Genomic DNA, 56,225 nt, shown 5'->3' on the forward strand with positions numbered 1-56,225 from the left:
GCTTGAAGTTCGCAACCTCCACGTCGGCTATGGCGACGCACCCGCCGTGTGGGACGTCTCGATCGAGGTCGATGCCGGCGAGATCGTTTCCGTCATCGGGCCCAACGGCGCCGGGAAGACGACGCTGATCAACGCGATCGCCGGGATGCTGCGATCGCGGCAGGGACATCTTCGCTTCGATGGCGTCGACATGACGCGCGTGCGTCCGCACGGTTTCTGCGAACAGGGTATCGCCCTGGTTCCCGAGGGACGTCGGCTTTTCGCAAAGATGACGGTCGAAGAGAACCTCGAGTTGGGCTGCTACCTGCCCCGGCCGCGGGCGGCGAGGGCGGAGTCGCTGGAGAGGGTCTACGGCCTGTTCCCGATCCTGCGCCAGAAGCGGGCGCAGCCGGCGGGCGAATTGTCCGGCGGGCAGCAGCAGATGGTGGCCATCGGCCGGGCGCTGATGGCGCAGCCGCGAATCGTCCTGTTCGACGAGCCCTCCCTCGGCCTTGCGCCGACCATCGTCGACGACATGTTCGACATCATCGTCCGGGTGCGCGACGCCGGCGCCGCCGTGCTACTGGTAGAGCAGAACGTCATCAAGGCGCTGAGCGTGGCTGACCGGGCTTACGTGCTGGAACAGGGGCGCATCGTGGCGACCGGCCTTCCGGACGAACTCATGAAGCAGCCCCACATACGCGAAGCCTATCTGGGAGTTTGATACCGTATGCCCAAGACCCTTCCCGCCGTCCCGTTCGAGGGCGCCAACGAGAACCTGTCCGCAACCACCGCGCCGCAGGATGTGAGCCGCGAGGACGCCGCCACGTTCGACATCCTGCGCAAGATGCGAGAGGACATTCTGTGCTGTGTCCTGAAGCCCGACCAGAAGCTGAAATTCGGCGAACTGCGCCAGCGATACGATACCAGCGTCGGCACCCTCCGCGAGGCGCTGTCGCATCTCGTTTCGGAGGGGCTGGCGCGCACCGAGGCCGGACGAGGCTTTCAGGTCGCGCCGATATCGCTGGCGGACTTCCTCGATCTGTCGGAACTGCGGGTCTACCTGGAGACGAAGACGCTGGCCGATGCCATCCGCCACGGCACCGACGCGTGGGAGGCAGAAATCGTCAGCTCCTACTTCCTGCTGAGCAAGCTTGCGGCGCCGAGGCCGGACGATCCGCTGTCGGTCAAGCAGGAATGGGGCAAGCGCCACAAGCGCTATCACGATGCGCTGGTGGCGACCTGCCGTTCGCCCTGGTCGCTGCATTATCGCAGCGAGCTGTTCGACCAGGCGCGCCGCTATCATTGGCTGACCATGATCCATAGCCGGCTGCATCGTCGGAACGAGCATCTGGAGATTCGCGATGCGGTACTGGCGCGCGATTCCGATCTCGCCTGCTCGCTGCTGGAACAGCATATCCGCACGACCGTCGAGCAGGCGGTTTCCGACGTTCCCGGATTGATCCGCGGCAATGCCAGGGCCCTCAGGCCTGCCGGGCGACGCAAGAGCTAAGGGAGAAGACCATGGACACAATTCAAAGGGCGACGACCTACGACGTCGGGGGTGTTCGCTATCCGCGACCGTTCAAGATCCGGCGGCTTGGGCATTTCGGCTTCAACGTCGCGGACATGGACAAGGGCCTCGACTTCTACTGCCGTCTCCTCGGCTTCCGCGTCACCGACACGCGCGATTTCTCCAAGGTGCCGGGGCGGGAGGAGATGGCCAAGCGGCTCCAGGACCCGCGTATCGTCTTCATGAGCCACAATTCCGACCATCACGCCTTTCTGCTGGCGCACAAGTCGCTGGGGGCCATCTTCGGGGACGACGCGGTCTCCCGGGACGTCACGGTCAACCAGATCACCTGGCAGGTCGGCACGATGGACGAGGTGTTTGCCGCTGCCGACTATTTCCGTGAGCGCGACGTCGAGATCCGTCGCGTCGGGCGCGATATGCCGGGCAGCAACTGGCACACATACATCCGCGATCCCGACGGGCACACGGTCGAACTCTATTACGGCATGGAGCAGATCGGCTGGGACGGCCGCTCCAAGCCGGAGTCGATGTACTACCGCGCCTTCCGCGAGACGCCGGAGCTGCCGCAGATCTCCGAGGAGCAGGAAGTGCGCGACGCCGTCGCCAACGGCATCGACGTCAATGCCGGCAACGTCATCAAGGACGAGACCGGCGAGGAATACGTCGTCGCCGGCACGCGCCTGCCGCGACCGTTCAAGGTCACCAGCATCGGGCCGATGAGCCTGTTCGTGGCCGATGTCGGCGCCTCGGAGGCCTTCTACACGCAGACGATGGGCTTCATCCGGACCGAGGTGGTGACCTGGAAGGGCCATCGCTGCGTCTTCCTGCGCAACGGCAGCGAGCATCACTCCCTGTCGTTGTTCCCCAAGGCGCTGCGCGGCGAACTAGGGCTGAACCCCGACACGAGCTGCGCCTCGATGGGCGTCGAGGTCGGCAGCTACCAGCAGCTTCGCGACGCGGTGAGCTACCTGAAGAAGAAGGGCGTGCAGTTCACCGATGTCATTCCGCCCGAACTCTATCCCGGCGTCGACTATGCCGCGCACATTCTCGATCCGGCCGGGCACTGCCTGATGCTGCACTACTACATGGAGCGCATCGGCTGGGACGGCAAACCGCGCCCGGCCGAGCAGCGTCGCAAGGTCGGCAAGGACTGGCCCGAGGCGATCGAGCCGATGTCCGACACCTACGCCGATCAGACGTTCATGGGACCGTTGGGATAACGACGGCTCGAACAATGAAAAAAAGGAGGAGGAAACATGAGACGCAGGACTTTGCTGATGTCTGCCGGGGCGGCGGCGGTAGGCGCCCCCGCGATCGCGCGTGCGCAGGCCTATCCGTCGCAGACCATTCGCCTGATGCACGGCTACGATGCCGGCTCCAACCCTGACACGATCGCCCGTCATCTCAGCGGGCCGCTGACCGAGATCCTCGGGCAACAGATCGTGATCGAGCCGAGGCCGGGCGCGGCCGAACGGCTGGCCGCCAGCCAGATCGCGCGCATGAAGCCCGACGGCTACACGCTCTACCTGATGACGGGCGGCCAGGCTGTCGTCTCCGCGACCGATCGGACGCTGAGCTACGATCTTCTGAAGGACTTCGACTTCATCTCGATCGTCACGCGCTTCCCCTTCGTCCTCACCGTGGGACCTGATTCACGCTTCAAGACGGTCCAGGCCTATTTCGACGAAGGCAAGCGGGAGCCCGGCAAGCTCACCTATGGCACGTCCGGCGTCGGCTCGACGCTGCACATGGCGATGGAACTGATGCTCGAGAAGACCGGCGCCAAGATGACCCATGTTCCCTACAAGGGTGGGATAGGACAGCCCTACAACGATCTGGTTGCGGGCCGGCTCGATATGCATGTCGCGACATTCTCGAGTGCTCAGCCCCTCATGAAGGCGGACAAGATGAGGGCGCTCGCCGTCACGTCGAAGGAGCGCCATCCGGGCTTTCCGGACGTGCCCACGGTCTCCGAGACGGTGGTGCCGGACTATGACGTCGTGTCGTGGCTCGGCTTCACCTCGCCCGCTGGCCTGCCGCCGGCCATCCGAGATCGCCTGTACGCCGCATTCAAGCAGGCGATGGCGCGGCCCGATATCAAGGCCAAGCTGGAAGAGCTGGGCAATGACACGCGCGTGACCAGTCCGGCAGAGTTCCGGGCGCGGGTCGAAGCCGACATGGCTCGCTGGCGACCGCTCGCGCACGTCGTCAGCCAGTCCTAGAGTCAGATCGAGCGTTCGCAGGAGAGAGGCGTCATGAGCAAGTACGGAATCGGCCAGCCGGTGTTGCGTTTCGAGGATCCACGCCTGTTGCGCGGACAGGGCCGCTTCATCAACGACGTCAACCTGCACGGCCAGACCTACGCCGTGTTCGTCCGCTCGCCGCACGCGCACGCGAAGATCCGCTCCATCGATACGAAGGCGGCGGCGGCGGCGCCCGGCGTCCTCGCCGTCTATACCGGCCACGACGTGGCTGCTGACGGGCTCGGCATGCCCAAGGCCAACATGCCGAGGAAGCGGCCCGACGGTAAGCCGATGTTCGCGCCGCAGCGTCCGCCGTTGATCACCGACCGCGTCCGCTATGTCGGCGACCCGGTGGCGATGGTCGTCGCCGAGACGCTGGCGGAAGCCAAGGATGCCGCCGAGCTGGTCGAGATCGACTACGAGCCGATCCCTTCGGTGACGCTTACCGAGGACACGGTGAAGCCGGGCGCACCGGCGGTCTGGGACGATTGTCCCGACAACATTTCCAACTTCATCGAGCGCGGCAACAAGGCCGCGACCGAGGAGGCTATCAAGGGCGCGGCGAAGGTCATCAAGCGCCGCTACGTCATCACGCGCGTCCATGCCCAGTACATGGAGCCGCGCGGCACGCTCGGCGTCTATGACCAGGGCGAGGACCGCATGACGCTCTACGCCGACGTGCAGTATCCCCACCGGGTACGCAACATGCTGGCTCAGAACGTCTTCAAGGTGCCCGAAAGCAAGTTGCGCGTGATCACAGGCGATGTCGGCGGCGGCTTCGGCACCAAGGGGTGGCAGTATGTCGAGCATCGCCTGACCCTGTGGGCGGCGCGCAAGCTGCTGCGGCCGGTCAAATGGTGCTGCGAGCGCTCCGAGGCGGTGATGGCCGACGAGCATGGCCGTGACAATGTCGGCGAGATCGAGCTGGCGCTCGATGCCGACAACAGGTTCGTGGCGCTGCGGCTCAACATGCTGGCCAATATCGGCGCCTATGTCGGTTCAGACCGCAACCTGCTGTCGCCCTTCGGCATGATCGGCACGGTGCTGGGCGTCTATCTGATCCCCAAGGCCTACATCAACGTGGTGGGCGTGCTGTCCAACACCAATCCCACCGCGCCCTATCGCGGGGCGGGGCGGCCGGAGGCCATCTACCTGATCGAACGGCTGATCGACGATGCGGCGCGCGAGCTGGGAGTCGACCGCGTCGAGCTGCGGCGCAAGAACATGCTCGACGATTCGGCGCTGCCATATCAGAGCCCGGTCGGACCATTCTATGACTGCGGCGAGTTCCACAAGAACATGGACATGGCGCTGAAGCTCGCCGACGTGGCGGGTTACGCGGCGCGTGCGGACGAGTCGAGGAAGCGCGGCAAGCTGCGGGGCCTCGGCATCATCAATGCCATCGAACAGGCGGCCGGCACGGCGCAGCCGGAATATGCCGAGATCCGCTTCAATCCGGCCGGTACGGCGGCGCTGCTGATGGGCACGAAGGCGCAGGGGCAAGGCCATGAGACCATGTTCAAGCAGATCCTGAACGAGCGGCTGGGCATCGATCCGCACGACGTGCAGTTCATCGATGGCGATACCGATCGCGTCGCGTTCGGCATGGGCACCAACGGCTCGCGCTCGACCGTGCTCGGCGGCTCGGCGCTGTTCATGGCGGCCGAAAAGGTGATCGCCAAGGGCAAGCGGCTGGCCGGTCATCTCCTCGAAGCGGGAGAGCAGGACATCGAGTTCGCGGAGGGCACCTTCAAGATCAAGGGGACCGACAAGACGGTGTCCCTGAAGGCGGTCGCCATGGCGGCGTTCAATCCGACCAAGTGGCCGAAGAGCGGCTTCGAGGGCGGCCTGTACGAGAACGCGACGTATCTCGGCGAGAAGGACACCTATCCCAACGGCTGCCACATCTGCGAGGTCGAGGTCGATCCCGACACGGGCGAGGTCAAGCTCGACCGCTATGCCGTGGTCGACGATGTCGGCACGGTGATGAACCCGACCGGACTCAAGGGCCAGATCCACGGCGGCGTGGCGCAGGGCGTCGGCCAGATCCTGGGCGAACAGGTGATCTGGGACCGGGAGAGTGGCCAGCTGCTGACCGCGAGCTTCCTCGACTACACGATGCCGCGCGCCGACACGATGTGCAGCGTCGAGGTCAAGTCCAACCCCGTGCCGACCAAGTACAATCCGCTGGGCGCCAAGGGCGCGGGCGAGGCGGGGACGGTGGGTGCGATGCCCGTGGTGATGAATGCCGTGATCGACGCGCTGGCGCCGCTCGGCGTGCGAGACATGGTGATGCCGGCCACGGCGGAGAATGTCTGGCGCGCCATCCAGGCGGCGAAGGGAGCATAGGTCCATGGGCCAGATCGTCGGCGCGGCCGTCGTTTCGCATCATCCCGGCCTGGTGCAACCGAAGGAGATCCGGGTCCAGCGCGGCAATGGCCGCGATTCCGACCTGATCGAAGGCTTCGAGCGTGTGCGCGCGAAGATCGACGCGGTGAAGCCCGACACGTTCGTGCTGTTCGACACGCACTGGCTCACCACGTCGCTGCATCTCGTGGCGGGCGCGGCGCACTACAAGGGCAGCTACACGTCCGACGAGCTGCCGTTCTCGATGACGCGCTTTCCCTACGATCATGCCGGTGCCCCGGCGCTGGCCGTGGAAGTCGAGAAGGTCGCGCGGGAGAAGAAGGTCGCGGCCCGCAACGTCGTCGAGGAGACGCTGCCGCTGCACTATCCGACCCTGAACGTCATCCACTATCTCGGTCGCGGCGAGAAAGTGCTGAGCGTCGGCACCTGCCAGACCGCGCGGTTCAAGCATTTCCTGGAAATGGGCGAGGTCGTCGGCGAGGCGATCCGCCGGTCCGACGCCCGCGTCGTGCTGCTGGCCTCCGGGGCGATGAGCCACAAGTTCTACGACCTCGACCATGTCCCGCCCAACCCGCGTGTCTGGCATCCGGACAATGTCTCTGAGCCGAAGAACCGTGCACTCGACATGGAGGTGCTGGAACTCTGGAAGCAGGGGCGGCACGACATTGTGCTCGACCGATTCCCGGAGCTGGAAGCGGCCAAGTACGAGGGACGGGGCGCGCACTACGCGCAAATGATGGGGGCGCTGGGCGGCAGGGATTGCCGTGCCCGTGGCACGCAGCTCTCGGAATACGAGAACGCGGCCGGAACCGGCAACGTGCATGTCTGGTTCGATCTTCAGTAAGGGGAGTTGTTGAGATGAGCGTACTCGAGGGACCGCGCAAGGAAATCCGTCACGTCATGAAGGACGGCAGCGCCTACTGGGTGGAGTTCAAGGACGGCAAGATCGTCTTCGCCGACGGCCGTACCGCCGAGGAGAAGGACGTCGTTCACCTGCCGCCGTGCAATCCGACCAAGATCCTGTGCGTCCACGTGAACTACATCTCGCGCTACTACGAGTTCAACAACACGCATACGCCACCCAAGACGCCGACCTACTTCCAGAAGCCGCTTACCGCCCTCAACGCCCACAAGGGCGAGTTGGTGAAGCCCAAGGGCTATAAGTACGTGAACTACGAGGGCGAGATGGCCGTCGTCTTCTCGAAGGTCACCAAGAACGTGACCCGCGAGGAGGCCTGGGACTGCATCGCCGGCTTCGCACCGGCCAACGATTTCGGCTGCCATGATTTCCGCGATACCGATGCGGGCTCGATGTTGCGCGTGAAGGGCATGGACGGGTTCTGCCCGATCGGCCCCGGGCTCGTCTCCGGTGTCGACGTACGCCAGTCGACGCTGCGCAGCTACAAGAACGGCAAGATGGTGCAGGAAGGCGCGGTCAGCGAGCAGATCTTCGACTGCGGCTACCTGATCGCCGACCTGGCGCGCCATATCACCTTCCTGCCGGGCGACATCCTGCTGACCGGCACGCCGGCCAACTCGCGTCCGCTCGAGGCGGGCGACACGATCGACATCGAGGTCACGGGGGTCGGCCGTCTCTCCAACACCGTCGTCGAGACGCCGGCGCCGCGCGCATCCGAAGGCTTCCCGCCCAGCCCCGACAGCGAAGGCGTGCGCAAGGTGGCGCTCGGCAACGAGGAGCGCCTGCCGGACAAGTTCAAGACGAAGTAGGTGACGGCCTCAGGGGCTGGCGTGGCCCAGGAAACGGTCGGGCGGCCGGTCGCCCCATTGCGACTGGAAGCCTTCCTCGGCGCTGAGCAGGTTGCCGCCATTGGCTGCATTCAGCCGGTCGGTATCTGCCCAGCGTTCGTGGACGCGGCCCCAGGGATCGCACCAGTAGTCGTAGACCTGGCTTCCCAGAAGATGGCGGCCGATGCCCCACATATGGTCGTACTTGCCCAGCCGCTTGATGTATTCGTGATCCTGGAAGACGCAGTCGATGTCCTGCACCTCGTAGGACACATGGTTCAGACCGGCCCGAGTGTTGTGATTGCAGAAGAAGACGTGGTGATCGACATAGGCATCGCCGCGGTCGAGCCGGTTGAACGACCCGATGATGTTGTCCTTTTCGCCGACATAGACGTCGTCGGAGCGGATCATGCCCAGCGTTTCGCGAAACCACGCCACGGTCTCGGTTACCTTGGGCGAGGAGAGCACGCCATGGCCGATGCGCTGGATCGATGTGGGCGACTTGCCGAGGCGCATCACGCGCCCCACGCGGCGTCCCGGTTCGCGAGCTGTGTTGTGCTCGTCGCGGGCGACCTTGACGGGCTCGACGCGCTTCTGCCCGGCGACCACTTCGATCTGGTAGCCGTTGGGTTCGGTCAGTCGCACGCGCTTGCCGCCGCCCGGCTCGTCGATCGTCTCGATTCCCGAGGCGCCCGGCAGCTTCGCGAGCCGCTTCAGGTCGTCCTCGTCGGCGGCGTGATAGGCGAAGCCGATGAACTTCGTGTCGCCCTTGTGCGTGACGTGCAGGTGGTGGTGATCGTCGGTGCCGCGCATGTAGAGCGCGTCCGGTGTGCGCTCGGAACGGACCAGGCCGAAATGGGTGAGGAACTCCTCCATCTGGTCGAGATCGGGCGCCTCCATCCGGGGCCAGGCAAATTCCGCAGCCTTGATTACGGCCATTGTTTCCTCCGCTCTTTGGAGGAACGCTAGACCCACCGTCCGATCCTGAAAAGCGGGAAACGGTGGCCGCGGTCACCGCCGAGAGAATTTTTTAAGAGGGAGAGAAGAAGTGAAGCTTTGCTATTTCAACGACTATCGCCTGGGTGTCATCAAGGGCGACCAGGTCGTCGACGTGACGGACGCCGTGAAGGACATACCGCACCTCGATTCGCGGGACCTGATCATCGGCCTGATCGCCAAATGGGATTCCTACAAAGCCAAGGTCGAGAAGGCTGCTGCCGACGGCAAGGGTGTGGCCCTGTCCGGCGTCAGGCTGCGTCCGCCGGTGCCGAAGCCCGGCAACATCGTCTGCATGGCCGTAAACTACATGGAAGACGGCACGCTGCCGGAGAAGCCCGCCATCAACGCCTTCCATAAGGCTGCGACCGCGGTGATCGGCGACGGTGACACGATGGTATTGCCGGATGCGCCGGCCACGATCTTTGAGGGCGAGGCGGAGATGGCGCTGGTCATCGGCAAGCGGGCCACGCGGGCGACCCAGGCCGACGCCTTCAAGCACATCTTCGGCTACACCTGCTTCATCGACGGCTCGGCCCGCGGCCTGCCGCCGCCGGGCAACGTGTTCTTCCAGATGAAGTCGCGCGACACGTTCGCGCCGATCGGTCCCTGCATCGTCACCGCCGACGAGATCGCCGACCCACAGAACCTGAACATCACGCTGACCAACAATGGCGAGGTCATGCAGAAGTTCAACACGTCCGACATGGCGCACCACATCCCGCGCATCATCGAGTGGGTCAGCTCGATCCACACGCTGGAGCCTGGCGACATCGTCGCTACCGGCACCAATCATCGCGGCCTCCATTCCTTCATGGACGGCGACAGGATTGAGCTGACGGTGGAGAAGATCGGCACGCTGAAGTTCAACGTGAAGGATGAGTTGAAGCGCACCTGGGCTCGCACCACCCGCCTGCAGCACAAGGAAAAGGGCGGCGAGGGCCCGCACACGCCGCAGCTCACTGGCAAGTACGCCAAGTAGGACGAAAGCGGGCCGGGGTACCGCTCCGGCCCGTAGCTAAAAGAAAGGGCGTCGCGGTTTCCCGCGACGCCCCTTCGAGACAGCAGGCTGCTACCTGCTTAGTGGGTGAGAGCCGCTTGGCCGGCCTGGACGGGGATCGCGCGGGGCTTCTTCTCCTCCGGGATCTCACGCTGCAGCTCGATCGTGAGCAGGCCGTTGGCGAGCTTCGCGCCCGTGACCTTCACATGGTCGGCGAGCTGGAAGCGGCGGTCAAAGTTGCGGCCGGCAATGCCACGATAGAGATACTGCTTCTCGTCCTGGCCTTCGCTCGGCGCGGCCTGGCCGGTGACCAGCAGCTCGTTCTCCTTCTGGGTCACGTTCAGCTCGGCTTCAGCAAAGCCCGCAACCGCCATCACGATCCGGTAGGCGTTATCGCCGGCCTTTTCGATGTTGTACGGGGGGTAGCCGTTGGCGCCGGACTGGCTGGCCACCGAGTCGAGCAGGTCGAAGACCCGGTCGAAGCCGACGGTGGCGCGATAGAACGGGGAATAGTCGACGGTGCGCATTTGATCATCCTCTCTTGAGCGATGTTGGACGTCCCCGCCCCGGATGGGCGCGGGGAACGACGGAGATTTGGGGTGGGAAGGGGCGGCTTCAAGGGCGATAAAAATTTCCTTCTGCTGCCCTTGAACGGCAGGAATTGCTCCCTTCGGAACAACCTTCGGAAACTCACTTCGTGGCGGATATGCGAGGAATCGCCAGATCAAAGGCGGGTGCCAGCATGTCCAAATTCCTCCCCAAGTCCGAAGCCTCCCTCTGGGTCCTGTCGATCTCCCAGGCATTCGGCATGCTCGCGCTCAACGTGGTGCTGCGCGCGGCCGTGTCGTGAAGCATCTGCCGCTCTTCTTCGATCTGGCCGGCCGGAAGGTCGTGGTGATCGGCGAGGGGCCAAAGGCGGACCTGCGCGTGAAGCTGGCCCGGTCGGCGGGCGCCGATGTGCAGCACCTCGACACCCATTCGATCACGGCAAAAGACTTTCACGGAGCCGTCGCGGCGTTTGTAGCGACTGCCGACGAAGCGAAGGACATCATGGTCCAGCGCCTGGCCAAATCGGCGGGGGTGCCCGTGAACGTGGCCGACCGGCCCACGCTTTGCGACTTCATCATGCCGGCCATCGTCGACCGCGACGGAGTCGTGGTGGCGATCTCGACAAGCGGCGCGTCGCCCACGCTGGCGAGCGTATTGCGCGGCCGGATCGAGGCGGTGCTGCCGGAGCGTATTGGAACGCTGGCGAGCCTGGCCGTGACCTTTCGCGAGCAGGTGAATGCGCTGATCGCCGATCCCGCTCGCCGCCGCGCTTTCTTACGCCGCCTGGTCGAGGGGCCGGCGGCGCGTCTCGCGCTGGCCGGCGACGAGGCCGGCGCGCGTCGCGTGGCCCTCGGTGAACTAGATGCCGCGCGTCGCCAGACCGGTTCGGCCGGCATTGCCCATATCGTTGGCGCCGGTCCCGGCGATCCCGATCTCCTGACTCTCAAGGCCGCTCAGCTCCTGCAGGAAGCCGACGCCGTCCTTCACGACGACCTCGTGTCGCCCGCGGTGCTGAACCGTGCGCGCCGCGACGCCGAGATCGTTTCCGTCGGCAAGCGCATGGGCCGCCCGAGCTGGGCCCAGGCCGACATCGATGCCGAACTGGTGCGTCGCGTGCGCGCCGGCCAGACCGTGGTGCGCCTGAAGGCAGGCGATCCGTTCGTGTTCGGTCGCGGTGGCGAGGAAGTCGATGCGCTTCGGGCCGCAGGAATTGCCTACACGATCGTGCCGGGCATCACCGCGGCGCTGGGGTGCGCGGCCTCGGCCGGCATCCCACTGACCCATCGCCATCATGCCTCCGCCCTGACCTTCGTCAGTGGCCACAGCGCCGTGGGCAGCAAGCCCGTGGCATGGCCGGCGCTCGCTGCCGAGGGCCACACGCTCGCGATCTACATGGGCGCGACCGAAGCGCCAGCCGTGCGCGATCGTCTGCTGGAGGCGGGGGCGGATCCGGCCACCCCGGTCGCCGTCATCGAGAACGGCACGCGCGCCGATCAGTTCGTTTCCACGGGCCGGCTCGCCGACCTGGCGCGTCTGGCAGCCGTCCATGTCCAGGGCGGCGGACCCAGCCTCATCATCGTGGGGGACGTCGCGGCCTATGCCGTCGCGGTCGAGACCCCGCCGCTCGCAAAGGTGTCCTGATGGCCAAGAATCTCACCGGCGACCTCCAGGTCGCGTCCGCGAACCGCCTGGTCGACGGTATGGTCGTCTGGCTCGACGATTCCGGCCAGTGGACCGACCGGCTGGAGCGCGCCGCCCTGGCCCGCGACGTGCGCGGCGCCGAGATTCTGCTCGAGCGCGCGCGGGCCGAGGCCTTCACCGTGATCGATCCGTTCCTGGTGGCGGTGACCGAGGACGACGACGGCACGGTCGAGCCGCTCTCCCTGCGCGAGAAGATTCGTGCCTCGGGCCTCACCTTCGACGCCATCGCCGCCGACGCGGTGCGTTATGCCTGATACCCACTTCTACCGGTACGACGACTACGACCGCACGTTGGTCTCCGAGAGGGTTGACCAGTTCCGCGACCAGGTGCGCCGCCGACTGGCCGGCGAGCTGACCGAGGAGCAGTTCAAGCCGCTCCGCCTTCACAACGGCCTCTACCTGCAACTCCACGCCTATATGCTGCGGATCGCCATCCCCTACGGGACGCTGTCCTCGCGCCAGCTCCGCAAGCTCGCCGACATCTCGCGCAAGTACGATCGCGGCTACGGCCACTTCACGACGCGCCAGAACCTGCAGCTCAACTGGATCAGGCTGGAGGACGCGCCCGACGCGCTGGCGGCGCTGGCCGAAGTCGACATGCATGCGATGCAGACGTCCGGCAACTGCATCCGCAACGTGACGGCCGATCATTACGCCGGCGCCGCGATCGACGAGATCGAGGATCCGCGCATCTGGGCCGAGATCGTGCGCCAGTGGTCGACGTTGCATCCCGAGTTCACCTTCCTGCCGCGCAAGTTCAAGATCGCCATCACCGGCTCGCCCAACGACCGCGCCGCGGTGCGCGTGCACGACATCGGCCTGCGCCTGTGGCGGAACGAGCAGGGCGAGGTGGGTTTCGAGGTGATCGTGGGCGGCGGCCTCGGCCGAACCCCGATGATCGGCAAGACCCTGCGCGAGTTCCTGCCGAAGAGCGAACTGCTCGCCTATCTCCAGGCGACCCTCCGCGTCTACAACCGCTATGGCCGGCGCGACAATCTCTACAAGGCGCGCATCAAGATCCTGGTGCACGAAGTCGGCGTCGAGAAGATGCGCGAAGAGGTCGAGGCCGAATATGCCGCGATGCGCGACGGTGCGCTGGCGCTGCCGGCCGCGACGATCGAGGCGATCACTCGCCAGTTCGCGCCGCCGGACCTGCCGGCGCGGTCCGCGATTTCAGGCCCGGTCGAAGCGCAGCGTCTCACCGATCCGGATTTCGCGCTCTGGCTCAAGTCCAACGTCGCGCCGCATCGTGTGCCGGGCTACGCCATCGTGACCGCGTCGCTGAAACCGGCCGGCGCGCCGCCGGGTGACGCGAGTGCTGCGCAGATGGACGGCGTCGCCGACATCGCCGAGGCCTACAGCCAGGCCGAATTGCGGGTCAGCCACGAACAGAACCTGATCTTCCCCCACGTCGCGGTCGAGGACCTGCCTCAGGTCTATCGGTCGCTGCAGACGCTGGGCTTCGCCGAAGCCAATGTCGGCAAGATCACCGACATCATTGCCTGCCCGGGCCTGGACTATTGCGCGCTGGCCAATGCGCGCTCGATCCCGGTGGCGCAGCGCATCTCGGAGCATTTCGCGAACCTCGCGCGACAGCACGACATCGGCGATCTCAAGATCAAGATCTCGGGCTGCATCAACGCCTGCGGCCATCACCATGTCGGCCACATCGGAATCCTCGGCGTCGATAAGAACGGCGTCGAGCTCTACCAGATCAGCCTCGGCGGCGATGTCGACTTCGGCAGGACGGCGATCGGCACGATCCTCGGACCGGCCGTCACCGCCGACAAGGTGGTCGAAGCGGTCGACGAGCTTGTCGGCACCTATCTCGACGCCCGCCAGGAAGGCGAGCGTTTCGTCGATACCTACCGGCGCATCGGCGCCCAGCCTTTCAAGGAGAGAGTCTATGCCGCTGTTTAGCGAAGAAGGCCTGCCCGCATCCTACGTCGCCCTCCCGTTCGGCGAGTGGCAGTCGCGCCCCGAATGGCCGGCCGTCTCGCTGGCCAACACCGATCCGGTCGAGGATCTGGCACCGCATGTCGGCCGCCTGCGCCTGATCGTGCTCGACTTCCCGAAGTTCAGCGACGGCCGTGCCTACAGCCAGGCCCGCCTGCTGCGAGGCCGCCTTGGCTATCGCGGCGAACTGCGCGCGACGGGCGGCGTACTGCAGGATCAGATCGGGTTCATGCTGCGCTGCGGCTTCAACTCGTTCGAGAGCGAGCAGAAGGGCTTCGGCGAGGCACTCGCCAAGGCGCGGACGCTGTTCAGCGTGGTCTACCAGCCGGCCGAAGATGACCAGGTTCCGGCGGCGCTTCGCAGGCTCGAGCGCGAAAGCGCGGTTCTCTGATCAGGCCTCGGGAGCGGGCAGGTCCGACTGAGACTCGAGCCATGCCAGGGCATCATCGACCGAGTTGAAGATGCGGGCCTCGCCCGTGAACTTGCCAAGATTGACATAGCGCTTCGCGAGTTCCGCTCCCATGCCGGGGCGCGGAATGATCGCGAGAGGGCCCCTTTTCGCGAGACTCGCATAGGCGGCCGCCCGAGCCGCCAAAGACATGACGTCGTCGTCCGTGTAGGTCCCGTCTCCCTGAGTGGCATCGAACAGCTTGCGATAGGTGAGGGCGTCTGCCGCGACCACCTTGTCGGTGAAGTCCTCGATATCCTTCAGCGCGATGACTCCCAGAACACGGGCGTGGACGAAGCGCTTGGCGTGGTCGATCGTGTACTCGATAGGCATGGCTGGACTTTAAGCAAACCGTACGGCGGCCGTCGAGCCGCTTGGCGGTCTGCTCGACCAGGGATAGGCTCACCCCTCAACCGGGACTACACCGGTGGGAGGAAGCGACATGATCAAGGGAGCTACGGGCGCCGTGTTGGCGCTCGTGCTGGGCTGGTGCGCGCTCGCGATGCCGGCCTCTGCACAAATCTTCGTGAACATCCGCTCGCAGGATGCCCCCAAGTACGACCCGCACAACAATACGTCGAGCGGCATGGGGCATCCCATGTTCATGATGGGCGACACGCTGGTCGCGCTCGACTGGGACCTGAAGAAGGTCCATCCGCTGCTCGCCAAGTCGTGGACGATTTCCGACGACCGTCTCACCTACACGTTCGCGCTGCGTGGCGATGTCACGTTCTGCAGCGGCAAGAAGTTCACCGCGGCCGACGTCATCTATTCCTTTACCCGCCTGGCCGATCCCTCGGCGCGCTGGCCCTTCTACTGGCGACTGGGCGAGATCGACAGCCTGACCGCGCCCGACCCGTACACGCTCGTCTACAAGCTGAAGCGGCCGCACTCCGAACTGCTGGTCGACCTGACGAATTTCGCCGCGACGATCATCAACAAGGACAATGTCGAGGCACTCGGCGCCGATTTCGGCGTCAAGGGCTTCGACGGTACGGGGCCGCTCTGCTGGGAAAGCTGGCAGCCGCGCAAGGAACTCGTGCTGAAGCGGCACGATGCCTACAAGTGGGGGCCGACCGGCGTCTACGCCAACAAGGGCCCGGTGAAGTACGAGAAGATGATCTGGCGCATCGTCCCGGAAGAGACGACGCGCATCGCCACGATGCTCTCGGGGCAGGCCGATTTCTGCCACTGGAATCCGCTGCAGGCGATCGAGACCTTCAAGAAGGCACCCAACCTCGCGGTCTACGAGCCGACCGCCGATTTTGCGATGTTCTACTGGGGCCTGAAGAGCACGCGCGAGAACATGCAGGACAAGCGCGTCCGCCAGGCGCTCGCCCATCTCGTCGACCGCGAGGAGATCAACAAGGCGATCTTCTTCGGCCAGGCCGAGACGGCACGGTCGCTGGTCCATCCCAAGGCACTCGACTTCGAGCCGGCGACGCTCGACGTGCTGACCAAGCGGGATCACGAGAAATCGAAGAAGCTGCTCGACGAGGCCGGCTGGACGATGGGAGCCGACGGCTTCCGCCATAAGGACGGCAAGAAACTCGAACTGCTGATGTATTCCTACACGGTGGGACAGAATCCCAAGCTGTCGGAGGTGCTGCAGGGCGCCGCGCGCACGGTCGGCATCGACATCAAGATCCAGACCTGGGATCCCACGGTCTTCTTCCAGAAGATCGCCCAGCAGGACTACGACATCTGGACCTTGTCGGTGCCCTACACCTCGGCCGGCGACCAGATGTATCTGTACTATCATTCCAAGAACCGGCCGGTTCCCAATCGCATGATGTGGAACGACGCCGAGACCGACCGCATCCTCGATGCCGGGCGCACGGCGACGAACGACGCCGACCGCGAGAAGTTCTTCAAGGAGATCCAGCGTCGCGTTCATGACGAGGCACTGATGATCCCGGCGGCACATTCGAGGCTCTTCCTGGTCGCCAAGAAGAGCATCAAGAACGTGCGCTCGCACGGTATCTACAGTGCCGCCCTCTACAAGGGGCTGGACGTCCAGCCCTGACTTCGGGATCGTGGGCGCATGACCACGATCTACGGAATCAAGAACTGCGACACGATGAAGAAGGCGCGCGCCTGGCTCGACCAGAAGGGCGTCGCCTGCGATTTCCACGACTACAAGACGGCCGGCATCGATCGCGGCCGTCTCGAAGGATGGGCGAAGAAAGTCGGCTGGGAGGCACTGCTGAACCGCGCCGGCACGACCTTCCGCAAGCTGCCTGACAACGACAAGGAAGGGCTGACGGAAGCAAAGGCGATCGCCCTGATGATCGCCCAGCCCTCGATGATCAAGCGGCCGGTGCTGGAGGCGGGCGGCAAGCTGCTGGTCGGCTTCAAACCCGAGCAGTACGCGACGCTCACCAAGGCTTAGGTCGTCCCGGCGACCCGCTTGCAGGCGAGGGCGATGCTTTCGACGTGACGGTGGTCCGTGCCGCAGCAGCCGCCCAGCACGTTCAACTGCGCATGCGCCTGCACGAGGTCGCGATACTGGCTTCCCAGCTCGACCGGATCGCCGGCGTCGAGATCGGGTGAGTCATTCAGTTCCTGGTGGCTGCGGCGCGAGGCATTGGCGCGAATTCCGCGGATGCGCCGCGTCCAGGCCAGGTCCGATCCCAGCACGCCGTCGAAGTGGTTGGGGTGGGCGCAGTTGATCATGTAATAGGCCGGACCGTTCGCGGTCGCCTCGTCGACCAGCATGATCGCCTCGGGCAGCGTCTGCCCGGTCGGCAATCGACCATCCGTCTCCAGGGTAAAAGAGAGCGCCACCGGCATCCCGGCTTTTCGTGCTGCGCGCGCGATGCCGATGGCCTCATTCGTATTGGTCATGGTGATGGCGGTCACCATGTCGGCGCCGGCTTCGGCAAAGGCTGAGACCTGCAGCGCGTGATAGGTCTCCGCGGCGTCCTCCGGCATGACCTCGCCCGCGACGTAGCCGTCGCCTCGGGGGCCGATGCAGCCGCTGACCACCATCGGCGAGGATGGGGTCTCATGGGCCTTTCGCAGCTCGTGCATGAGCCCGATCGCCTCGACGTTGAGCGCTGCAACGTCTGCGGCCGAATAGCCTAGCCTGGCGCCCCAGTCGGCGCTGGCTCGCCAGGTCGGGCTCTCGAGGATGAAGCCGGTGCCATGCGCGTGGGCGATCTCGATGTAGCGCTCATAATACCGGATCAGGAGCGGACGGCTCTTCGGATCCCGCAGAAGCGGAAAGACGGCGAACAGGGGAAGCTCCAGCCCATCGTGGAAGATCAGGCAGGTCTCGATGCCGCCGTCGGTCAGGAAGAGGGTGCCGGCGGCCTGGGGCAGGCTGTCGCGATACTTGCCAGCCAAATTCATCTCGCTTCCTCTCGACGACGGAACAAACGGGATATTAAATCGTTATAAATCAATATACTAAATGACATTATTGACTCTTGAGGCGAAATATCCAAAGATTGCCCCATAAGTCCTTAAATGGACAAGAAAATTGATTTCCCGCGACTGTTCAGGTCGTGCCTCCTCTTTATTCGAGGTCTGAAATGAAAATCGCTGCCGTTGCTGTCCTCGCGCTGCCTTTGGCCCTGTCGGTTTCCGCTTGCGGCGACACTTGGGGCGAACGCGCCGTTACCGGTGGCGCCATCGGCGCCGGCACCGGCCTTGCGGTCGGCGCGATTGCCGGCTGGCCGCTTGTGGCGCCTGTCCTCGTGGGCACGGCGGTCGGCGCCGGCATCGGCGCCGCCACGACGCCGAAGAAGTAGCGTCAACCCAGCAGCAGCTTGAGCTTGCGCTCGAAGACGCGAAGGACGTCTTCGAGCGTATCGCCGTGCGCGAGCTTGCGCGGTCCGTTGTAGACGATGTAGCCGCTGCCGCTACCGCCCCCGGGCACCTTGGCAATCGCGTACAGCGGCTGCTCGGCGGTATGGCGGAAGATGGAGAAAACGGCCATGCCCGGCCGGAAATCGATGGCGTAGTCGCGCCATTCACCGGAAGCCACACGCATGCTGTAGAGACCCAGGAGTCGCGACAGTTCCCGCTTGTCGAATGAGACAATCCGGCGTCGGGCGCGCTGATCGGCCAAACGGTACAAGTTGTTCATGCCACCGTGACTTCAAACATGTCAGTCGTGTGAATACTTGCAGAACCGCCGGTGGGGGTAAAGCGCCGCCCCGACCCCATTCCGTTGTTTGCCAAAACGAGGGTAGGGGGCTATGAACCGCCGCTGAAGCTGTTGATATTTCGCGATATTCCGGGAGCACTCTGTGTCCGACTCCGCCGCGTTCCATGAAATCGACGAAGCCGTCCGCAAGGACGAGATGAAGGAATGGTGGAGCCGTTACGGGACCTGGGTCGTTGCCGGTGCCGTCGCCGTCGTCGTGGCCGTGACGGGATTCGTCGGCTGGCGGCAATACGATCAGTCCCAGCGTGCCGCGGCCAGTGCCGCCTATTCGTCGGCGCTGGCGCAGATCGCGACGGATCCGGCGGCGGCGCGCGCAGAGCTCGAGAAGCAGGGAGCGAACGCCCTCCAGCCCTACCGCTCGCTGGCGGCCCTCGCGGCAGCCCAGCTTCTGCCGACGCTGGAGGAGCAGGTGACCGCGCTCGCGACCGTGGCGCCGAAGCTGTCGGCTTCCGAACTAAGCGACCTTGCGATGGTGATCGCGGCTTACAAGAGCATCGATACGCCCAAGGCCGAAGAGATGGTCGGCAAGCTCGAGCCCCTCGCGGGACCGGATCGTCCGTTCCGTCTGAGCGTGCGCGAGCTCCAGGCGATGCTGGCCGCCCGCAAGGGCGACACCAAGCGCGCGAAGGAACTGTGGAACGAGATCGCCAAGGATCCCGCCGTACCCCAGGGCACGTCCCAGCGGGTCTCGGCGATGCTCAATCTCCACGGCGGCGCGGAGGCGAAGTAGTCCGATGTCGAGCGTAGTGCGTGTGGCCAATCCCCGTCTTCTTCTCGCCGCCGTCCTGATGGTGAGCGCCCTCTCGGGTTGCGATATCTTCGACAAGAGGAAAACCCCGCTCCCGGGCGAACGGGTTTCCGTGCTGGGCGACCGGAAGGATCTCGAAGCCGACAGCGACGTGGCGGGCCTGCAGGTCGTCTTGCCACCGCCGACGGTCAACGATTCCTGGCCGCAGTCGGGAGGCTTCCCGAACAACGCCATGCACAACCTGGCGATCAGCGACTCGCCCCAGGTCATCTGGACGGCGGACGTCGGCTCGGGCAGCAGCGGGACGCGCATTCTCACCACGCCTCCCGTCGTCGCCGAGGGCAAGGTGTTTGCCAAGGACGCCCAGGGCACGGTCTCGGCTTTCAACGCCGACACCGGCGCCTTGCTGTGGCGGGTTTCGCTTTCGCCGGAGAAAGCCCGCGACTCCGACGAGTTCGGCGGCGGTCTTGCCTACTATGGCGGCCGGCTCTTCGTGACGACCGGCTTCGCCATGGTCTATTCGCTCGATCCGGCGACCGGCAAGGAGGACTGGAACTCGGTCGTCAGCGCACCGGTGCGGGGCTCGCCGCTGGTGTTCGGCGACCGCGTCTTCGTCATCGCCATCGACAACAAGCTGCATGCGCTTGCCGCCTCCGATGGCTCCGATCTCTGGCAGTTCGCCGGCCTCCAGGAAACGGCAGGGTATGTCGGTGGCAATAGTCCGGCCGGTTCCGGCGACTACGTCGTCGCGCCCTTTACCTCGGGTGAGCTGGTGGCGCTGCGTATCGACAATGGCCGCCCCGTCTGGAACGAATCGCTGATCGGCGCGCGAGCCGACATCCGCGCCTTCGGCAACCTCGCCGACATTCGCGGGCGGCCGGTGATCGACCGCGGCCTCGTGATCGCGATGGGCTCGGCCGGGCAGGTCGCCGGTATCGATCTCCGCTCGGGTCAACGTCAGTGGGACCGCAACATCGGTGGCAGCCAGACGCCGTGGACGGCGGGGCGCTTCGTCTTCCTGATGACAGGCAATGCCGACATCGTGGCCATGGTCCGGGACACCGGCAAGGTCCGCTGGGTCACGCCGCTCACGCGATACGAGGACGCGAAGGCCCGCACCCCCGTTCTGTGGGGCGGTCCGGTGCTGGCGGGAGATCGCCTGCTGCTTACCAGCTCGCTGGGCGACCTGCTGGCCATCTCGCCCTACACGGGCGAGGTGCTGGGCAAGATCAATGTGCGCGACCGGGTGCGCCTCGGTCCCGTCATCGCGAACCGGACGATCTACATCCTGACCGATTCCGGGCGACTCGTTGCCCTCCGCTGATCAAAGCCCCCCGGCCCAGGGCTTGCGCCGGGTCGCCATCGTCGGGCGGCCGAACGTCGGAAAATCCACGCTGTTCAACCGGCTGGTCGGCCGCCGCCGCGCCATCGTGGACGATACGCCGGGGGTGACGCGCGACATTCGCGAGCAGCCCGCGCAACTGGGCGATCTCGCGTTCATGCTGCTCGACACGGCGGGCTGGGAGACAGCCGGCGGCGAGGCGCTCGAGGCGCGCATGCGCCGCTTCACGGAGCGCGCCATCGAGAGCTCCGACGTGGTTCTATTCCTGATCGACGCCCGCTCGGGCATCCTGCCACTCGACGAAAGCTTCGCGAGCTGGCTGCGCAAGCGCTCGGCCAAGGTGATTCTGGTCGCCAACAAGTGCGAGGGACGTGCCGGGCAGCAGGGGCTGGCCGAGGCGCACGGTCTCGGGTTGGGCGAGCCGATCCCGGTCTCGGCCGAACATGGCGAAGGATTGAGTGACCTTCACGAGGCTCTTGGCCGTCACGTCGAGCCGATGCCCGACGAGGACGAGGTGGCGGATGCCGAGGTGGTGGACCCCGATCTCGACGACGTGCCGGAAGGCCGGCCGCTGCTACTGGCCATCGTCGGTCGTCCCAATGTCGGTAAGTCGACTCTGCTGAACCGGCTGGTCGGGGAAGAGCGTGTCCTCACCGGACCCGAGGCCGGCATCACGCGCGACTCGATTCGCGTCGAATGGGAGTGGAAAGGCCGTCCGGTACGCCTGGTCGACACGGCGGGAATGCGTCGCCGCAGCCGGATCGACGCCAAGCTGGAGGCCGCCTCGGTGGCCGATTCGCTCGACACGATCCGGCTCGCCGACGTGGTGGTGGTCGTGCTCGACGCGGCCGACATGGCCGAGAAGCAGGACCTCAACATCGCCGGCTGGGTGATCGAGGAGGGCCGGGCGCTCGTCATCGCAGTCAACAAGACCGACCTTCTGGCCGACGACCAGTCGGGCTCCGCGAAGCAATGGCGCAAGCTGCGCGATCGCCTCGAAATGTCGTTTGCACAGGTCAAGGACGTGGCCATCGTCGGCTTCTCGGCGCTGACCGGCCGCGGCGTCGACCGGCTGCTGCCGAAGGTGTTCGAGACCTACGAGATCTGGAACAAGCGGGTCACGACACCCAAGCTCAACCGGTGGCTGCGCGAGATGGAGACCCTCCATCCGCCCCCGCTGGCCAGCAACGGCCGCCGCATCCGGCTGCGTTTCATGACCCAGATCAAGCGCCGGCCGCCGACCTTCATCCTCTCGGTCAGCCAGCCGCAGGAACTCGGCAACGACTACCTGCGGTTCCTGACGAACCGGTTGCGCGACGATTTCGATATGCCGGGCGTGCCGATCCGGCTCAGCATGCGCAAGCCCAAGAACCCCTACGAGGGGCGTCGCAAGCCCCAGCGGTAGCCGATGGGGGTGCGCCGAGGGCGTCCATCGGGGCCGCATCGCGGCCGGTGGCCCAGACGCGCCTTGCCCGCGACCGACCTGCTGCCCTAGGCTTGTGTCCAACAAAGCCGAATAACGAGCTGCAGCGCAGCCGCCGACGGGATGAAGGGGTAACAAAAATGGATGTCCAATACGTAGCGCCGAAGACGCTGGACGAGGCGATCCGGGCGTTCGCCGCAGCGGCGGGCTCGGGCCGGATCCTGGCCGGTGGCACCGACCTTCTGGTCCAGATGCGCAACGGCGTCGTCTCGCCGGGCACCATCGTCGACATCAAGAAGATCGGCGAACTCACCTCCATTGAGGAAACCAAGGAGGGCGGCTTCCGCATCGGCGCCGCCGTCTCGGGCATGGTGCTGCGCGAGCATCCGAAGCTCAGCAAGGTCTGGCCGGGCGTGGTCGAGGCCGCCAACCTGATCGGCTCCACCCAGGTCCAGGGCCGCGCCACGGCGGGGGGTAACCTGTGCAACGGCTCGCCGGCCGGCGACAGCGTGCCGGCCATGGTGGCGGCGGGGGCGATCGTCGTCATCCAAGGGCCGAACGGTCGCCGCGAGATGGCCGTCGAGAAGGTGCCCAAGGGGCCGGGCCGCCTCAATCTCGAGCCGGGCGAGATCGTCGTGGCCTTCAACCTGCCGCCGCGGCCGAAGGGCTCGAGCGACGCCTACCTGCGCATGATTCCGCGGACCGAAATGGACATCGCCGTCGTCGGCTGCGGCGTCAGCCTGACGATCGACAAGGGAACCTGTACCGCGGCCCGTGTCGGCCTGGGTGCGGTCGCGCCGACGGTGCTCCTGGTCGAGGAAGCCGCCAAGGCGCTCATCGGGTCGAAGCTCGACGAAGCTGCGCTCGCCAAGGCCGCTGCAGCGTGCAGCGCCGCCTGCCGTCCCATCGACGACAAGCGCGGCACCATCGCCTACCGCACCAAGGTCGCCGGCGTCCTGCTGAAGCGCACCGCACTCATTGCCGCCGAACGCGCGGGAGGAAAGTAAGATCATGGCCAAGCTTCACGTTTCCACCACGATCAACGGCGAGCCGCAGGAGTTCCTGTGCGACGCCGAGCAGAGCATGCTCGACGTGCTGCGCGGACCGCTCGGCCTGACCGGCGCCAAGGAAGGCTGCGGCACCGGCGACTGCGGCGCCTGCACCGTCACCCTGAACGGACGGATCGTCTGTTCCTGTCTGATGCTGGCGGCCGAGGCCGAGGGCCAGAAGATCGGCACCATCGAAGGCATGGCCGGCGAGGAGCTGCATCCGCTGCAGCAGAAGTTCCTCGAGTCGGCGGCACTCCAGTGCGGCATCTGCACGCCGGGCGTCCTCATGGCCGCCAAGGCGCTGCTCGAACGCAATCCCGATCCGACCGAGCACGAAGTCCGCTTCTGGCTGGCGGGCAACCTGTGCCGCTGCACCGGTTACGACAAGATCATCCGCGCCGTGATGGATACCGCCGCCGACATGAGGGCCGCCCGATGAGCACGACTGGGAGCACTGAGACCCCCGACACCGCCAACGACAACAAGTGGATCGGCAAGCGCACGGTCCGTCCGGACGGCGCCGACAAGGTGACCGGTCGTGCCGCCTATGCCGCCGACACGACGATGCCCGGCATGATCTGGGGCAAGGTGTTGCGCAGCCCGCACCCGCACGCGCGCATCAAGTCGATCGACACCAGCAAGGCCGAAGCCCATCCCGGCGTGAAGGCCGTGATGACCGCGAAGGACATCGTGAACTTCCCGCTCGATAAGTCCGTCATGCTGGGCATCCAGGACATGCGCTGGATGTGCCGCAACGTCATGGCGCGCGAAAAGGCGCTGTTCGCCGGCCATCCGGTGGCGGCGGTCGCGGCGACCACCGAGAAGATCGCGGCGGAAGCCTGCAAGCTGATCGAGGTCGAGTACGAGGTGCTGCCGTTCGTGATCGACGTCGAGGAGGCGATGAAGCCCGACGCGCCGATCCTGCACGACTTCATCAAGTTCAAGGACAAGCCGTCGAACATCGCCGGCACGCTGGAGCACAAGCTGGGTGATGTCGGCGAGGGCTTCGCCAAGGCCGACGTCGTCATCGAGCGCAGCTTCCGCACCCAGCCGGTCCACCAGGGCTATATCGAGCCGCACGCCTGCCTGGTCAGCGTCTCCGACGGCAAGGCCACGATCTGGAGCTCCAGCCAGGGCCAGTTCATGGTCCGCGCCATGTGCGCGTACCTGACGGGCCTTCCGCAGAACGACATCCGCGCCATCCCCGCCGAGATCGGCGGTGGCTTCGGCGGCAAGACCATCATCTACCTCGAGCCGCTGGCCCTGATCCTGGCGAAGAAGTCCGGCCGTCCGGTGAAGATGACGATGACGCGCGGCGAGGTGTTCCACGCCTCAGGCCCGACCTCGGGCTCCTACAGCACGGTCAAGCTGGGCGCGACAAAGGACGGCAAGCTGGTGGCGGCTCAGGGCACATTCTGCCTGCAGGCCGGCGCGCTGCCCGGTTCGCCGATCCGCGGTGCGGCGGGCTGCGCCTTCGCGCCCTACGACATCCCGAACGTCCACTCGTTCGGCTACGACGTGGTGTCCAACCGCTCCAAGGTCGCGGCCTATCGCGCGCCCGGCGCACCGATCGGCGCCTACGGCGTCGAGTGCGTCATGGACGAGCTTGCTGAAGCGCTGAAGATGGATCCGCTGGATTTCCGTCTGAAGAACGCGGCCAGGCAGGGCACCAAGGCCGCCCACGGGCCGGTCTTCCCGCGCATCGGCTTCGTCGAGACCATCGAGGAGGCCAGGAAGCACGCGCACTACACGACGCCGCTGCCGAAGTCGAAGAAGGGCATGTTGTACGGCCGCGGCGTGGCCTCGGGCTTCTGGTTCAATGCCGGCGGCGAGTCGAGCGCCCAGGTGAACATCAACGAGGACGGCACGGTGGTCGTGATCACCGGCCATCCCGATATCGGTGGCTCGCGCGCCTCGACGGCCAACATCACCGCCGAAATCCTCGGCATCGACTACAAGAAAGTGTCGGTGCTGATCGGCGACACCAGTGTCATCGGCTTCAGCAACCTCACGGGCGGCAGCCGCGTGACCTACGCCTCGGCCATGGTGGTCACGCAGTCGACGGAGCGGGTCATCACCCAGCTACGCGAGCGCGCGGCCAAGATCTGGAAGATCGACCCGGATGCGGTCGTCTGGGAGAACGGCGAGGCCCGGCCGGCCGGCGACAATGCCGGCAAGTTCGAGCCGCTCAGCCTTGGCCAGATCGCCGCGCAGGCGAGCGCCACCGGCGGCCCGATCGGCGCTGGCCAGCAGCTCAACACCACGGGCGCCGAAGGCGGCTTCGCCACGCACGTCTGCGACGTCGAGGTCGATCCCGATCTCGGCATCGTGCGGGTGCTGCGCTACACGGCCTTCCAGGACGTCGGTCGCGCCATCCATCCGAGCTACGTCGAAGGCCAGATCCAGGGCGGCGCCGCCCAGGGTATCGGCTGGGCGCTGAGCGAGGAGTACATCTTCAACAAGGACGGCAAGCTCGATAACCCGAGCTTCCTCGACTACCGCATGCCGGTCAGCTCCGACCTGCCGATGCTTGATTCGGTGATCCTCGAGATTCCGAATCCCAAGCATCCCCAAGGCGTGCGCGGCGTCGGAGAGGTTCCGCTCGTGCCGCCGCTCGGCGCGATCTCGAACGCGGTCTACAACGCGCTCGGCCGCCGCTTCTACAGCCTGCCGATGTCGCCGCCGAAGATCCTGGCGACCATGGACATGGCGGCCGATTAGGGACTTTCCGAGCAAAATGGAATCACCTCCCCATTCAAATGGGGAGGTGTCGACGTCTTACGTCGACGGAGGGGTCACAAGCTTTGCGACGCCCATGACCCCATCGCCCCGTATGACGGGGCACTTCCCCCTCTGAAGGGGGAAGCAATGGAGCGTCAATTCACGCTGGAGCGATGCCGAACTGCTTCGTCGCCGGCGATCCACTCGCCGTTCAGCGTGCAGGCCGGCAGCGCGAGCTGAATGAGCGACTCGGCGTGCGCTTCGGGCGGGATCTGCAGGGACTCGTCTTCTCCCGGAAAGGCCTCGCGCCGCATGAAGGTGCGGGTCGGGCCGGGATTGAAGAGATTGACCTTCAGCGGCGTATGCGCGACTTCGGCAGCGTAGATGCCGACCATCATGTCCAGCGCCGCCTTGCTGGCGGCATAGGCACCCCAATAGGGCTGGATATGCCGGGATGCACCCGAGGTGACGAAGATGGCCCGGCCGGCATCGGAACGGCGCAGCAGCGGGTCCATCGACCGGATGAAGCGCCAGTTGGCGGTGACGTTCACCGCCATCACCTGCTCGAATATTTTAGGCTCGAAGTGACCCATGGGCGAGAGGGTGCCGAGAACGCCGGCATTGCCGAGCAGGATGTCGAGGCGGCCGAACCGCTCGTAGAGCGCCAGGCCCAGTCGGTCGATTCCCGGGCCATCGGTGACGTCGAGGGGCACCAGCGTGGCTGAGCCGCCCACCGCCTTGATCCGGTCGTCGACCTCTTCGAGCCCGCCCACGGTGCGCGCGACCAGCACGCAATGCGCGCCTTCCGCGGCGTAGGCCACGGCGGTCGCGGCTCCGAGACCGCGAGACGCACCGGTGATCAGCGCGACGCGTCCGGCGAGGCGGCCGATTTTGTCGTCGGTCATGGCGGGAGCCTCAGGCCGATTCGACGAGGAGGGAGAGCTGCCGATCCTCGACGCCGAGCGCGTCGTCGAGATCGATCGGGTAGTCGCCGGTAAAGCAGGCGTCGCAGAAAGCAGGGGAGGCGGCGTCGCGTCCCGGCAGGCCCATGGCGCGGTACAGGCCGTCGATCGAGACGAAGGCCAGCGAATCCACGCCGATGAACTTCGCCATGCCGGCCACGTCGTAGCGCGAGGCCAGCAGCTTGTCCTTGTCCGGCGTGTCGATGCCGTAGAAGCAGGGATCGGTGGTCGGCGGCGCGGCGATGCGCATGTGCACTTCCTTGGCGCCGGCGTTGCGCACCATCTCGACGATCTTCATCGAGGTCGTGCCGCGGACGATCGAATCGTCGACCAGGATCACGCGCTTGCCCTCGATGTGGGCGCGGTTGGCGTTGTGCTTCAGGCGCACGCCGAGATGGCGGATGTGGTCGGCCGGCTCGATGAAGGTACGGCCGACATAGTGGTTGCGGATGATGCCGAGCTCGAACGGAAGGCCCGACTGGGCGGCATAGCCGATCGCTGCGGGAACGCCGGAATCCGGCACCGGGACGACGACGTCGGCAGCGACAGGGCTCTCCTTGGCGAGTTCCCTGCCGATGCGCTTGCGGGCGTCGTAGACGCCGATGCCCTCGACCTTCGAGTCGGGGCGCGCGAAATAGATGTGCTCGAACACACAGAAACGGCGCTGCTGCTTGGCAAACGGCCTGATCGAGCGAAGGCCGCTGCCGTCGGCGATCACGATCTCGCCAGGCTCGACGTCGCGCACGAACCGGGCGCCGATGATGTCCAGCGCGCAGCTCTCGGACGTGAAGATCCAGGCATCGTCCAGCTTGCCGATCACCAGCGGGCGGACACCCATCGGGTCGCGGACGCCGATCAGCGCCTCGTTCGTCAGCAGCAGGAGCGAGTAAGCGCCTTTCACACGGCCGAGCGCGTCGATCAGCCGGTCGACGACGGTCGAGTAGTTGGAGCGCGCGATCAGGTGGTTGATGACTTCGGTGTCGGTGGTCGACTGGAACAGGCAGCCGATGCGGACCAGTTCCTTGCGCAGCAGGTAGGCGTTGGTGAGGTTGCCGTTGTGCGCCAGTGCCAGGCCGCCGAAGTCGAAATCGGCGAAGATGGGCTGGATGTTGCGATCGGAGGATCCGCCGGTCGTGGCGTAGCGATTGTGGCCGATCGCGGAATAGCCAACCAGCTTTTCCATCACGGACTGGGCGCCGAAGATGTCCCCAACCAGGCCGGCGGCGCGATGATTGTGGAAGTGACGACCGTCGAAGGTGACGATCCCGGACGCTTCCTGGCCACGATGCTGCAGGGCATGCAGACCCAGCGCGCTGTGCGCGGCGGCATCCGACGTCCCGTAGATGCCGAACAACGCACATTCCTCGTGAAATTTGTCGAGGTCGTCGTCGTCGGAGCGTTTCGGGGTGCTTAGCACGGCGGGGTTATAGCTGGGGTGTCGCCCCGACGCCATCAAGTATAACTCACTGCGGCGGTTTGGTTTCCCCGGCGGCCGGCGGCGGCGAGGCAGGGGCCGCATTGGGCGGCGCCGACGTGGCGGGCGCGGGGCGCGTCGAAGGGGCAATGACGCCGCTTTCCATGCCCGGACGTTGCAGGCGGGTGCGGAATCCGGTCGGGAGATACGGCTCCACGAAGCTCGCCATCTCCCGGATCATGGGGAAACTCGCCGCTCCCTCGACCGCGGGCGGCAGCTGCCGGGGACCCAGGTAGCCGTAGAACAGGAAGGCCGTGCCCATGGCCACCCAGGCGCAGAGCACGCCGAACCCCGCACCCAGGATCTTGTCAGGCTTGCCGAGCGGGCTGCTGCGGATCGAGCGGGAAAGGACGCTGGTCAGCATGATCAACACGATCAGCGCGGCCACGAATACCGCCAGCATCGAGATGAAATAGGCCAGTTCGGTGCTGCCGACGAGCTTCTCGACCTCGGGCTGGACGACCGCGGAGAAGCGCCAAGCGACCCAGCCCGCCCCGATCCAGGAGGCGATGAAGAGGACGGCATGGGCGAAGCCCGTGGACATGCCGATCACGGCTCCGAAGACGGCCACGGCAATCACGGCGACGTCGAAAACGGTAATTCCCAGTTGCTCCATCGACCCCGTTCTCTCTGTCCCTAATCCTGATCCTGGTCGCGCCTGCGATCCGAAGAGCCTTCGCGGCGGCCCCGTTTTAGTGGCCGATCGGCCGGTTGGAAACGCGCAACAAGGTCCGATAGATGCTCAATTTCGTCAATGGCGATGCCCTCCGGGGGGCGCGGGGCCGGGCCGGAGCCTCCTCGGGCTTGTGGTATCAGCGCGCTGCGGAAGCCGAGCTTGGCCGCCTCGCGCAGGCGGGCCTCGCGCTGTCCGACTGGCCGGACCTCGCCACCAAGACCGATTTCCCCGAAAACCACCATGTCGCCCGGCACCTGCTCGTCGGCGAGCGACGAGATCACGGCCGCCGCGACTGCGAGATCGGCTGCAGGCTCGCCGATCCGCAGGCCCCCTGCGACGTTCAGGTAGACATCGTTGGCGCCGACCGTGACGCCGCAGCGCGCCTCAAGGACGGCCAGGACCATCGCGAGACGGTTGGAATCCCAGCCGACCACCGCGCGGCGTGGGGTCGCGAGGGAGGAGGGGCTGACCAGTGCCTGGATCTCGACCAGGAGCGGCCTGGTGCCCTCGATGCCGGCGAAGACACAGGTGCCGGAGACGTGGCCTCGCCGGTCCGCCAGGAACAGCGCGGACGGGTTGGCGACGTCGGCCAGGCCGCGGTCGGACATCTCGAAGACACCGATCTCGTCGGTCGGTCCGAAGCGGTTCTTCACGGTCCGCAGGATCCGGAACTGGTGGCCGCGCTCGCCCTCGAAATAGAGCACCGTGTCGACCATGTGCTCGAGTACGCGTGGGCCCGCGATGGCGCCGTCCTTCGTGACGTGGCCGACCAGCAGGACGGCTATGCCGCGCCGCTTGGCGAGTTCGACCAGCGCCTGCGCCGAGGCGCGGACCTGGGTCACGGTGCCGGGGGTGGAATCGACCGTGTCGAGCCACATCGTCTGGATCGAATCGATGACGGCGACCTTGGGGGCTTCAGGCCTTTCCAGGGACGCCACGATGTCGCGCACGGACGTGGCCGCCACGAGCTGGACGGGCGCATCCGCCAGGCCCAGCCGCTCGGCGCGCAGGCGGACCTGGTCGACGGCCTCTTCGCCGGAAATGTAGGCGCAGGTGGTGTTCTGTCTGGCGAGGGCGGCCGCCATCTGAAGCAGCAGAGTCGATTTTCCGATGCCCGGATCGCCGCCTATCAACAGTGCCGAGCCGACGACCAGTCCGCCGCCGCACACGCGATCGAACTCGTTGATGCCGCTCTTCAGGCGAGGCGGCTGTGGGGTCGAGCCGGTCAGGCCGGTGAATTCGAGCAGCCGGCCCCGGCCGCCCCGTGCCAGCCCGCCTCCGGCAGGGCCCGGGGCGGGGGCCGATTCCTCGACGATGGTGTTCCATTCGCCGCAGGATTCGCAGCGCCCGCTCCACTTGGTGGTGACGGCACCGCAGGACTGGCAGACGTAGCGCTTGAGCGGCCGCGCCACGCTCAGAGCTTCCGGACCTGCATCCGGATCGGACCCTCGGCCCGGCCGTGAATGAACTGGTCGACATGGGCATTGCCCGAGCGGTCGATGTCGGCGACGGGGCCCTGCCAGATCAGCTTGCCTTCGTAGAGCATGCCGATGCGGTGACCGATCTTGCGGGCGCTCGCCATGTCGTGGGTGATCGACACCGCGGTGGCCCCCAGATCGCTGACGCATTTCACGATCAGGTCGTTGATGACGTCGGCCATGATCGGATCGAGGCCGGTCGTCGGTTCGTCGAAGAAGATGATCTCGGGTTCGCGGGCGATGGCCCGGGCGAGTGCGACGCGCTTCTGCATGCCGCCCGACAGTTCGGAGGGGAAGAGATCGCCGATCTCCGGTCCCAGCCCGACGGCACCCAGCTTGGCGACGGCGACCCCGCGGGCCTTATCGGGCGCCATGCCGTCGCTCTGGATGGGGCCGAACGCCACGTTTTCCCAGACCCGCAGGGAGTCGAACAGGGCGCCGCCCTGGAACAGCATGCCGAACTTGCGCATGACGCGTGCCCGATCGCGACTGGAAAGGTCGGCCGTCTCCTCGCCGTCCACCTTGATCGAGCCGCTGTCGGGACGCATCAGGCCCAGAATGCATTTCAGCAGCACCGATTTGCCGGTGCCCGAGCCGCCGATAACCACCATCGATTCGCCCGGCGCCACGTCGAGATCGATTCCCTGCAACACTTTCTTGGGGCCGAAGGCCTTGGTGACACCGCGCAACGAGATCTTGGGGGATGCCATGGGCGGGGCCGGTCAGCGCGCGAAGAAGGCTTCGGTGATGAAGTAGTTGAACGTCAGGATCAGGATCGAGGCCGAGACCACCGCGCTGGTGGTCGCCATGCCGACGCCCTGGGCGCCGCCGCGCGACGTGTAGCCGTGGTAGCAGCCCATCAGGGTGATCAGGAAGCCGAACACGGCGGCCTTCACCAGCCCGGAGAACACGTCCTGGAACTGGAGGAAGTCCATCGTGTTGCGCAGATAGGCCGCATCGTTGAAATCGAGCTTGTAGACGCCCACCAGGAAGCCGCCCATCACGCCGATGATGTCGGCGATGAGGACCAGGAACGGCAGCGTGACGATGCCGGCGATGAGGCGCGGCACGACAAGATACTTGAACGGATCGGTCGACAGCGTGGTCAGCGCATCGATCTGCTCTGTGACGCGCATGGTGCCGATCTCGGCGGCCATAGCTGCGCCGACGCGGCCGGCGACCATCAGGCCGGCGAGGACAGGGCCCAGTTCGCGGGTCAGCGAGACGACGACGACATTGGGGATGGCGCTTTCGGCGGAGAAGCGCGCAAAACCGGTGTAGCTCTGCAACGCCAGCACCATGCCGGTGAAGATCGCCGTCAGTCCGACCACCGGCAGCGAGTAGTAGCCGATCTCCATGATCTGCCGAAGGATCTGCTGGCGATAATAGGGCGGCTGCAAACCTTGCCGGATCGCCTGGAAGGCAAAGGCCGAGACGCTGCCGATCGCCGCCAGGAAGGCCAGCGTCATCCGGCCGAGGACCGTGAACAGCGGGATGCTCACGGCGTTTCTCCCGCTTCCTCGACCGCCGCGTCGGCATAGCCGTCGACATAGGCGCGGTGGTAGCGCCGGCCGAGCGCCGTCATGACTTCGTAGGCGTTGGTCCGGGCGTGGTCGGCAAGATCGTCCGGGGTCAGGTGAGGCCCCAGCACCTCGACCATCGCACCGGGCTGGCACTCGGCTTCCGGCACGTCGGTCACGTCGATGGTCACGAGGTCCATGGAGATACGGCCGATCACGGGCACGTTGCGTCCGGCAAGATGGACCTGGGTGCGGTTGATGAGGTTACGGAAATAGCCGTCCGCATACCCCAGCGCAATCGTGGCGATCCGGCTGGGCCGTGCCGAGCGCCAGGCGCCGCCATAGCCCACCGTCTGGAAGGCATCGATGCGGCGGGTCTGCAGGATATGCGCCCGCAGCGTGACGACGCTCAGCATCGGGTTGGCCTGACCGGGCAGGGGATTGATGCCGTAGAGCGCCGCGCCCGGCCTGAGGAGGTCGAAGTGGAAATCCGGCCCCAGGAAGATGCCCGAGGAATTGGCGAGCGACGTCGGCGCGCCCGGCATCGCCCGCACGAAGGTGCGGAATCGGGAAAGCTGCTCGCCGTTGATCGGGTTCGACGTCTCTTCGGAGGCGACGAGGTGGCTCATGATCAGGGCCAGCCGAAGGCCGCGCAGCCGGCCACGCTCGTTGATCAGGACCTGCGCATCCTCCGCGCTGAAACCCAGCCGGTGCAGGCCGGTGTCGAGATGGACCACGGCGTCGAGCGGCTGGTTGAAGCGCTGGGCGGCTGCCCGCCAGGCGTTGAGCTGGCCCAGGTGGTTGAGCACCGGGACGAGGCGGTGCGCCACGAAATCGCCCTCGGTGCCTGGCAGCAGGCCGTTCAGCACGTAGATCGGCGGTTCGGGCAGAACCCGGCGCAGCGCGATGCCCTCGTCGATATGGGCGACGAAGAACTGGCGGCACCCTTCCGCCGCCAGCCGCGGCCCCACCACGGCCGCCCCGGTACCGTAGGCATCGGCTTTCAGGACGGCGGCGCAGTCGATCGGCCGGCCGGTAGCCCGCCCGGCATCGCGCAGACCGCGCCAGTTGGCTGCGATCGCCCCGAGGTCGATCGAAAGGATCGCCCCGGCGCGTCGCGCGGCTTCGTCGTCGGCAGGAATTGACACGCAGTGACCTTAGAACGCGGACACGGGCTCGTCAGCAACGCCATCGAGGTTGCCGAACTTGGTGAACTGGCCTTCGAACGACAGGCGCACGATGCCCGTGGGACCGTGACGCTGCTTGGCAACGATGACCTCGGCCTTGCCGTAGGTCTCCTCGCAGCGCTGCTTCCAGGCGTCATGGCGCTCGTTGAATTTCTGGTCGCTCTCCTCGGCCCGCCGCGCCGGTTCGGTCCGGGTCAGATAGTATTCCTCGCGATAGACGAACATGACGACGTCGGCGTCCTGCTCGATCGATCCCGATTCGCGAAGGTCGGCGAGCTGCGGGCGTTTGTCCTCGCGCTGTTCGACGGCGCGGGAAAGCTGCGACAGCGCGACCACCGGCACATCCAGTTCCTTGGCGAGCGTCTTCAGGCCGCGGGTGATCTCAGAGACCTCCTGCACGCGGTTCTCCTGCCGGCTCTTTCCAGACGGATTGAGCAGCTGGAGGTAGTCGACGATGATCAGGCCGAGACCATGTGTCCGCTTCAGCCGGCGGGCGCGCGTGCGCAGCGCGGCAATCGACAGGGCGGGCGTATCGTCGATGAAGAAATTGAGATGCTCGAGTTCGTGGCTGACGTTCATCACCCGGTCGAACTCGGTGCTGTTCATCTCGCCCTTGCGGATTTTCTCCGATGAGAGCTCCGCCTGCTCCGACAACATGCGGGTGGCGAGCTGCTCGGCCGACATTTCGAGCGAGAAGAAGCCGACGACGGCGCCGTCCACGGCCTTGGGATGGCCGTCGACGATCTCCTCCCGATAGGCCTTCGCCGCATTGAAGGCGATGTTGGTCGCCAGTGCGGTCTTTCCCATGGACGGACGACCGGCGAGGATCAGCAGGTCGGACCTGTGCAGGCCGCCCAGCAGCTGGTCGAGGTTGAACAGGCCGGTGGCCACGCCGGTGAGCTTGCCCTCGCGATGAAAAGCCGCCTCGGCGGCCGTCATGGCCTCGGTGAGGGCCATGCGGAAGGGCTTGAAGCCGCCCTCCGTCTGGCCGGTCGTGGCGAGGTCGTAGAGCTTCTTCTCGGCGACTTCGATCTGCTGCAGCGCCGTCTCGTCCACATCGCCGGAGAAGGCGCCATTCACGACGTTCTCGCCGAGATCGATGAGCTGACGGCGCAGAAACAGGTCATGCACCGCCCGGCCGAACGCGGCGGCGTCGATCACGTGCACGGACGCGGCCGCGAGTCGCGCGAGGTATGCCGCACCGCCGGCTTCCTTCATCGCCGGATCCTGCTCGACGTAGGTCTTGAGCGTCACGGCGCTCACGACCTGACCGCGCTCGATCAGGCGCGTCAGCGAATCGAAGAGCTTGCCGTGCAGGGGGTCCGCGAAATGTTCCGGGCGCAGGAACTCGGCGACACGCTGGTAGGCGGCGTTATTCACCAGAATGGCGCCCAGCAAGGCCTGTTCCGCCTCGAAATTGTGAGGCGGCTCGCGCAGGCGGACATCTTCCGCGCCGGGCAGGCGGGTGACGTTCGAGGACTCTTTCAGTGGCTCCATCACAATGTCTTTGCCCAAGATGGGAGGGGGCACCAGCGCAAAGAGTTCGGAAAAAAGATATCCCGAGCGTAACGAGGATAGCTCTCTATTCCGCCGCCATGGAGCCTGCCACGTTCCGCAGGCGTTCTCCAGGCGCCATGTAATCGCGCGTGAGCGGCACGGCATCCTGCCGGCGAGCGATCTGAATCTGGAAGACCATCTGATTCATGTACCGGAACGCCACCTCGCAGCCGGCCAGGTAGAATTCCCACATCCGGCAGAAGCGATCGTCGTAGCCCGCAAGCTGCTTGATCCGGTCGCGGTTGGCGAGGAAGCGTTCGCGCCACTGGCGCAGGGTCTCAGCATAATGCAGGCGCAGGACCTCAATGTCGGTAACCCACAGTCCGGCCTGCTCGATCGCCGCCATGACCTCGGAGAGGGCCGGGGTATAGCCGCCGGGGAAGATGTATTTGCGCAGCCACGTATTGGTTCCACCCGGCGGCTCCATGCGGCCGATCGAGTGCAGCAGCATGACGCCGTCGTCGGCGAGCAACTCCTTCACCTTCCGGAAATACTCGAGATAGTGGGCTGAGCCGACATGCTCGAACATGCCCACCGAGACGATGCGGTCGTAGCGGCCCGACTCCTGACGGTAGTCCAGCAGCTTGAAGCGGACGTTCCCGGCGGCACCTTCCTCGGCGGCGCGGCGACTCGAGACGGCGTGCTGTTCGCGCGACAGCGTGACCCCGGTGACATCGACGCCGAAAGCCTTGGCCAGGTAGAGGCCCATGCCGCCCCAGCCCGATCCGATGTCGAGAACCTTCTGTCCCGGTTTCAGCAGCAGCTTGGCCGCGATGTGTCGCTTCTTGTCGGCCTGCGCCACCTCCAGCGATTCGGCGCCGGTCCTGAAATAGGCACAGGAATACTGACGGTCGCGATCGAGGAAGAAGTCGTAGAGCTCACCGCGCAGGTCATAGTGATGAGCGACATTCTTCTGCGCCTTGCCGACTGGATTGTATTGTTCGAGCGCGCGCAGCCATCGCTGAAGCGTGTAGGACCAGCGCACGGCCGGGGTCGCTTCCACGGCGGCGATGTTGCGTCCGAGAAGGTCGAGAAGGTCATAGAGGTCGCCTTCCTCGACGGTCAGGCGGCCGTCCATATAGGCTTCGCCCAGCGCCAGTCTCGGACGGAGCGCGATTCTCACGCCCGTCCACCGGTCATGAACGCGCATGCTTACGGAAGGGCCTGGTTTGGTACCGGCGAGTTGGTACGACCGACCGGCCTCGTCGATGATGGTCAGTCGACCTTCGTCAATGACATGGGCAAGGACCTGAGCGAGCAACACGTTGTCACTCCTGCGATCACCTCGGCGAATGTTAGCCCCAACCATATTTTCGACGCAAAGGGATGTGCGAACTTTGCTTGGAAGTGTGAATAATTCGCATTTGAATTGCGAACCTCCATCCGCAGTGGTATCAGGCATTGATACTCAGTCGCAGCGGAGGAAGGCGTGAAAAGACGTGCGCTCGTAAGGACCGGACTGGCCTTTGGAACCGGCGCGTTTCTCGCGCGGCGCGCGTGGGCGCAGGGAGGCACCCTGAACATCTATTCCGCCCGCCACTACAACACCGACGAAGCCCTGTACGGGAATTTCACCGACCTCACCGGCGTCAAGATCAATCGGGTCGACGCCGAACCCGACCCCCTCGTGCAGCGCCTTCGCACCGAAGGCGACAAGAGCCCTTGCGACCTTCTCATCACGACCGATGCCGGCCGCATCGAGAGGGCGCGGGAGACGGGCCTCTTGCAGCCGGTCGATTCGGCCGTTCTGGCAAAATCGGTGCCCGCGCATCTGCGCGATCCCGACAATAACTGGTTCGGTTTCTCCAAGCGTGCCCGCGTGATTTTCTACAACAAGGAGAAGGTGACGGCGGCCGATGCGCCCAGGACCTACGAGGCGCTGGCCGATCCGAAGTGGAAGGGCCAGATCCTGATCCGCCCGTCGGGCCACATCTACAATCAGTCGCTGGTGGGCTCGCTACTGGCCGCACTGGGACCCGAGAAGACCGAGGCCTGGGCCAAGGGCGTCGCGGCCAACCTCGCGCGTCCGCCGCGCGGCGGCGACACCGACCAGCTCAAGGGGGCTGCGGCCGGCGAGGCGATGCTCGCCGTGTCCAACACCTACTACTACGTGAACCTCCTGCGCTCGAAGAAGCCGGAGGATCGCGAGGTTGCCGCGAAGCTGGGAGTCGTGTTTCCCGACCAGGCGGGGCGCGGCACGCATGTGAACATCAGCGGTGGCGCCGTGGCCAAGTACGCGCCGAACAAAGAGGCTGCCGTGAAGTTCCTCGAGTACCTCGTGTCGGTGCCGGCGCAACGCTACTTCGCCGAGGGCAACTCGGAGTTCCCGGTGGTGGCCGGCGTCGAGATGTCGCCGGAGTTGAAGTCGCTCGGCACCTTCAAGGAAGACCAGCTCAATGCCCGTGTGTTCGCGCAGAACAACGCCGAGGCGCTGAAGATCATGGACCGGGCTGGCTGGAAGTAGTCGGTCCACCGGCCGGCGATCCTGCGGCCACCGCACGGCTGAGCAGGATCACCGGCACAAGCGAGACGAGAACGATGACGATCGCGCCGACGGCCGCTTGGGCAAGGCGTTCGTCGGAGGCGAAACGGAAGACGCCGATCGCCAGCGTGTCGAAGTTGAACGGGCGTATCAGGAGCGTCGCCGGCAATTCCTTCAGCACTTCCACGAACGCGACGATCCCCGCAGTGAGAGCGGGGGTACGCAGCATCGGAAGGTGGATGTACCGCAGCACCTGAAATGGCCGTGCGCCCAGCACCCGTGCGCTGGCGTCCATTGCCGGGTCGATTGCGGCCAGCCCGGGCGCCACGTTGGCCATGCCGACCGCGAGGAAACGCACCGTGTAGGCGAGCAGCAGGGCGAACGCAGTTCCGCTCAGGAGCAGTCCTGTCGACACGCCGAACAGTCCTCGCGACACGAAATCGATGCCGTCGTCGGCAACGGCAAGTGGCAGCAGCACGCCGACGGCGATGACGGCACCGGGGATCGCATAGCCCAGCGAGGCGAATTCGATCGTGCGGTTGAGGGAGCGCCGGCCTACCAGGCGGCCGGCATAGCTCAGGAACAGCGCCAATCCGACGATGATGAGAGCCGCCAGGGACGCAAGGATCAGGCTGTTGACGGCATCACCGAGGAAGCGATGATCCGCCACGACCGAGCCCGACCGCACCGCGAGCTGCGCCAGGTGAAGCGTCGGCAGCACGAAGCCCAGCAGCACGGGCAGGGCGCAGGCGAGAAGGGCGGCCAGCGCCCGGCCGGGAGGAAGGGCCGCCGGTTCGGAGCGATGGCGGAGGTTGGAGGCGATGGCGAAGCTGGCGCGACCGCGGGAATGCCGTTCCAGCAGGATCAGCCCGATCGCGATGGCGATCAGCACGAACGAAATCTGCGCCGCGCCCTCGCGATTTCCCATGCCGTACCAGGTCCGGTAGATCGCCGTCGTGAAAGTGTGGACGCCGTAATATTGGACGGTGCCGAAATCGGCGAGCGTCTCCAGCAGGGCGAGCGCCGCGCCGGCCGCGATGGCCGGCCGGGCCAGCGGCAGGCCGATGCGCAGGAAAGTCCGCCACGGTCCGTTGCCCAGGATGCGGCTGGCTTCGAGCAGCGCCTGTGATTGCGTCAGGAACGCCGCGCGGGCGGCGAGATAGACATAAGGGTACAGGACCAGCGTGAACAGGAACGCGACGCCCGCTGCCGAGCCGAGATCGGGGAACCAGTAATCGGTGCGCGTCCATCCGGTCGCGCCGCGCAGTCCGCTCTGGAGCGGTCCGGCGAAGGCCATCAGGTCGGCATAGGCGTAGCCGATGATATAGGTCGGCATCACGAGGGGCAGCAGCAGCGCCCATTGCAGGATGCCGACGCCCGGGAAACGGCACATCGTGACCAGCCACGCGGTCCCGGTGCCGAGGACGACGGTTCCGACACCGACGCCCAGCAGCAGGATGATCGTGTTGGCGAGGATGTCCGGAAGCTGGGTCTCGGCGAGGTGACGCCAGAGGTCGAGCTGGTCCGTGAACAGGCTGGAGCCGATGCCGAGCAGCGGCAGCGCCACCACGGCCGCAACGACGAATGCGCCCAGCCGCCAGATCACGGATGCACCAAAAGAAAACGCATGCCATCGCGGTGCGATGGCATGCGTTCGAAGAGATACGCGGTGCCTGTCGGCACGCGCGTTACTTCTGGTCGGCCGGCACTTCCTCGGCCGTAGCCTCGGTAGCCTCGGCCTCGGCACTTGCGGCCGCCTTGGCTTCGAACAGCGCGGCAGCCTGGTCGGCTGCACGCTGCGCGGCTTCCGCCGCTTCCATCTGCGCACGCTCGGTCTCGGCGACGAGCCTGCCGCCCTTGGCGAGGAACTCGGCCTCGTCGGCGGAGCGGGCGACCAGCACCGAGATCTCGACCACGACTTCCGGATGGAGGTGGATCTTGATCTTGTGCTCGCCCAGCGCCTTGATCGGCTTGTCCAGTTCGACCTGGGCGCGCTCGATCTTCACGTTCTGGGTGGCGGCGCCCTCGGCGATGTCGCGCGAAGTCACCGAACCGTACAGCTGCAGGGCTTCGGACGCCTGGCGGATGATGATGACCTTGAGGTCGCTCATCTTCGCGCCGACGGCTTCGGCTTCCTGACGGCGATCGAGGTTCTGCGCCTCGAGAACCTTACGCTGAGATTCGAAGTAGGTGATGTTGTCCTTGGTCGCGCGCAGCGCCTTCTTCTGCGGCAGGAGGAAGTTGCGGGCGAAGCCGGGCTTCACCTTCACAACGTCGCCCATCTGGCCGAGCTTCGGCACGCGTTCGAGCAGGATGACGTTCATCGGCATGATTGCGTCTCCCGACTAGGCGATGAGATAGGGCAGGAGCGCCAGGAAGCGGGCGCGCTTGATCGCCTGGGCGAGTTCGCGCTGCTTCTTGGACGAGACCGCCGAGATGCGGCTCGGGACGATCTTGCCGCGTTCGGAGACGAAGCGCTGCAGGAGGCGCACGTCCTTGTAGTCGATCTTCGGGGCGTTGGCGCCGGAGAACGGGCAGCTCTTGCGGCGGCGGGTGAACGGACGACGCTGGGCGCTCATGCTTCTTCTCCCGTTTCAATGACCGGGGCCGGACCGCCTTCGTCGCCGAAGCGCGGACGCTCGCGACGCGGCGGGCGATCGCCCCAGCGGTCGCCACGGTCGCCGCCCGGACGGTCGGACTTCTCGGCGCTGCGCACCATGACGGCCGACGGGGCTTCCTCGAGTGCGTCGACGCGCACGGTCATGTAGCGGATGATGTCTTCGTTGATCGACATCGTGCGCTCCAGCTCCTTCACCGCCGCCGACGGGGCGTCGATGTTGAGCAGGGTGTAGTGACCCTTGCGGTTCTTCTTGATGCGGTAGGTCAGTGAACGCAGGCCCCAGTACTCCTTCTTGGAGACGGTGCCGCCCAGGCTGGTGACCAGTTCGGAGAACTGGGTGGTCAGAGCCTCCACCTGCGTCGTCGGGACGTCCTGACGCGCAATGAAGACATTCTCGTAGAGTGCCATGTAGATTTGGCTCCTTATGGCTGTTAGCGACCCGGAGTTCGTGAGAACCGGCCGGGTCTAGCCGACCCATCGCGGAATGCATCGGGGCGGCAAGGAGATCGAGGCCGACTTAGGCCCCGAAGAGGGGCGGTTATACAGGCAAACGCCCTGAAAGCAAGGCATTCCCGGTGCGGCTTGACTGCGCCCGGCACCCCGGTATGACTGCGCCAATTCTAGCCGAAATCGGGGGAAAACGCGCATGAGTCGGGCTTTTGTCTTTCCGGGACAGGGATCGCAGGCCGTCGGCATGGGAGCCGACCTCGCCGGCGCCTTCGCCACCGCCCGGGAGGTATTCGGCGAGGTCGACGAGGCGCTGAAGCAGAATCTCTCCAAATTGATGTGGGAAGGACCCGAAAGCGACCTCGTCCTGACCGAGAACGCCCAGCCAGCCCTGATGGCCGTCAGCGTCGCGGTCGCCCGGATCCTGGAGAAGGACGGCGGCAAGCCCCTGTCTTCGCTGGCGGCGTACGTCGCCGGCCACTCGCTGGGTGAGTATTCGGCGCTCGCCGCGGCCGGGGCCCTGACTCTGCCGGACGCCGCACGCCTCCTGAAGCTGCGCGGGCAGTCGATGCAGAAGGCCGTGCCAGTCGGCGTCGGCGCCATGGCGGCGCTGCTCGGCATCGAACTGGAGCCCGCCCAGGAAGCCTGCAACGAAGCGGCCCAGGGCCAGGTCGTCGCGGTCGCCAACGACAATGGCGGTGGCCAGGTCGTGGTCAGCGGTCACAAGGAAGCGGTCGAGCGCACCATCGAGGCAGCCAAGGCCAAGGGCTGCAAGCGCGGAATGCTGCTGCCGGTGAGCGCGCCTTTCCATTGCCCGCTGATGCAGCCAGCCGCCGACGCGATGAAGGTCGCGCTCGAAGGCGTGACGTTGATGCCGCCGCGCGTGCCGCTCATATCCAATGTGCTGGCGTCGGAGCTGAGCGACCCCGACTCGATCAAGCAGCGGCTGGTGGAACAGGTCACCGGCCTCGTGCGTTGGCGCGAAAGCGTGCAATACATGAAGTCGCGAGACGTCGAGGTTCTGGTCGAATGCGGTACCGGCAAGGTTCTGTCGGGGCTTGTGAAGCGCATCGACAAGGACATGACCGGCATGGCGCTCAACACGCCGGCCGACATCGAAGCCTTCCTGAAGACGGTGTGAGGAGAAAGCCATGTTCGACCTGACCGGCAAGGCGGCTCTCGTCACGGGTGCATCGGGTGGTATCGGCGGCGCGATCGCGCGCGCACTCCACAAGCAGGGCGCGACGGTGACGCTCTCGGGCACGCGTGCCGAAGCGCTGGAGCAGCTCAAGGCGACGCTCGGCGAACGCGCCTACGTCGTCACCGCGAAGATGGACGATGCGGCCGATATCGACCGCCTCGCCAAGGAGGCCGAAGCCGCAATGGGCGGCAAGCTCGACATCCTGGTGAACAATGCCGGCATCACGCGCGACAACATCTCCATGCGCATGAAGGACGAGGAATGGGAGAAGGTCCTGCTGGTGAACCTCACCGGCACCTTCCGTCTCACCCGCGCGGCCATGCGCGGAATGATGAAGCGGCGTTTCGGCCGCGTCATCAACATCACCTCGATCGTCGGTGTCACCGGCAACCCGGGCCAGGCCAACTATGCGGCGGCCAAGGCCGGTCTGATCGGCATGTCGAAGTCGCTGGCGCAGGAACTGGCGTCCCGCGGCATCACGGTAAACTGCCTCGCGCCGGGCTTCATCGCCACGCCGATGACCGACGTGCTGACCGACGACCAGAAGAAGACCATCCTGGGTCGCGTTCCCGCGGATCGCCTCGGCACGCCGGAGGAGATCGCGGCCGGTGTCGTCTATCTCGCCAGCGACGAGGCGGCCTATGTCACGGGTCAGACCCTGCACATCAACGGCGGGATGGCGATGATCTGAGGGTAAAGGCTGCAAGTGCCTGATTTTGTGGGCTTTTCGGACCTAGCCAATGGCCCGGAAGCTATGTTAATAGCGCGGCATCCGCCGAACCCCCTTCGGCGACCGGGATTTTTGGATACACGGGAAGGACAAGACAATGAGCGATATTGCCGAGCGCGTTAAGAAGATCGTCGTTGAGCATCTCGGCGTCGAGGCCGCTCAGGTCAAGGAAGAGGCCAAGTTCATCGACGACCTCGGCGCGGACAGCCTCGACACGGTCGAGCTGGTGATGGCGTTCGAGGAAGAATTCGGCATCGAGATTCCCGACGACGCCGCCGAGAAGATCCAGACCGTCGGCGACGCCATCGGCTTCATCAAGGGCAACGCGAAGTCCTGATCTTCACCGGTTCCTGCAAGAGGGAAGGCGGAAGATGAGGCGAGTCGTCGTAACCGGCTTGGGTATGGTGACGCCGTTGGGTGACGGCGTCGACACGAACTGGCGTCGCCTCATGGCGGCGGAATCGGGCATCCGCCCGATCCAGGCTTTCGATACATCCGATCTCGCGACCAAGATCGCGGGCGAGGTTCCCCAGGGTGACAAGGCAAACGGCCACTTCAACGTGGACGATTACCTAGCGCCCAAGGAGCAGCGGAAGCTGGACAAGTTCATTGTGTTCGGAATCGCGGCCGCCCAGCAGGCGGTCGAGGATTCCGGCTGGATGCCCCAGGACGAGGAAGGTCTGACCCGGACCGGCGTCATGATCGGCTCCGGCATCGGTGGCCTGCAGACCATCTACGAGACTTCGCTGGTGCTGAAGGAGCGGGGGCCGCGCCGCGTCAGCCCGTTCTTCATTCCGTCGGCGCTGATCAACCTCGTCTCGGGTCAGGTCTCGATCAAGTACGGTTTCAAGGGACCGAACCATGCAGTTGTCACCGCCTGCGCCACCGGTGCGCATGCGATCGGCGACGCTGCGCGGCTGATCCAGTTCGAGGATGCGGATGTCATGGTGGCGGGCGGCGCCGAAGCCGCGATCTGCCGCATCGGCATCGCAGGCTTCAATGCCTGCAAGGCGCTGTCGACCGACTTCAACGACACGCCGACCCAGGCTTCGCGTCCATGGGACAGGAAGCGCGACGGCTTCGTGATGGGCGAGGGTGCGGGCTGCGTTGTGCTCGAAGAGTACGAGCACGCGAAGAAGCGCGGCGCCAAGATCTATGCCGAGATTCTCGGCTACGGCCTGTCGGGCGATGCCTATCACATCACCGCTCCGTCCGAGGACGGCGACGGTGCGATGCGCGCCATGAAGGCGGCGCTGAAGCGCGCCAACCTCGGCACGGACCAGATCGACTACGTGAACGCCCATGGCACGTCGACCATGGCGGACGTCATCGAGCTTGGTGCAGTCAAGCGGACCTTTGGCGCCGATGCTTACAAACTGTCGATGTCCTCGACCAAGTCGGCAACCGGCCATCTGCTGGGTGCCGCGGGAGCGATCGAGGCGATCTATTCGATCAAGTCGCTGATCGATCAGGCCGTTCCGCCGACGCTCAACCTCGACGAACCGGACGAGGGCTGCGACATCGACCTCGTTCCCAAGCAGGCCAAGCAGCGCAAGGTTCGCTATGCGCTCAGCAATTCGTTCGGATTTGGCGGCACCAACGCGGCCCTGATCGTCGGGCCGGTCTGATCTTTAATTTGGGGGGCTGAGTCATGCTCAGCTACTTCCGCTGGGTTCTGTTCTTCATTGCGTTGTTCGCCACCGTCATGGGCGGGTCGATCTATGTCGGCCACGTGATCCTCACTGCCCAGGGGCCTCTCGAGAAGACCAAGAATGTCGTGATCCCGCGCGGTGCCGGGCCGACGACGATGGCCAGGCTCCTGGAGGAGGAGGGCGTCATCGCCCATCCGCGCCTGTTCCGCGTGGCCCTGATGATCGATCCGTCGCCCAAGCCCATCAAGGCGGGCGAGTACGAGGTGCCGGCCCACACCTCGATGCAGGCACTGGTCGAGTTGCTTCAATCGGGCAAGGTCGTGCAGCGCCGCCTCACCATTCCCGAGGGCATGACGACGCCTGAAGTGCTGGAACTCGTGCGCAAGACCGAGGCGCTCACCGGGAACATCACGCTCGACGTGAAAGAGGGCGACCTCCTGCCCGAGACCTACTTTTATTCGCGCGACGATACCCGTGACGGGCTTCTGTTGCGTATGAAGGAGGCGATGGAGAAGGCTCTGGACGAGGCCTGGCGCAAGCGTGCCGCCGGCCTGCCGCTCGCCAACAAGCGCGAGGCGCTGATCCTGGCGTCGATGATCGAGAAGGAAACGGCGGTGCCGTCGGAGCGCACCCGGGTCGCGGCGGTCTTCATCAACCGTCTGCGCCGGCGCATGAAGCTCGAGAGCGACCCAACCACCATCTACGGCCTGACCGAAGGAAAGGCGCCGCTGGGGCGCGACCTGACGCGCGCCGACCTGCAGTCGAACACGCCCTTCAACACTTACGTGATCGCGGCCCTGCCGCGCGGCCCCATCTGCAATCCCGGGCGCGCCTCCATCGTCGCGGCGACCAATCCGGCGCGTGACCGTTCGCTGTTCTTCGTCGCCGACGGGCAGGGCGGGCACGCCTTCGCCACCACGCTCCCCGAGCACAACCGCAACGTCGAGCGCTGGCGCCAGATTCAGCGCGAGAAGGCGGAATCGCAGACACAGCCGCAAACGCCGGCGCCCCAGGCGCCGACCACCCGGCAATAGGTCATGCCGGCGCTTCTTCTGGCGCTGCTGTCCTTCGCTGCAATCGCCTTGGCCATTGCCTGGCTCCTGCGTGCCAATCCGTCGTCGCTGGCGCGCGTGATGCGCGTGATCATGGTTGTGCTGGGCGGCATCGGCGTCGGCGCCATGCTGATCTTCGGGCTGCGTTTCCTGCCCGGTCTCCTGCCGGAACTGATGGGGCTGGCGGGTATCGTCATCACGGCGCTGATCGCGCGGGCGGTCCGTAACCGGCCGTCCGGCGGCTTCAGTGCGCCGGGTGCCGGCCAGCGAACCGAGGTCAACACGGCATTCCTGAAGGCATGGATCGATCACGCGAGCGGCGATGTCGGCGGTACGGTTTTGGCCGGCCGCTTCGCCGGACGCACCCTGGACGCGCTGACCGACGCGGATCTGCTCGACTTGCGGACCGAATGCGCCGCGGACGCCGATTCGCTGCGGGTCCTCGAAGCCTATCTCGACCGGCGCCTCGGGGCGGACTGGCGGAACGCGCGGAGCGCGCCGCCGCCGCGCGGCTCCCGCTCGGACATGAGCCGCGAGGAAGCGCTGGCAGTGCTGGGCCTCTCCGAAGGCGCGACCGGTGAGGAGATCAAGGCGGCGCACCGGCGCCTGATCCAGCGCATGCATCCCGACGTCGGGGGATCGGCCGACCTCGCCGCACGGATCAACCGGGCCAAGGACGTGCTGCTCGGCGGTTGATCTTGCCACGACGCGCGCCGCCATGGCATCTAGCGCGCTCGCGGGTCATCTTGCCTTGATCCTGTCAAATCATTGATTTTCATATACAATCCGGTTTCTGAACGAGGTCGATGAGTATGGCGCAGCGAGTCCGAAAAGCCGTCCTTCCGGTTGCCGGTCTGGGAACGAGATTCCTGCCCGCGACCAAAGCCATGCCCAAGGAGATGCTGACGGTCGTCGATCGGCCGCTCATCCAGTACGCGGTCCAGGAGTGCCTGGCCGCCGGCATCGAGGAGTTCGTCTTCGTGTCCGGGCGCAACAAGGGCGCGTTGGAGGATCACTTCGACCATGCCTACGAACTGGAGGCGACGCTCGAACAGCGCAAGAAGGCGCCGGAGCTGAAGCAGACGCAGGACGCCACGATCAAGCCGGGCAATGCGATCTTCACGCGCCAGCAGAAGCCGCTGGGTCTCGGCCACGCCGTGTGGTGCGCGCGTCACTGGATCGGGCAGGAGCCCTTCGCCGTCCTCTTGCCGGACGAGCTGACCATCGACGAGCCGAGCTGCATCGGGCAGCTCGTGCAGGCGCACGAGAAGACCGGCGGCAGCGTCGTTGCCGTGATGGACGTGCCGCGCGAGCAGACCAAGAGCTACGGCATCGCGGCCGTGAAGAACGAGAACGGCAACCTCTCCGAGATCACCGGGATGGTCGAGAAGCCCAAGCCCGAGGAAGCGCCTTCGACCCTGGCGCTGATCGGCCGATACGTGCTGATGCCCGAGGTGTTCGAGCATCTCGATCGGCACGAGACCGGCGCCGGCGGCGAAATCCAGCTCACCGACGCGATGGCGAAGATGATCGGACGCTCGCCCTTCCATGCCTTGCGCTATGCCGGCCAGCGCTACGATTGCGGCAGCCGTATCGGTTTCCTGGAAGCCAATGTTGCCGTGGCGCTGCACCGTGCCGACACGGCGGCCGAGACACGGGCTCTTCTTGGCCGCTTGCTGAAGGCCTGATCGCCATGCGCATCGCCATGATCGGTTCGGGCTATGTCGGGCTGGTGTCGGGAGCCTGCTTCGCGCAGTTCGGGCACGACGTGGTGTGCGTAGACAAGGAAGCCGCGAAGATCGAGCGGCTCCGGAAGGGCGAGATCCCGATCTACGAACCGGGCCTCGATCGCCTGGTGTCGGACAATGCGCGGTCCGGACGCCTTACCTTCAGCACGCACCTGCCGGACGCCGTCGGCAATGCCGACGCAGTGTTCATTGCCGTCGGCACGCCCACGCGTCGCGGCGACGGGCATGCCGACCTGTCCTACGTCTATGCCGCTGCGGCCGAGATTGCCCAGGCGATCACCGGCTATACCGTGATCGTGACCAAATCGACCGTTCCGGTCGGGACCGGCCGGGAAGTCGCCCGCATCATCCGCGAATCGCGGCCCGCAGCCGAATTCGACGTAGCCTCAAATCCGGAGTTCCTGCGCGAAGGCGCGGCGATCGAGGATTTCATGAAGCCGGATCGCGTCGTGATCGGTGTCGAAAGTCAGCGCGCGCGCGATGTGATGGCGGCGGTCTATCGGCCGCTCAATCTGATCCAGACCCCGATGGTGTTCACCAACATCGAGACGGCCGAGGTCACCAAGTACGCGGGCAACGCCTTTCTCGCGACCAAGATCACCTTCATCAACGAGATCGCCGACCTGTGCGAGAAGGTCGGTGCCGACGTGCACGACGTGGCCCGCGGCATCGGCCTCGACGGCCGCATCGGGCGCAAGTTCCTGCATCCCGGCCCGGGCTTCGGCGGCTCCTGTTTTCCGAAGGACACCCTGGCGCTTGCCTATACGGCGCGCGAAGCCAACGCACCGCAGACGATCGTTGAGCAGGTGATCGAGGTGAACAACGGCCGCAAGAAAAGGATGGCGCGGAAGGTCATCGATTTCTGCGGCGGTTCGGTCGCGGGACTGACCATCGGGGTGCTGGGCCTGACATTCAAGCCGAACACCGACGACATGCGAGACGCGCCGTCGCTCGACATCGTGCCGGCGCTGCAGGCGGCCGGCGCCCGGATCGTGGCCTTCGATCCCGAAGGCATGGAAGAGGCGGGACGCCTGTTGAAGGATGTGACCTTCACGAAGACCGCTTACGAGGCGGCAACGGGCGCCGACGTCCTGGTCGTCATCACCGAATGGCACGAGTTCCGCGGGCTCGACCCGCGGCGCATCAAGGACCTGATGCGCCAGGCGCGCATCGTCGACCTGCGCAACATCTTCGATCCGGGTGAAATGCGCGCGCTTGGCTTTACCTACGAGGGCGTCGGCCGGCCGGCCCCGCGTTCCTGAATTTCCCGAATGCTTTTTCCGGAGTCCGTTCCATGAGCCACAAATTCGATCCGAGCATCCTGCGTGAGTACGACATCCGCGGCATCGTGGGTGGCACCGTTCATGCCGCCGATGCCCGTGCAATCGGGCGCACGCTGGGGACGCTCGTGCGGCGCAAGGGCGGCAAGCGCGTGGCGCTCGGATACGACGGCCGCCTGAGCTCACCCGAACTCGCGGCGGCTTGCATCGAGGGGCTGACGGCAGCCGGCATCGACGTGCTGGACATCGGCCTGGCGGCGACGCCGATGCTGTATTTCGCGGTCTACCATCTGGAGGCCGACGGCGGCATCCAGATCACGGGGTCGCACAATCCGCCGGACTACAACGGCTTCAAGATGATGATGGGCAAGAAGTCCTTCTTCGGCGCCGACATCCAGACACTGGGCGCGATGGCCGGCAAGGGCGACTGGGAGACGGGGCAGGGCAAGGTCGAGAAGCGGCCGGTCCTCGCCGACTATGCCGCCCGGCTGCTGCGCGACGTGAAGCCCGGCAAGAAGCTCAAGGTCGCCTGGGATACCGGCAACGGCGCGGTCGGTGTGTCCATCCGCTCCGTCGTGGACAAGCTCGAAGGCGAGCATTTCGTGCTGAACGAGAAGGTCGATGGGACCTTCCCCTCGCATCATCCCGATCCGACGGTTCCGAAGAACCTCGAGCAGCTCATCGCCGAGGTGAAGAAGCAGGGATGCGATCTGGGCATTGCCTTCGACGGCGACGGCGACCGCATCGGTGCCGTCGACGGTCAGGGGCGCATCCTGTGGGGCGACCAGCTTCTCGTCCTGTGGTCGCGCGATGTGCTCAAGACCAATCCGGGGGCCACCATCATCGCCGACGTGAAGGCGAGCCAGGTCCTGTTCGACGAGATCGCCAAGGCCGGCGGCAAGCCGATGATGTTCAAGACCGGTCACTCGCTGATCAAGAGCAAGATGGCCGAGGTCGGCGCACCGCTCGCCGGCGAAATGAGCGGCCACGTCTTCTTCGCCGACACCTTCTACGGGTTCGACGACGCACTCTATTGCGGCCTGCGTCTGCTCAACATCGTCGCCAACTCGAAGGAGAGCCTGGCGGACATGCGCGACGGCCTGCCCCAGCCGGTCAATACGCCCGAGCTCCGCTTCGACTGCCCGGACGACGAGAAGTTCGGCGTCGTGGAGAAGGTGAAGGCGCGCCTGCAGAAGGACGGCGCGAAGTTCTCGGACATCGACGGCGTGCGGGTCAGCACCAAGGACGGCTGGTGGCTCCTGCGCGCGTCGAACACGCAGCCTGTTCTCGTGGCGCGCTGCGAAGCCGCCGACGATGCGGGCCTGGAGCGGTTGATGGCCGATCTCAAGGCGGCGCTTGCGGCCTGCGGCGTCGAACTGCCGGACGACGCCGGCTCCGGCCATCACTGATGCGCTTCTTCTTCTACGGCACGTTGCTCGATCGCGACGTGATGGCGCTGGTCATCGGCCGGCGGTTGCCGCCGCAGGCCTATATCGCGGCGGGCCTGCCCGGCCATGCGCGGCGCCGTGCGAAGAACGCGACCTATCCGATCGTCGTCCCGGCACGGTCCGGCGAAGTGCCGGGAGCGGTCGTGGGCGGCCTCAGCCATCGCGACGTGGCCCGGCTGGCCGCTTATGAGGGGCCGGGCTACCGCATCGCGCCACTCAGGGTGAAGGCCCAGGGGAGGATGACCGAGGTGTCGGTTTTCGAGCCGATCCAGTCCCGGCTGCAGCCCAGCCGCGATCTCTGGGACCTGACCTTATGGCAGTGTCGTCACAAGCGTTCGTTCGTCGAGCGTCTCAGACGAGCCCTCAGCGGGCGCCCGGCGTATTCCACGCCGTGACCTGCAGCGCCGAGCAGTAGATCTTCCGCTTTTCCAGCCGCTTGCAGCCCTCGGTCGCCTGCTCCTGCGACAGGTTGATCAGGCGGGCGCGATGGAAGACGCGATTGGCCATCTGAACTTCGTCGACGATGGCCGAGACCGAGCGGGCGTTCGGAAGAGCCGCCGTCGCGCGCTCGAGCGCAGCCTGAGCCGCCTGCGGCTCGCTGAAGGAACCCACCTGGATGACCCAGCTGCCGAGGGCGGGCGTGTCCGACATTGCAGGCGCCGACGGGGGAGGCGCGGCGGCAAATGCCGTCTGGGCGGCCGGCGGGGCCGCCGGCGCGGGCGGCACGAAGCCGGCATACTTGGGACTGACCTGCTGGGGCGCGGCCTGGGGCGGGCGATAGGCCTCCGCGAAGCTGCTGCCGGGATCGAACTGGGCAGCCGTGTAGCGGGCCGACGGCGGCTTGCGCTGCGAGGTCCAAGGGGAGAGCTGCATGGCGGCGGCCAGGGAGAAGCCGCGATCCATCAGCGCCGCCATCGTCCGGTCGCGCTGGGCGGCGCTGGTGCCGCCCATGACGACGCCGATCAGCCGGCGATTGTCGCGCACAGCCGACATCACCAGGTTGAAGCCGGACGCATTCGTGTAACCGGTCTTCAGGCCGTCGGCGCCTTCGTAGTTGCCGAGCATGCGGTTATGGTTTTCCAGCGTACGCCCGCGATAGGCGTAACTCTGCGCCGAGAAGATCGCATAATAGTGCGGGTAGTCGCGCAGCAGCGCGTTGGCGAGCTTGGACAGGTCGCGCGCCGTCGTAACCTGTTCGCTGTTGGGCAGACCCGAAGCGTTGCGGAACACCGTCGACGTCATGCCGAGCTGGCGCGCCTTCTGCGTCATCAGCCGGGCGAACGCCTCTTCGCTGCCGCCGAGCGCCTCGGCCAGCAGCACCGCGGCATCGTTGGCCGAACGCGTGACCAGCGCCATCGTCGCATCGCGCACGTTCACGGTGCCGCCGGGCGTCATGCCCATCTTGGTCGGCGGGGCATTGAGGGCATTGACCGAGACCTGCAACCCGTCGCCCAGCGACAGCCGGCCCGAGTCCAGGGCCGAGAAGGTGAGGTAGATCGTCATCAGCTTCGTCAGCGAGGCAGGATGGCGAAGCTCGTCGGGGCGGTCCGAGGCCAGTTCACGTCCACTCGTGGCATCCACGATCAGGTAGGATTCGCGGGCGTTGACGCCGGGATTGGGAACCCAGGACGAGGATGTATTGCGCGAAGAGGCCTTGACGCGGGCTTTAGCCGGCGGCGCGGCGCGCTTGACCGACGTCGTCTGGGCATCGACCGGTGCAGGCGTGAGCGATGCGCCGATGAACACGACACCGGCGGCAAACCAGGAGAGGCTGACCGCAATTCGCCTTAAAGGGAAAATCATTGCGAATACGCCACACGCAAAATTCTGATTCTTGTGCTCAGCCAATAGGTTATGAGCAAGTCCTGCTACTTTACTAAAGTTCTTTGGGGTCTGCAACTTTGGACATGCCGCTCTCCCGCCCAAGTTGGACACGATCATGCGGTGTCCATGGGAGACTGCGATGAAGGCTTTTTTTGCGATCCTGGCTGCCACAACCCTGTTCGCCGCAGCACCTGCGTCGGCCCAGCGGCCCGACCGCAACGTCGAAAAGCCGATCGTGCGGAGTTTCCACTGGTTCGACTTCGTCGCAGCCGACGACATCCGGGCCGCCTGCGTCCCGGGCGGCCGCAACCGTCTGCGCCTGATCTACAACGCCCTCTGGGAGGAACAGGTCCGCGCATACGACATTTTCCTGCAGCCCGACGGCACGGCCGGGATGAACATCGGTGTCCTCGAGGGGCAGGGCAACGTCACGACGGGGATCACGAACATGCTGATCTCGAACCCGTCGGATATTTTTGCCCCCTGGAGCATGAAGGGCGGACAACGACTCCTGAGCGCGGACGAGACCCGCGAACTCATCGGGTTGCTGGAGCAGAGCCACGCCTTCGGTCCGCCGCGGGACGGCATGCGGTTGCCGGACAACGATTTCTGGTGGACCGTCGCCTCGTGTCGCAACGGGGTCTGGGGCTTTCAGGCCTACCACTATCCGACCGACGGCTTCGCGAACGTGAAGTTCTCCGCCAAGCTGTTCTCCTGGGACAGGGTGCCGGTCCCGGTCAACCCGCCCCGCAAACTCGAGCCCGCGGAACTGCGCCGCGACATGAACGCCCCCATCCATCGTGCCCGAGCCGACCGCTGGATGCTGGTGGTCGGAAAGGACGGGTTGCGACCGAGGTAGCGGAATCCTTTGGGCTCCCTATATAATTCCAGGAGTGGCTAGGCTTCGGGGTGTGACGAGGACGATGGAATTTCTGCGTAGCGCAGGCGATTGGCGGTCAGGCGGCCCGAACGAGCCGCCGGGAACGCCGCCGGGCGGACCGCCTCAGCAACCGCCGCGGCGTGACGACGGCGAGGGCGGTGACGATGGCCGTACCGGCGCGCTCACGCTCACGCGGACCCGCACCAAGAAGCCCTCCATGTACAAGGTGCTGATGCTGAACGACGACTACACGCCGATGGAGTTCGTGGTCGACGTTCTGCAGAACATCTTCCAGAAGAATCGCGAAGAGGCGACCGAGGTCATGCTTCACGTTCACCAAAAGGGCGTGGGAATCTGCGGTGTCTACACCTACGAGATCGCGGAGACGAAAGTGACCCAGACGGTCGACTATGCCCGCAAGAACCAGCACCCTCTCCAGTGCACCTTGGAGAAAGAGTAACGGCGACCAAGCGTAGTTTGTTTTTCCTGTCGAGGTGGTCCGATGTCCATGTTGTCCAAGAACCTCGAGAAGTCCCTGCATCGCGCCTTCGGGCTGGCAGGCGAGCGTCGGCATGAGTATGCGACGCTGGAGCATCTGTTGCTCGCCATGACGGAGGATGAGGACGCGGTACCCGTTCTCAAGGCCTGCGGGATCGATATCGACCGGCTGCGCCACGATCTGGAAACATTCGTCGACAACCGCCTCAAGGGCATCATCACCCAGAATGCGAGCGAGCCGCTGCCGACCGCCGGATTCCAGCGCGTCGTCCAGCGCGCGGCGGTGCACGTGCAGTCGTCGGGCCGCAATGAGGTGACCGGCGCCAATGTGTTGGTGGCGTTGTTCTCCGAGCGCGACAGCCATGCCGTCTCGTTCCTCGAGAACCAGGGCATGACGCGCCTCGATGCCGTCGACTATATCAGCCATGGCAAGGCCAAGGTGCCGGGCCGCGCGCGCACGCGCCGCGTCACCGGATCCGAGGAGGAAGCGGCGGGCGGCGAGGGCGCGGCCAAGCAGGGCAACGAGGCGCTTGCCGCCTACTGCGTCGACCTCAACCAGAAGGCCCGCGAGGGCCGTGTCGATCCGCTGATCGGCCGCGAGCACGAGGTCGAGCGCACCATCCAGGTCCTGTGCCGCCGTACCAAGAACAACCCGCTCTATGTCGGCGAGCCGGGCGTCGGCAAGACGGCGATCGCCGAAGGTCTTGCCCGCAAGATCGTCGACGGCGAGGTGCCGGAAGTCCTGAAGGAAGCGATCATCTACTCGCTGGACATGGGCGCGCTGCTGGCCGGCACGCGCTATCGCGGCGACTTCGAGGAGCGCCTGAAGGCCGTCCTCGGCGAGCTCAAGAAGAAGCCGAACTCGGTCCTCTTCATCGACGAGATCCACACGATCATCGGCGCCGGCGCGACGTCGGGCGGTTCGATGGATGCCTCGAACCTGCTGAAGCCCTCGCTTCAGTCCGGCGAGCTGCGCTGCATCGGCTCGACGACCTACAAGGAATACCGCAACTACTTCGAGAAGGACCGGGCGCTGGTCCGACGCTTCCAGAAGATCGACGTGCCGGAGCCCACGATCGCCGACGCCGTCGAGATCATGCGCGGTCTCAAGCCGGTCTACGAGAAGCATCATCACGTGACCTTCAGCGACGACGCCATCAAGGCGGCGGTCGAGCTGTCGGCGCGCTACATCCACGACCGCAAGCTGCCGGACAAGGCGATCGACGTGATCGACGAAGTCGGCGCGGCCCAGATGCTGCTGTCGCCCGAGAAGCGCAAGACGATGATCGAGGTGGCCGACATCGAGGACATCGTGGCCAAGATCGCCCGCATCCCGCCGAAGGCCGTCTCCAAGGACGACACCGCGTTGCTGCGGACCATCGACCGCGACCTGAAGACGGTCGTGTTCGGCCAGGATCACGCGATCGACCAGCTCGCCGCGTCGATCAAGCTCGCGCGCGCGGGACTGCGTTCGCCGGAGAAGCCGATCGGAAGCTACCTGCTGGCCGGCCCGACCGGCGTCGGCAAGACCGAGGTGACGCGCCAACTTGCTCGCCTGCTCGGCCTCGAGGTCATCCGCTTCGACATGTCGGAGTACATGGAGCGGCACAGCGTCTCGCGCCTGATCGGCGCCCCGCCGGGCTATGTCGGCTTCGACCAGGGCGGCCTGCTCACCGACAAGGTGAACCAGCATCCGCACTGCGTGGTGCTGTTCGACGAGATCGAGAAGGCGCATCCGGATGTCTTCAATGTCCTGCTGCAGGTGATGGATTACGGCAAGCTTACCGACCACAACGGCCGGACGGTGGACTTCCGCAACGTCATCCTCTGCATGACGACCAATGCCGGCGCCGCCGACATTGCCAAGCCGGCGCTCGGCTTCGGCCGCGAGCAGAGGCACGACGAGGACAACGAGGCGATCAACCGCATGTTCGCGCCGGAGTTCCGCAACCGTCTCGACGCGATCATCAAGTTTGCCAGCCTGGGTCCGGAATCGATGGGCCGGGTGGTCGACAAGTTCGTGGCCGAACTCGAGGTCCAGCTCGCCGACCGCAAGGTCTTCATCGAGCTGACGGACGGCGCACGCCGCTGGCTGGCGGAAAAGGGTTACGACAAGCTGTTCGGCGCCCGACCGCTCGCCCGCGTGATCCAGGAATACGTGAAGAAGCCGCTCGCGGAGGAGGTGCTGTTCGGCAAGCTCTCCGACGGCGGCACGGTTCGCGTCGATGTCGACGGGCCGGCCGATACCGCCAAGCTCGTCTTCACCTACCTGCCGCCTGAGCGCGGTGCGCTGCCGCCGGCGAATCAAGAGCCGGTGCTCGTCGAGTAGTGAGCGCCTTCAAGCCACTCTGGATCGCCTTGCGCGCCGCGGTGCTTGCCACCGCGGTGTTCTGGGTGGCGCTGTTCATCGTCGACAAGATCGGCTGGCAGGCACCACTCGGCTTGACCGAGCAGCTGGTATTCTTCGTCGTTTTCTTCTTCGGGGTGCTGATGGCCAAGTAGGCCGTCAGACCTCGTTCTCTTTCCGGAAGGGCGAGTACTGCATCAGCCCTTCGATCTCCTGCTCGACGGCCCGGCGTTCGCGCTTCAGGTACTCGTCGACGGCATGACGGAAGCTTGCATCCACGATCCAGTGCGCCGAATAGGTCGGCACCGGCAGGTAGCCGCGCTGGATCTTGTGGTCTCCCTGCGCGCCGGCCTCGACGCGCTGCAGCCCGTGGGTGATGGCGTAGTCGATGGCCTGGTAGTAGCAGGCCTCGAAATGCAGGAAGGCGTGGCTCTCCAGGCAGCCCCAGTAGCGGCCGTAGAGCGTGTCGTCGCCCTTGAGGTTCAGCGCCCCGCCGACCGGGCGGCCGTCGGCTTCGGCCATCACCAGCACGACCTTGTCGGCCATGGTCGCGCCCAGGATGTCGAAAAAGGCGCGCGTCAGGTAGGGCGTGCCCCACTTGCGGCCACCGGTGTCCATGTAGAAAGCGAAGAAGGCATCCCAGTGCTCGGGGCGGATCTCGTCGCCGGTCAGCGTGTGGATCGCGATGTCGGCGCGCTTCACGGACTCACGCTCCTTGCGGATCGCCTTGCGCTTGCGTGACGACAGGGCCGCCAGGAAATCGTCGAAGGTGCGATAGCCCTCGTTGCTCCAGTGATACTGCTGGCCGAGTCGCAGCAGCCAGCCGCGCTCGCCGAAGCGCTTCCACTCGTCCTCTGTACAGAAGGTGGCGTGGACCGAGCTGATGTTGTTGTCGCCGGCGATCTTGGCCAGCATGTCGATCAGCGCATCGCGCACGGCATCGGCCAGCGGACCGGGCCGGGCGAACAGGCGGGGGCCGGGAACCGGCGTGAAGGGCACGGCGACCTGGAGCTTGGGGTAATAGCGACCGCCCGCGCGCTCCAGCGCCTGAGCCCAGCCATGGTCGAACACATACTCGCCCTGTGAGTGGCTCTTTACATAGACCGGCGCGGCGCCCTGCAGCGTGCCGTCGTCGGACTCCGCCAGCAGGTATTGCGGCTGCCAGCCGGTGCGCCGCCCGACCGAT

The 56,225-nt window shown here is 65.8% G+C and carries 57 protein-coding genes (3 of these 57 cut by a window edge); 37 read left to right on the forward strand and 20 right to left on the reverse strand.

Annotated elements, in window-relative coordinates; translation table 11 throughout:
* A protein-coding gene (locus KQ910_RS22770) for a branched-chain amino acid ABC transporter ATP-binding protein/permease (protein WP_216965544.1) crosses the window boundary here: on the forward strand, positions 1-6 show its 3' portion. It extends 1,743 nt beyond the left edge of the window; the window shows 6 of its 1,749 coding nt (coding positions 1,744-1,749); its start codon lies off the left edge, out of view; the stop codon is at positions 4-6.
* Positions 1-703: the 3' portion of an ABC transporter ATP-binding protein gene (locus tag KQ910_RS22775; protein ID WP_216965546.1), read on the forward strand. The gene continues 5 nt to the left of window position 1, outside the view; 703 of the gene's 708 nt are visible here — the last part of the coding sequence; the start codon falls outside the window, past its left edge; it ends in the stop codon at positions 701-703. The genes KQ910_RS22770 and KQ910_RS22775 overlap by 11 nt, the downstream gene beginning before the upstream one ends.
* A 6-nt stretch (positions 704-709) precedes the next feature.
* Positions 710-1,492 (forward strand): FCD domain-containing protein, encoded by a 783-nt coding sequence (locus KQ910_RS22780; protein WP_216965548.1) that lies wholly within the window; start codon positions 710-712, stop codon positions 1,490-1,492.
* An 11-nt stretch (positions 1,493-1,503) separates the two neighbouring features.
* Positions 1,504-2,733 (forward strand): VOC family protein, encoded by a 1,230-nt coding sequence (locus KQ910_RS22785; RefSeq protein WP_216965550.1) that lies wholly within the window; start codon positions 1,504-1,506, stop codon positions 2,731-2,733.
* 36 nt (positions 2,734-2,769) lie between these two features.
* The gene (locus KQ910_RS22790) at positions 2,770-3,735 is read left to right on the forward strand and encodes a Bug family tripartite tricarboxylate transporter substrate binding protein (RefSeq protein ID WP_216965552.1); all 966 of its coding nucleotides are present in this window, start codon (positions 2,770-2,772) and stop codon (positions 3,733-3,735) included.
* A 33-nt stretch (positions 3,736-3,768) separates the two neighbouring features.
* A complete protein-coding gene (locus KQ910_RS22795) occupies positions 3,769-6,105 on the forward strand; it encodes a xanthine dehydrogenase family protein molybdopterin-binding subunit (protein WP_216965554.1) in 2,337 nt (778 codons plus the stop codon).
* A gap of 4 nt (positions 6,106-6,109) precedes the next feature.
* Complete coding sequence (locus tag KQ910_RS22800; protein WP_216965556.1) at positions 6,110-6,967, forward strand: DODA-type extradiol aromatic ring-opening family dioxygenase; 858 nt, start codon at positions 6,110-6,112, stop codon at positions 6,965-6,967.
* Between the two features lie 14 nt (positions 6,968-6,981).
* Positions 6,982-7,851 (forward strand): fumarylacetoacetate hydrolase family protein, encoded by an 870-nt coding sequence (locus KQ910_RS22805; RefSeq protein ID WP_216965558.1) that lies wholly within the window; start codon positions 6,982-6,984, stop codon positions 7,849-7,851.
* Between the two features lie 9 nt (positions 7,852-7,860).
* Here KQ910_RS22805 and KQ910_RS22810 read toward each other — a convergent pair whose 3' ends face one another.
* Positions 7,861-8,808 carry a VOC family protein gene (locus KQ910_RS22810; RefSeq protein WP_216965560.1) on the reverse strand — a complete coding sequence of 316 codons (948 nt, stop codon included), beginning with the start codon at positions 8,806-8,808 and terminating at the stop codon, positions 7,861-7,863.
* A 109-nt stretch (positions 8,809-8,917) separates the two neighbouring features.
* On the opposite strand from KQ910_RS22810, the gene KQ910_RS22815 reads away from it, so the two are divergent.
* Positions 8,918-9,847: a fumarylacetoacetate hydrolase family protein gene (locus KQ910_RS22815; RefSeq protein WP_216965562.1), complete on the forward strand. Its 930-nt coding sequence runs from the start codon at positions 8,918-8,920 to the stop codon at positions 9,845-9,847.
* A gap of 98 nt (positions 9,848-9,945) precedes the next feature.
* Here KQ910_RS22815 and KQ910_RS22820 read toward each other — a convergent pair whose 3' ends face one another.
* Positions 9,946-10,392 carry an Hsp20 family protein gene (locus KQ910_RS22820; RefSeq protein WP_216965564.1) on the reverse strand — a complete coding sequence of 149 codons (447 nt, stop codon included), beginning with the start codon at positions 10,390-10,392 and terminating at the stop codon, positions 9,946-9,948.
* A 319-nt stretch (positions 10,393-10,711) separates the two neighbouring features.
* Here KQ910_RS22820 and cysG point away from each other — a divergent pair, with 319 nt between their 5' ends.
* From cysG to KQ910_RS22840, 4 genes are read left to right on the forward strand one after another with little or no spacing between them, the layout of a single operon-like run.
* Positions 10,712-12,055 carry a siroheme synthase CysG gene (gene cysG / locus KQ910_RS22825; RefSeq protein ID WP_216965566.1) on the forward strand — a complete coding sequence of 448 codons (1,344 nt, stop codon included), beginning with the start codon at positions 10,712-10,714 and terminating at the stop codon, positions 12,053-12,055.
* Entirely contained in the window at positions 12,055-12,369 is a 315-nt protein-coding gene (locus tag KQ910_RS22830) for a DUF2849 domain-containing protein (protein WP_216965568.1), read from the forward strand. The genes cysG and KQ910_RS22830 overlap by 1 nt, the downstream gene beginning before the upstream one ends.
* Complete coding sequence (locus KQ910_RS22835; RefSeq protein ID WP_216965570.1) at positions 12,362-14,035, forward strand: nitrite/sulfite reductase; 1,674 nt, start codon at positions 12,362-12,364, stop codon at positions 14,033-14,035. Before KQ910_RS22830 ends, KQ910_RS22835 begins: the two co-directional genes overlap by 8 nt.
* On the forward strand, positions 14,022-14,462 hold the full coding sequence (locus KQ910_RS22840) for a DUF934 domain-containing protein (protein ID WP_216965572.1): 441 nt from the start codon (positions 14,022-14,024) through the stop codon (positions 14,460-14,462). The genes KQ910_RS22835 and KQ910_RS22840 overlap by 14 nt, the downstream gene beginning before the upstream one ends.
* On the opposite strand, the gene KQ910_RS22845 is transcribed toward KQ910_RS22840, so the two are convergent.
* Positions 14,463-14,852, reverse strand: coding sequence for a hypothetical protein (locus tag KQ910_RS22845; RefSeq protein ID WP_216965574.1), 390 nt, complete (start codon positions 14,850-14,852; stop codon positions 14,463-14,465).
* Positions 14,853-14,961: 109 nt separating this feature from the next.
* On the opposite strand from KQ910_RS22845, the gene KQ910_RS22850 reads away from it, so the two are divergent.
* On the forward strand, positions 14,962-16,545 hold the full coding sequence (locus KQ910_RS22850) for an ABC transporter substrate-binding protein (protein ID WP_216965576.1): 1,584 nt from the start codon (positions 14,962-14,964) through the stop codon (positions 16,543-16,545).
* An 18-nt stretch (positions 16,546-16,563) separates the two neighbouring features.
* Complete coding sequence (locus KQ910_RS22855; protein WP_216965578.1) at positions 16,564-16,911, forward strand: ArsC family reductase; 348 nt, start codon at positions 16,564-16,566, stop codon at positions 16,909-16,911.
* Here KQ910_RS22855 and KQ910_RS22860 read toward each other — a convergent pair.
* The gene (locus KQ910_RS22860; RefSeq protein WP_216965580.1) at positions 16,908-17,873 is read right to left on the reverse strand and encodes a homocysteine S-methyltransferase family protein; all 966 of its coding nucleotides are present in this window, start codon (positions 17,871-17,873) and stop codon (positions 16,908-16,910) included. The two genes, KQ910_RS22855 and KQ910_RS22860, sit on opposite strands and share 4 nt — an antisense overlap.
* 182 nt (positions 17,874-18,055) lie before the next feature.
* Between KQ910_RS22860 and KQ910_RS22865 the strand changes: the two genes are divergently transcribed.
* A complete protein-coding gene (locus KQ910_RS22865; RefSeq protein ID WP_216965582.1) occupies positions 18,056-18,274 on the forward strand; it encodes a YMGG-like glycine zipper-containing protein in 219 nt (72 codons plus the stop codon).
* A gap of 2 nt (positions 18,275-18,276) precedes the next feature.
* Here the strand turns inward: KQ910_RS22865 and KQ910_RS22870 are convergent, their stop codons facing one another.
* Positions 18,277-18,612: a DUF2794 domain-containing protein gene (locus KQ910_RS22870; RefSeq protein WP_216965584.1), complete on the reverse strand. Its 336-nt coding sequence runs from the start codon at positions 18,610-18,612 to the stop codon at positions 18,277-18,279.
* A 163-nt stretch (positions 18,613-18,775) separates the two neighbouring features.
* On the opposite strand from KQ910_RS22870, the gene KQ910_RS22875 reads away from it, so the two are divergent.
* From KQ910_RS22875 to KQ910_RS22900, 6 genes are all read left to right on the forward strand, one after another.
* Positions 18,776-19,423, forward strand: coding sequence for a tetratricopeptide repeat protein (locus KQ910_RS22875; RefSeq protein WP_216965586.1), 648 nt, complete (start codon positions 18,776-18,778; stop codon positions 19,421-19,423).
* Positions 19,424-19,427: 4 nt separating this feature from the next.
* Complete coding sequence (locus tag KQ910_RS22880) at positions 19,428-20,765, forward strand: outer membrane protein assembly factor BamB family protein (protein WP_216965588.1); 1,338 nt, start codon at positions 19,428-19,430, stop codon at positions 20,763-20,765.
* Positions 20,766-20,787: 22 nt separating this feature from the next.
* Positions 20,788-22,188 carry a ribosome biogenesis GTPase Der gene (gene der / locus KQ910_RS22885; protein ID WP_216965590.1) on the forward strand — a complete coding sequence of 467 codons (1,401 nt, stop codon included), beginning with the start codon at positions 20,788-20,790 and terminating at the stop codon, positions 22,186-22,188.
* Positions 22,189-22,346: 158 nt separating this feature from the next.
* Positions 22,347-23,213, forward strand: coding sequence for an FAD binding domain-containing protein (locus tag KQ910_RS22890; RefSeq protein ID WP_216965592.1), 867 nt, complete (start codon positions 22,347-22,349; stop codon positions 23,211-23,213).
* 4 nt (positions 23,214-23,217) lie between these two features.
* Complete coding sequence (locus KQ910_RS22895) at positions 23,218-23,694, forward strand: (2Fe-2S)-binding protein (protein ID WP_216965594.1); 477 nt, start codon at positions 23,218-23,220, stop codon at positions 23,692-23,694.
* Positions 23,691-25,976 carry a xanthine dehydrogenase family protein molybdopterin-binding subunit gene (locus KQ910_RS22900; RefSeq protein ID WP_216965596.1) on the forward strand — a complete coding sequence of 762 codons (2,286 nt, stop codon included), beginning with the start codon at positions 23,691-23,693 and terminating at the stop codon, positions 25,974-25,976. The genes KQ910_RS22895 and KQ910_RS22900 overlap by 4 nt, the downstream gene beginning before the upstream one ends.
* A gap of 155 nt (positions 25,977-26,131) precedes the next feature.
* Here KQ910_RS22900 and KQ910_RS22905 read toward each other — a convergent pair whose 3' ends face one another.
* From KQ910_RS22905 to KQ910_RS22945, 9 genes are all read right to left on the reverse strand, one after another.
* Entirely contained in the window at positions 26,132-26,881 is a 750-nt protein-coding gene (locus KQ910_RS22905) for an SDR family NAD(P)-dependent oxidoreductase (protein ID WP_216965599.1), read from the reverse strand.
* 10 nt (positions 26,882-26,891) lie between these two features.
* Positions 26,892-28,391 (reverse strand): amidophosphoribosyltransferase, encoded by a 1,500-nt coding sequence (gene purF, locus KQ910_RS22910; RefSeq protein ID WP_216965601.1) that lies wholly within the window; start codon positions 28,389-28,391, stop codon positions 26,892-26,894.
* A 10-nt stretch (positions 28,392-28,401) separates the two neighbouring features.
* On the reverse strand, positions 28,402-29,028 hold the full coding sequence (locus tag KQ910_RS22915; RefSeq protein ID WP_216965603.1) for a CvpA family protein: 627 nt from the start codon (positions 29,026-29,028) through the stop codon (positions 28,402-28,404).
* A 20-nt stretch (positions 29,029-29,048) separates the two neighbouring features.
* Positions 29,049-30,500, reverse strand: a complete 1,452-nt coding sequence (gene radA, locus KQ910_RS22920) for a DNA repair protein RadA (RefSeq protein ID WP_216965604.1) — start codon at positions 30,498-30,500, stop codon at positions 29,049-29,051.
* Between the two features lie 2 nt (positions 30,501-30,502).
* Positions 30,503-31,276 carry an ABC transporter ATP-binding protein gene (locus tag KQ910_RS22925; RefSeq protein WP_216965606.1) on the reverse strand — a complete coding sequence of 258 codons (774 nt, stop codon included), beginning with the start codon at positions 31,274-31,276 and terminating at the stop codon, positions 30,503-30,505.
* A 12-nt stretch (positions 31,277-31,288) separates the two neighbouring features.
* Positions 31,289-32,068: an MlaE family ABC transporter permease gene (locus tag KQ910_RS22930; RefSeq protein WP_369408426.1), complete on the reverse strand. Its 780-nt coding sequence runs from the start codon at positions 32,066-32,068 to the stop codon at positions 31,289-31,291.
* Positions 32,065-33,234 (reverse strand): alanine racemase, encoded by a 1,170-nt coding sequence (alr, locus tag KQ910_RS22935; RefSeq protein WP_216965608.1) that lies wholly within the window; start codon positions 33,232-33,234, stop codon positions 32,065-32,067. The genes KQ910_RS22930 and alr overlap by 4 nt, the downstream gene beginning before the upstream one ends.
* A 9-nt stretch (positions 33,235-33,243) precedes the next feature.
* A complete protein-coding gene (locus KQ910_RS22940) occupies positions 33,244-34,770 on the reverse strand; it encodes a replicative DNA helicase (RefSeq protein ID WP_216965610.1) in 1,527 nt (508 codons plus the stop codon).
* An 85-nt stretch (positions 34,771-34,855) separates the two neighbouring features.
* A complete protein-coding gene (locus tag KQ910_RS22945) occupies positions 34,856-35,953 on the reverse strand; it encodes a class I SAM-dependent methyltransferase (protein WP_369408427.1) in 1,098 nt (365 codons plus the stop codon).
* 306 nt (positions 35,954-36,259) lie between these two features.
* Between KQ910_RS22945 and KQ910_RS22950 the strand changes: the two genes are divergently transcribed.
* Positions 36,260-37,294, forward strand: coding sequence for a Fe(3+) ABC transporter substrate-binding protein (locus KQ910_RS22950; RefSeq protein ID WP_216965611.1), 1,035 nt, complete (start codon positions 36,260-36,262; stop codon positions 37,292-37,294).
* On the opposite strand, the gene KQ910_RS22955 is transcribed toward KQ910_RS22950, so the two are convergent.
* The 4 genes from KQ910_RS22955 to rpsF form a co-directional block, all read right to left on the reverse strand.
* Complete coding sequence (locus KQ910_RS22955) at positions 37,269-38,918, reverse strand: ABC transporter permease (protein WP_216965612.1); 1,650 nt, start codon at positions 38,916-38,918, stop codon at positions 37,269-37,271. The two genes, KQ910_RS22950 and KQ910_RS22955, sit on opposite strands and share 26 nt — an antisense overlap.
* A gap of 82 nt (positions 38,919-39,000) precedes the next feature.
* Complete coding sequence (rplI, locus tag KQ910_RS22960; protein ID WP_229600856.1) at positions 39,001-39,642, reverse strand: 50S ribosomal protein L9; 642 nt, start codon at positions 39,640-39,642, stop codon at positions 39,001-39,003.
* Positions 39,643-39,657: 15 nt separating this feature from the next.
* Positions 39,658-39,891 (reverse strand): 30S ribosomal protein S18, encoded by a 234-nt coding sequence (gene rpsR, locus KQ910_RS22965; RefSeq protein ID WP_068191954.1) that lies wholly within the window; start codon positions 39,889-39,891, stop codon positions 39,658-39,660.
* Positions 39,888-40,340 carry a 30S ribosomal protein S6 gene (rpsF, locus tag KQ910_RS22970; protein ID WP_216965613.1) on the reverse strand — a complete coding sequence of 151 codons (453 nt, stop codon included), beginning with the start codon at positions 40,338-40,340 and terminating at the stop codon, positions 39,888-39,890. Before rpsF ends, rpsR begins: the two co-directional genes overlap by 4 nt.
* 238 nt (positions 40,341-40,578) lie before the next feature.
* Here rpsF and fabD point away from each other — a divergent pair, with 238 nt between their 5' ends.
* From fabD to KQ910_RS23020, 10 genes are all read left to right on the forward strand, one after another.
* Positions 40,579-41,520, forward strand: a complete 942-nt coding sequence (fabD, locus tag KQ910_RS22975; protein ID WP_216965614.1) for an ACP S-malonyltransferase — start codon at positions 40,579-40,581, stop codon at positions 41,518-41,520.
* A gap of 10 nt (positions 41,521-41,530) precedes the next feature.
* On the forward strand, positions 41,531-42,271 hold the full coding sequence (gene fabG / locus KQ910_RS22980) for a 3-oxoacyl-[acyl-carrier-protein] reductase (protein WP_216965615.1): 741 nt from the start codon (positions 41,531-41,533) through the stop codon (positions 42,269-42,271).
* A 136-nt stretch (positions 42,272-42,407) separates the two neighbouring features.
* Positions 42,408-42,647, forward strand: a complete 240-nt coding sequence (locus KQ910_RS22985) for an acyl carrier protein (RefSeq protein WP_068191947.1) — start codon at positions 42,408-42,410, stop codon at positions 42,645-42,647.
* Positions 42,648-42,681: 34 nt separating this feature from the next.
* A complete protein-coding gene (gene fabF, locus KQ910_RS22990; protein ID WP_216965617.1) occupies positions 42,682-43,938 on the forward strand; it encodes a beta-ketoacyl-ACP synthase II in 1,257 nt (418 codons plus the stop codon).
* Between the two features lie 23 nt (positions 43,939-43,961).
* Positions 43,962-44,996: an endolytic transglycosylase MltG gene (gene mltG / locus KQ910_RS22995; RefSeq protein ID WP_216965619.1), complete on the forward strand. Its 1,035-nt coding sequence runs from the start codon at positions 43,962-43,964 to the stop codon at positions 44,994-44,996.
* Between the two features lie 3 nt (positions 44,997-44,999).
* On the forward strand, positions 45,000-45,710 hold the full coding sequence (locus KQ910_RS23000; protein WP_216965621.1) for a DnaJ domain-containing protein: 711 nt from the start codon (positions 45,000-45,002) through the stop codon (positions 45,708-45,710).
* 116 nt (positions 45,711-45,826) lie between these two features.
* Entirely contained in the window at positions 45,827-46,702 is an 876-nt protein-coding gene (gene galU / locus KQ910_RS23005) for a UTP--glucose-1-phosphate uridylyltransferase GalU (protein ID WP_216965623.1), read from the forward strand.
* Between the two features lie 5 nt (positions 46,703-46,707).
* On the forward strand, positions 46,708-48,024 hold the full coding sequence (locus KQ910_RS23010) for a UDP-glucose dehydrogenase family protein (protein ID WP_216965625.1): 1,317 nt from the start codon (positions 46,708-46,710) through the stop codon (positions 48,022-48,024).
* A gap of 32 nt (positions 48,025-48,056) precedes the next feature.
* Positions 48,057-49,451, forward strand: a complete 1,395-nt coding sequence (gene pgmG / locus KQ910_RS23015) for a phosphoglucomutase/phosphomannomutase PgmG (RefSeq protein ID WP_216965627.1) — start codon at positions 48,057-48,059, stop codon at positions 49,449-49,451.
* Positions 49,451-49,885: a gamma-glutamylcyclotransferase family protein gene (locus KQ910_RS23020; RefSeq protein ID WP_216965629.1), complete on the forward strand. Its 435-nt coding sequence runs from the start codon at positions 49,451-49,453 to the stop codon at positions 49,883-49,885. Before pgmG ends, KQ910_RS23020 begins: the two co-directional genes overlap by 1 nt.
* Here the strand turns inward: KQ910_RS23020 and KQ910_RS23025 are convergent.
* Complete coding sequence (locus tag KQ910_RS23025; RefSeq protein ID WP_216965631.1) at positions 49,854-51,293, reverse strand: D-alanyl-D-alanine carboxypeptidase family protein; 1,440 nt, start codon at positions 51,291-51,293, stop codon at positions 49,854-49,856. The two genes, KQ910_RS23020 and KQ910_RS23025, sit on opposite strands and share 32 nt — an antisense overlap.
* 160 nt (positions 51,294-51,453) lie before the next feature.
* Between KQ910_RS23025 and KQ910_RS23030 the strand changes: the two genes are divergently transcribed.
* The 4 genes from KQ910_RS23030 to KQ910_RS23045 all read left to right on the forward strand — a co-directional run bounded on the left by KQ910_RS23030 (position 51,454) and on the right by KQ910_RS23045 (position 55,194).
* Entirely contained in the window at positions 51,454-52,173 is a 720-nt protein-coding gene (locus tag KQ910_RS23030) for a hypothetical protein (protein ID WP_216965633.1), read from the forward strand.
* Between the two features lie 64 nt (positions 52,174-52,237).
* Positions 52,238-52,654 carry an ATP-dependent Clp protease adapter ClpS gene (gene clpS, locus KQ910_RS23035; protein ID WP_216965634.1) on the forward strand — a complete coding sequence of 139 codons (417 nt, stop codon included), beginning with the start codon at positions 52,238-52,240 and terminating at the stop codon, positions 52,652-52,654.
* 42 nt (positions 52,655-52,696) lie between these two features.
* On the forward strand, positions 52,697-55,021 hold the full coding sequence (clpA, locus tag KQ910_RS23040; RefSeq protein ID WP_216965635.1) for an ATP-dependent Clp protease ATP-binding subunit ClpA: 2,325 nt from the start codon (positions 52,697-52,699) through the stop codon (positions 55,019-55,021).
* Complete coding sequence (locus KQ910_RS23045; protein ID WP_216965636.1) at positions 55,021-55,194, forward strand: hypothetical protein; 174 nt, start codon at positions 55,021-55,023, stop codon at positions 55,192-55,194. The genes clpA and KQ910_RS23045 overlap by 1 nt, the downstream gene beginning before the upstream one ends.
* 4 nt (positions 55,195-55,198) lie before the next feature.
* Here KQ910_RS23045 and KQ910_RS23050 read toward each other — a convergent pair whose 3' ends face one another.
* Positions 55,199-56,225 carry the 3' portion of a GNAT family N-acetyltransferase gene (locus KQ910_RS23050; RefSeq protein WP_216965637.1) on the reverse strand. 152 nt of this gene lie beyond the right edge of the window, so the window shows 1,027 of its 1,179 coding nt (coding positions 153-1,179); the start codon falls outside the window, past its right edge; it ends in the stop codon at positions 55,199-55,201.

Source organism: Reyranella humidisoli, assembly GCF_019039055.1.
Classification (GTDB): Bacteria; Pseudomonadota; Alphaproteobacteria; order Reyranellales; family Reyranellaceae; genus Reyranella; species Reyranella humidisoli.

Bases quoted from the DNA above. Each gene is read 5' to 3' on its own strand.
- fabG (WP_216965615.1), top strand. From the start codon at position 41,531: ATGTTCGACCTGACCGGCAAGGCGGCTCTCGTCACGGGTGCATCGGGT.
- KQ910_RS22925 (WP_216965606.1), bottom strand. From the start codon at position 31,276: ATGGCATCCCCCAAGATCTCGTTGCGCGGTGTCACCAAGGCCTTCGGC.
- rplI (WP_229600856.1), bottom strand. From the start codon at position 39,642: ATGCCGATGAACGTCATCCTGCTCGAACGCGTGCCGAAGCTCGGCCAG.
- KQ910_RS22870 (WP_216965584.1), bottom strand. From the start codon at position 18,612: ATGAACAACTTGTACCGTTTGGCCGATCAGCGCGCCCGACGCCGGATT.
- clpS (WP_216965634.1), top strand. From the start codon at position 52,238: ATGGAATTTCTGCGTAGCGCAGGCGATTGGCGGTCAGGCGGCCCGAAC.
- clpA (WP_216965635.1), top strand. From the start codon at position 52,697: ATGTCCATGTTGTCCAAGAACCTCGAGAAGTCCCTGCATCGCGCCTTC.
- KQ910_RS23025 (WP_216965631.1), bottom strand. From the start codon at position 51,293: ATGATTTTCCCTTTAAGGCGAATTGCGGTCAGCCTCTCCTGGTTTGCC.
- KQ910_RS22860 (WP_216965580.1), bottom strand. From the start codon at position 17,873: ATGAATTTGGCTGGCAAGTATCGCGACAGCCTGCCCCAGGCCGCCGGC.
- KQ910_RS23000 (WP_216965621.1), top strand. From the start codon at position 45,000: ATGCCGGCGCTTCTTCTGGCGCTGCTGTCCTTCGCTGCAATCGCCTTG.
- KQ910_RS22850 (WP_216965576.1), top strand. From the start codon at position 14,962: ATGATCAAGGGAGCTACGGGCGCCGTGTTGGCGCTCGTGCTGGGCTGG.
- KQ910_RS23010 (WP_216965625.1), top strand. From the start codon at position 46,708: ATGCGCATCGCCATGATCGGTTCGGGCTATGTCGGGCTGGTGTCGGGA.
- mltG (WP_216965619.1), top strand. From the start codon at position 43,962: ATGCTCAGCTACTTCCGCTGGGTTCTGTTCTTCATTGCGTTGTTCGCC.
- rpsF (WP_216965613.1), bottom strand. From the start codon at position 40,340: ATGGCACTCTACGAGAATGTCTTCATTGCGCGTCAGGACGTCCCGACG.
- KQ910_RS22810 (WP_216965560.1), bottom strand. From the start codon at position 8,808: ATGGCCGTAATCAAGGCTGCGGAATTTGCCTGGCCCCGGATGGAGGCG.
- KQ910_RS22840 (WP_216965572.1), top strand. From the start codon at position 14,022: ATGCCGCTGTTTAGCGAAGAAGGCCTGCCCGCATCCTACGTCGCCCTC.
- KQ910_RS22940 (WP_216965610.1), bottom strand. From the start codon at position 34,770: ATGGAGCCACTGAAAGAGTCCTCGAACGTCACCCGCCTGCCCGGCGCG.
- KQ910_RS23020 (WP_216965629.1), top strand. From the start codon at position 49,451: ATGCGCTTCTTCTTCTACGGCACGTTGCTCGATCGCGACGTGATGGCG.
- KQ910_RS22805 (WP_216965558.1), top strand. From the start codon at position 6,982: ATGAGCGTACTCGAGGGACCGCGCAAGGAAATCCGTCACGTCATGAAG.
- fabD (WP_216965614.1), top strand. From the start codon at position 40,579: ATGAGTCGGGCTTTTGTCTTTCCGGGACAGGGATCGCAGGCCGTCGGC.
- KQ910_RS22900 (WP_216965596.1), top strand. From the start codon at position 23,691: ATGAGCACGACTGGGAGCACTGAGACCCCCGACACCGCCAACGACAAC.
- KQ910_RS22895 (WP_216965594.1), top strand. From the start codon at position 23,218: ATGGCCAAGCTTCACGTTTCCACCACGATCAACGGCGAGCCGCAGGAG.
- KQ910_RS22865 (WP_216965582.1), top strand. From the start codon at position 18,056: ATGAAAATCGCTGCCGTTGCTGTCCTCGCGCTGCCTTTGGCCCTGTCG.
- purF (WP_216965601.1), bottom strand. From the start codon at position 28,391: ATGGCGTCGGGGCGACACCCCAGCTATAACCCCGCCGTGCTAAGCACC.
- fabF (WP_216965617.1), top strand. From the start codon at position 42,682: ATGAGGCGAGTCGTCGTAACCGGCTTGGGTATGGTGACGCCGTTGGGT.
- KQ910_RS22915 (WP_216965603.1), bottom strand. From the start codon at position 29,028: ATGGAGCAACTGGGAATTACCGTTTTCGACGTCGCCGTGATTGCCGTG.
- KQ910_RS22835 (WP_216965570.1), top strand. From the start codon at position 12,362: ATGCCTGATACCCACTTCTACCGGTACGACGACTACGACCGCACGTTG.
- pgmG (WP_216965627.1), top strand. From the start codon at position 48,057: ATGAGCCACAAATTCGATCCGAGCATCCTGCGTGAGTACGACATCCGC.
- KQ910_RS22830 (WP_216965568.1), top strand. From the start codon at position 12,055: ATGGCCAAGAATCTCACCGGCGACCTCCAGGTCGCGTCCGCGAACCGC.
- KQ910_RS22800 (WP_216965556.1), top strand. From the start codon at position 6,110: ATGGGCCAGATCGTCGGCGCGGCCGTCGTTTCGCATCATCCCGGCCTG.
- KQ910_RS22905 (WP_216965599.1), bottom strand. From the start codon at position 26,881: ATGACCGACGACAAAATCGGCCGCCTCGCCGGACGCGTCGCGCTGATC.
- KQ910_RS22845 (WP_216965574.1), bottom strand. From the start codon at position 14,852: ATGCCTATCGAGTACACGATCGACCACGCCAAGCGCTTCGTCCACGCC.
- galU (WP_216965623.1), top strand. From the start codon at position 45,827: ATGGCGCAGCGAGTCCGAAAAGCCGTCCTTCCGGTTGCCGGTCTGGGA.
- KQ910_RS23030 (WP_216965633.1), top strand. From the start codon at position 51,454: ATGAAGGCTTTTTTTGCGATCCTGGCTGCCACAACCCTGTTCGCCGCA.
- KQ910_RS22890 (WP_216965592.1), top strand. From the start codon at position 22,347: ATGGATGTCCAATACGTAGCGCCGAAGACGCTGGACGAGGCGATCCGG.
- rpsR (WP_068191954.1), bottom strand. From the start codon at position 39,891: ATGAGCGCCCAGCGTCGTCCGTTCACCCGCCGCCGCAAGAGCTGCCCG.
- KQ910_RS22820 (WP_216965564.1), bottom strand. From the start codon at position 10,392: ATGCGCACCGTCGACTATTCCCCGTTCTATCGCGCCACCGTCGGCTTC.
- KQ910_RS22880 (WP_216965588.1), top strand. From the start codon at position 19,428: ATGTCGAGCGTAGTGCGTGTGGCCAATCCCCGTCTTCTTCTCGCCGCC.
- KQ910_RS22855 (WP_216965578.1), top strand. From the start codon at position 16,564: ATGACCACGATCTACGGAATCAAGAACTGCGACACGATGAAGAAGGCG.
- KQ910_RS22780 (WP_216965548.1), top strand. From the start codon at position 710: ATGCCCAAGACCCTTCCCGCCGTCCCGTTCGAGGGCGCCAACGAGAAC.
- KQ910_RS22985 (WP_068191947.1), top strand. From the start codon at position 42,408: ATGAGCGATATTGCCGAGCGCGTTAAGAAGATCGTCGTTGAGCATCTC.
- KQ910_RS22790 (WP_216965552.1), top strand. From the start codon at position 2,770: ATGAGACGCAGGACTTTGCTGATGTCTGCCGGGGCGGCGGCGGTAGGC.
- KQ910_RS22785 (WP_216965550.1), top strand. From the start codon at position 1,504: ATGGACACAATTCAAAGGGCGACGACCTACGACGTCGGGGGTGTTCGC.
- KQ910_RS22795 (WP_216965554.1), top strand. From the start codon at position 3,769: ATGAGCAAGTACGGAATCGGCCAGCCGGTGTTGCGTTTCGAGGATCCA.